The sequence below is a fragment of the Victivallis lenta genome (assembly GCF_009695545.1).
Taxonomy (GTDB): Bacteria; Verrucomicrobiota; Lentisphaeria; order Victivallales; family Victivallaceae; genus Victivallis; species Victivallis lenta.
Genome location: NZ_VUNS01000017.1, coordinates 1 through 57,671, shown reverse-complemented (window position 1 = coordinate 57,671; position 57,671 = coordinate 1). Strand labels below are relative to the sequence as shown.

General features: G+C 62.4%; 47 protein-coding genes (1 of these 47 running past the window's edge). 22 read left to right on the top strand and 25 right to left on the bottom strand.

The features are described from left to right. The 4 genes from FYJ85_RS14770 to FYJ85_RS14755 form a co-directional block, all read left to right on the top strand. A protein-coding gene (locus FYJ85_RS14770) for a hypothetical protein (RefSeq protein ID WP_154419347.1) crosses the window boundary here: on the top strand, nucleotides 1-655 show its 3' portion. 140 nt of this gene lie to the left of the window's left edge; only the last 655 of its 795 coding nucleotides appear in the window; its start codon lies beyond the left edge, outside the window; the stop codon is at nucleotides 653-655. A 340-nt stretch (nucleotides 656-995) separates the two neighbouring features. Then, nucleotides 996-1,781, top strand: a complete 786-nt coding sequence (locus FYJ85_RS14765) for a DeoR/GlpR family DNA-binding transcription regulator (protein ID WP_154419346.1) — start codon at nucleotides 996-998, stop codon at nucleotides 1,779-1,781. A gap of 28 nt (nucleotides 1,782-1,809) precedes the next feature. Beyond that, on the top strand, nucleotides 1,810-4,107 hold the full coding sequence (locus FYJ85_RS14760) for an alpha-ketoacid dehydrogenase subunit alpha/beta (RefSeq protein ID WP_106054682.1): 2,298 nt from the start codon (nucleotides 1,810-1,812) through the stop codon (nucleotides 4,105-4,107). A gap of 25 nt (nucleotides 4,108-4,132) precedes the next feature. Next, complete coding sequence (locus FYJ85_RS14755; RefSeq protein ID WP_154419345.1) at nucleotides 4,133-5,518, top strand: dihydrolipoamide acetyltransferase family protein; 1,386 nt, start codon at nucleotides 4,133-4,135, stop codon at nucleotides 5,516-5,518. A 64-nt stretch (nucleotides 5,519-5,582) separates the two neighbouring features. On the opposite strand, the gene FYJ85_RS24315 is transcribed toward FYJ85_RS14755, so the two are convergent. The 10 genes from FYJ85_RS24315 to FYJ85_RS14705 form a co-directional block, all read right to left on the bottom strand. Continuing rightward, nucleotides 5,583-6,749 (bottom strand): ABC transporter permease subunit, encoded by a 1,167-nt coding sequence (locus FYJ85_RS24315; protein WP_154419344.1) that lies wholly within the window; start codon nucleotides 6,747-6,749, stop codon nucleotides 5,583-5,585. Beyond that, entirely contained in the window at nucleotides 6,746-7,258 is a 513-nt protein-coding gene (locus FYJ85_RS14745) for an NUDIX hydrolase (protein WP_106054679.1), read from the bottom strand. The genes FYJ85_RS24315 and FYJ85_RS14745 overlap by 4 nt, the downstream gene beginning before the upstream one ends. A 19-nt stretch (nucleotides 7,259-7,277) precedes the next feature. Then, complete coding sequence (locus FYJ85_RS14740; protein ID WP_106054678.1) at nucleotides 7,278-7,634, bottom strand: hypothetical protein; 357 nt, start codon at nucleotides 7,632-7,634, stop codon at nucleotides 7,278-7,280. A 39-nt stretch (nucleotides 7,635-7,673) separates the two neighbouring features. Further along, entirely contained in the window at nucleotides 7,674-8,990 is a 1,317-nt protein-coding gene (locus tag FYJ85_RS14735) for a phosphomannomutase/phosphoglucomutase (RefSeq protein ID WP_106054677.1), read from the bottom strand. 11 nt (nucleotides 8,991-9,001) lie between these two features. Next, a complete protein-coding gene (locus tag FYJ85_RS14730; RefSeq protein ID WP_158704199.1) occupies nucleotides 9,002-10,402 on the bottom strand; it encodes an aldehyde dehydrogenase family protein in 1,401 nt (466 codons plus the stop codon). Continuing rightward, nucleotides 10,399-11,517 carry an alanine racemase gene (gene alr, locus FYJ85_RS14725; protein ID WP_154419342.1) on the bottom strand — a complete coding sequence of 373 codons (1,119 nt, stop codon included), beginning with the start codon at nucleotides 11,515-11,517 and terminating at the stop codon, nucleotides 10,399-10,401. The genes FYJ85_RS14730 and alr overlap by 4 nt, the downstream gene beginning before the upstream one ends. 126 nt (nucleotides 11,518-11,643) lie before the next feature. After that, nucleotides 11,644-13,293 carry a ribonuclease Y gene (gene rny, locus FYJ85_RS14720; protein ID WP_106054675.1) on the bottom strand — a complete coding sequence of 550 codons (1,650 nt, stop codon included), beginning with the start codon at nucleotides 13,291-13,293 and terminating at the stop codon, nucleotides 11,644-11,646. A gap of 62 nt (nucleotides 13,294-13,355) precedes the next feature. Beyond that, the gene (locus tag FYJ85_RS14715) at nucleotides 13,356-13,913 is read right to left on the bottom strand and encodes a 5-formyltetrahydrofolate cyclo-ligase (protein WP_154419341.1); all 558 of its coding nucleotides are present in this window, start codon (nucleotides 13,911-13,913) and stop codon (nucleotides 13,356-13,358) included. Continuing rightward, nucleotides 13,906-15,273 (bottom strand): replication-associated recombination protein A, encoded by a 1,368-nt coding sequence (locus FYJ85_RS14710; protein WP_206213215.1) that lies wholly within the window; start codon nucleotides 15,271-15,273, stop codon nucleotides 13,906-13,908. Before FYJ85_RS14710 ends, FYJ85_RS14715 begins: the two co-directional genes overlap by 8 nt. A gap of 445 nt (nucleotides 15,274-15,718) precedes the next feature. After that, nucleotides 15,719-17,956 (bottom strand): glycoside hydrolase family 99-like domain-containing protein, encoded by a 2,238-nt coding sequence (locus tag FYJ85_RS14705; RefSeq protein ID WP_206213214.1) that lies wholly within the window; start codon nucleotides 17,954-17,956, stop codon nucleotides 15,719-15,721. Nucleotides 17,957-18,239: 283 nt separating this feature from the next. Between FYJ85_RS14705 and FYJ85_RS14700 the strand changes: the two genes are divergently transcribed. The 8 genes from FYJ85_RS14700 (at nucleotide 18,240) to FYJ85_RS14665 (ending at nucleotide 31,402) form a co-directional block, all read left to right on the top strand. After that, on the top strand, nucleotides 18,240-18,995 hold the full coding sequence (locus FYJ85_RS14700) for an IclR family transcriptional regulator (RefSeq protein WP_154419339.1): 756 nt from the start codon (nucleotides 18,240-18,242) through the stop codon (nucleotides 18,993-18,995). 34 nt (nucleotides 18,996-19,029) lie between these two features. Continuing rightward, nucleotides 19,030-21,042, top strand: coding sequence for a DUF6259 domain-containing protein (locus FYJ85_RS14695; RefSeq protein ID WP_154419338.1), 2,013 nt, complete (start codon nucleotides 19,030-19,032; stop codon nucleotides 21,040-21,042). 66 nt (nucleotides 21,043-21,108) lie between these two features. Further along, a complete protein-coding gene (locus FYJ85_RS14690; RefSeq protein ID WP_154419337.1) occupies nucleotides 21,109-21,810 on the top strand; it encodes a hypothetical protein in 702 nt (233 codons plus the stop codon). A 153-nt stretch (nucleotides 21,811-21,963) separates the two neighbouring features. Beyond that, entirely contained in the window at nucleotides 21,964-22,959 is a 996-nt protein-coding gene (locus tag FYJ85_RS14685) for a hypothetical protein (RefSeq protein WP_154419336.1), read from the top strand. A gap of 26 nt (nucleotides 22,960-22,985) precedes the next feature. Continuing rightward, nucleotides 22,986-23,750 (top strand): type II secretion system protein, encoded by a 765-nt coding sequence (locus tag FYJ85_RS14680; protein WP_154419335.1) that lies wholly within the window; start codon nucleotides 22,986-22,988, stop codon nucleotides 23,748-23,750. Nucleotides 23,751-23,754: 4 nt separating this feature from the next. Then, nucleotides 23,755-28,653, top strand: a complete 4,899-nt coding sequence (locus FYJ85_RS14675) for a malectin domain-containing carbohydrate-binding protein (protein WP_206213213.1) — start codon at nucleotides 23,755-23,757, stop codon at nucleotides 28,651-28,653. A 450-nt stretch (nucleotides 28,654-29,103) separates the two neighbouring features. Beyond that, entirely contained in the window at nucleotides 29,104-29,418 is a 315-nt protein-coding gene (locus tag FYJ85_RS14670) for an RNA recognition motif domain-containing protein (protein ID WP_106054666.1), read from the top strand. A 157-nt stretch (nucleotides 29,419-29,575) separates the two neighbouring features. After that, nucleotides 29,576-31,402 (top strand): chloride channel protein, encoded by a 1,827-nt coding sequence (locus FYJ85_RS14665; protein WP_154419333.1) that lies wholly within the window; start codon nucleotides 29,576-29,578, stop codon nucleotides 31,400-31,402. Between the two features lie 116 nt (nucleotides 31,403-31,518). Here the strand turns inward: FYJ85_RS14665 and FYJ85_RS14660 are convergent, their stop codons facing one another. After that, the gene (locus tag FYJ85_RS14660) at nucleotides 31,519-34,626 is read right to left on the bottom strand and encodes an efflux RND transporter permease subunit (RefSeq protein WP_154419332.1); all 3,108 of its coding nucleotides are present in this window, start codon (nucleotides 34,624-34,626) and stop codon (nucleotides 31,519-31,521) included. A gap of 10 nt (nucleotides 34,627-34,636) precedes the next feature. Beyond that, nucleotides 34,637-35,875: an efflux RND transporter periplasmic adaptor subunit gene (locus FYJ85_RS14655; protein ID WP_106054663.1), complete on the bottom strand. Its 1,239-nt coding sequence runs from the start codon at nucleotides 35,873-35,875 to the stop codon at nucleotides 34,637-34,639. 240 nt (nucleotides 35,876-36,115) lie between these two features. Between FYJ85_RS14655 and FYJ85_RS24310 the strand changes: the two genes are divergently transcribed. From FYJ85_RS24310 to FYJ85_RS14640, 3 genes are read left to right on the top strand one after another with little or no spacing between them, the layout of a single operon-like run. Continuing rightward, the gene (locus tag FYJ85_RS24310; RefSeq protein WP_206213212.1) at nucleotides 36,116-37,465 is read left to right on the top strand and encodes a class I SAM-dependent methyltransferase; all 1,350 of its coding nucleotides are present in this window, start codon (nucleotides 36,116-36,118) and stop codon (nucleotides 37,463-37,465) included. After that, entirely contained in the window at nucleotides 37,462-37,935 is a 474-nt protein-coding gene (locus tag FYJ85_RS14645) for a tRNA (cytidine(34)-2'-O)-methyltransferase (RefSeq protein WP_154419330.1), read from the top strand. Before FYJ85_RS24310 ends, FYJ85_RS14645 begins: the two co-directional genes overlap by 4 nt. 9 nt (nucleotides 37,936-37,944) lie before the next feature. Further along, nucleotides 37,945-38,238, top strand: a complete 294-nt coding sequence (locus FYJ85_RS14640; RefSeq protein ID WP_106054660.1) for a hypothetical protein — start codon at nucleotides 37,945-37,947, stop codon at nucleotides 38,236-38,238. A 286-nt stretch (nucleotides 38,239-38,524) separates the two neighbouring features. Here FYJ85_RS14640 and FYJ85_RS14635 read toward each other — a convergent pair whose 3' ends face one another. From FYJ85_RS14635 to FYJ85_RS14610, 6 genes are all read right to left on the bottom strand, one after another. Then, entirely contained in the window at nucleotides 38,525-39,736 is a 1,212-nt protein-coding gene (locus tag FYJ85_RS14635; RefSeq protein ID WP_106054659.1) for a cofactor-independent phosphoglycerate mutase, read from the bottom strand. Further along, a complete protein-coding gene (locus FYJ85_RS14630) occupies nucleotides 39,733-40,044 on the bottom strand; it encodes a DUF167 domain-containing protein (RefSeq protein WP_106054658.1) in 312 nt (103 codons plus the stop codon). The genes FYJ85_RS14635 and FYJ85_RS14630 overlap by 4 nt, the downstream gene beginning before the upstream one ends. Beyond that, on the bottom strand, nucleotides 40,019-42,136 hold the full coding sequence (ftsH, locus tag FYJ85_RS14625) for an ATP-dependent zinc metalloprotease FtsH (protein ID WP_158704194.1): 2,118 nt from the start codon (nucleotides 42,134-42,136) through the stop codon (nucleotides 40,019-40,021). The genes FYJ85_RS14630 and ftsH overlap by 26 nt, the downstream gene beginning before the upstream one ends. A 239-nt stretch (nucleotides 42,137-42,375) precedes the next feature. Beyond that, complete coding sequence (locus tag FYJ85_RS14620) at nucleotides 42,376-42,909, bottom strand: FHA domain-containing protein (RefSeq protein ID WP_106054656.1); 534 nt, start codon at nucleotides 42,907-42,909, stop codon at nucleotides 42,376-42,378. Between the two features lie 108 nt (nucleotides 42,910-43,017). After that, nucleotides 43,018-43,989, bottom strand: coding sequence for an ABC transporter ATP-binding protein (locus FYJ85_RS14615; protein ID WP_154419329.1), 972 nt, complete (start codon nucleotides 43,987-43,989; stop codon nucleotides 43,018-43,020). Further along, entirely contained in the window at nucleotides 43,976-44,758 is a 783-nt protein-coding gene (locus tag FYJ85_RS14610) for a PP2C family protein-serine/threonine phosphatase (protein ID WP_154419328.1), read from the bottom strand. The genes FYJ85_RS14615 and FYJ85_RS14610 overlap by 14 nt, the downstream gene beginning before the upstream one ends. Nucleotides 44,759-44,879: 121 nt before the next feature. Here FYJ85_RS14610 and FYJ85_RS14605 point away from each other — a divergent pair, with 121 nt between their 5' ends. Genes FYJ85_RS14605 through FYJ85_RS23190 form a run of 4 tightly spaced genes read left to right on the top strand, consistent with a single transcriptional unit; the run spans nucleotide 44,880 to nucleotide 47,214 of the window. Further along, the gene (locus FYJ85_RS14605) at nucleotides 44,880-45,377 is read left to right on the top strand and encodes a hypothetical protein (protein WP_154419327.1); all 498 of its coding nucleotides are present in this window, start codon (nucleotides 44,880-44,882) and stop codon (nucleotides 45,375-45,377) included. A 2-nt stretch (nucleotides 45,378-45,379) separates the two neighbouring features. After that, nucleotides 45,380-45,721, top strand: a complete 342-nt coding sequence (locus FYJ85_RS14600) for a DMT family protein (RefSeq protein WP_106054652.1) — start codon at nucleotides 45,380-45,382, stop codon at nucleotides 45,719-45,721. A gap of 51 nt (nucleotides 45,722-45,772) precedes the next feature. After that, nucleotides 45,773-46,594, top strand: coding sequence for a hypothetical protein (locus tag FYJ85_RS23195; protein WP_158704192.1), 822 nt, complete (start codon nucleotides 45,773-45,775; stop codon nucleotides 46,592-46,594). After that, nucleotides 46,594-47,214 carry a metal-dependent hydrolase gene (locus FYJ85_RS23190; protein ID WP_206213211.1) on the top strand — a complete coding sequence of 207 codons (621 nt, stop codon included), beginning with the start codon at nucleotides 46,594-46,596 and terminating at the stop codon, nucleotides 47,212-47,214. Before FYJ85_RS23195 ends, FYJ85_RS23190 begins: the two co-directional genes overlap by 1 nt. Nucleotides 47,215-47,218: 4 nt before the next feature. Here the strand turns inward: FYJ85_RS23190 and FYJ85_RS14590 are convergent, their stop codons facing one another. After that, a complete protein-coding gene (locus FYJ85_RS14590) occupies nucleotides 47,219-48,406 on the bottom strand; it encodes a WD40/YVTN/BNR-like repeat-containing protein (RefSeq protein ID WP_154419326.1) in 1,188 nt (395 codons plus the stop codon). A gap of 20 nt (nucleotides 48,407-48,426) precedes the next feature. Further along, nucleotides 48,427-49,281 (bottom strand): dihydrodipicolinate synthase family protein, encoded by an 855-nt coding sequence (locus tag FYJ85_RS14585; RefSeq protein ID WP_154419325.1) that lies wholly within the window; start codon nucleotides 49,279-49,281, stop codon nucleotides 48,427-48,429. A 182-nt stretch (nucleotides 49,282-49,463) separates the two neighbouring features. Between FYJ85_RS14585 and FYJ85_RS14580 the strand changes: the two genes are divergently transcribed. Both FYJ85_RS14580 and FYJ85_RS14575 read left to right on the top strand, forming a co-directional pair. Next, a complete protein-coding gene (locus FYJ85_RS14580; protein WP_154419324.1) occupies nucleotides 49,464-50,468 on the top strand; it encodes a LacI family DNA-binding transcriptional regulator in 1,005 nt (334 codons plus the stop codon). 156 nt (nucleotides 50,469-50,624) lie between these two features. Beyond that, complete coding sequence (locus FYJ85_RS14575) at nucleotides 50,625-50,804, top strand: hypothetical protein (protein ID WP_154419323.1); 180 nt, start codon at nucleotides 50,625-50,627, stop codon at nucleotides 50,802-50,804. A gap of 23 nt (nucleotides 50,805-50,827) precedes the next feature. On the opposite strand, the gene FYJ85_RS14570 is transcribed toward FYJ85_RS14575, so the two are convergent. The 4 genes from FYJ85_RS14570 to FYJ85_RS14555 form a co-directional block, all read right to left on the bottom strand. Continuing rightward, nucleotides 50,828-52,789: a glycosyl hydrolase family 28-related protein gene (locus FYJ85_RS14570; RefSeq protein ID WP_206213210.1), complete on the bottom strand. Its 1,962-nt coding sequence runs from the start codon at nucleotides 52,787-52,789 to the stop codon at nucleotides 50,828-50,830. 9 nt (nucleotides 52,790-52,798) lie between these two features. Beyond that, complete coding sequence (locus tag FYJ85_RS14565) at nucleotides 52,799-53,524, bottom strand: type II secretion system protein (protein WP_106054645.1); 726 nt, start codon at nucleotides 53,522-53,524, stop codon at nucleotides 52,799-52,801. 23 nt (nucleotides 53,525-53,547) lie between these two features. Further along, nucleotides 53,548-54,648 carry a GntR family transcriptional regulator gene (locus tag FYJ85_RS14560; RefSeq protein ID WP_206213209.1) on the bottom strand — a complete coding sequence of 367 codons (1,101 nt, stop codon included), beginning with the start codon at nucleotides 54,646-54,648 and terminating at the stop codon, nucleotides 53,548-53,550. Between the two features lie 156 nt (nucleotides 54,649-54,804). Further along, nucleotides 54,805-55,626, bottom strand: a complete 822-nt coding sequence (locus FYJ85_RS14555) for a cell division protein FtsQ/DivIB (protein WP_154419321.1) — start codon at nucleotides 55,624-55,626, stop codon at nucleotides 54,805-54,807. Between the two features lie 198 nt (nucleotides 55,627-55,824). Here FYJ85_RS14555 and FYJ85_RS14550 point away from each other — a divergent pair, with 198 nt between their 5' ends. Continuing rightward, a complete protein-coding gene (locus tag FYJ85_RS14550; protein ID WP_154419320.1) occupies nucleotides 55,825-56,715 on the top strand; it encodes a hypothetical protein in 891 nt (296 codons plus the stop codon). 49 nt (nucleotides 56,716-56,764) lie between these two features. On the opposite strand, the gene FYJ85_RS14545 is transcribed toward FYJ85_RS14550, so the two are convergent. Further along, nucleotides 56,765-57,262 (bottom strand): toll/interleukin-1 receptor domain-containing protein, encoded by a 498-nt coding sequence (locus FYJ85_RS14545; RefSeq protein ID WP_154419319.1) that lies wholly within the window; start codon nucleotides 57,260-57,262, stop codon nucleotides 56,765-56,767. Nucleotides 57,263-57,671: the final 409 nt, after the last annotated feature.

Genomic DNA, 57,671 nt, shown 5'->3' with positions numbered 1-57,671 from the left:
CATAGCAGTCGAAAGAAGCAATCTTCATCCTTCCGGGAGAGAACGCCGGATAGATGGTCTCTGCCGGAATCCGGAATTCATCCGGAAAGGTTGCCGCATCCGGGTAAAAAACAGAGTCAAGCCGAATCGATACCGCATCACCGCTGCAGGAGGTTTCGATGGAAAGGGCTCCGGTCTCTCCGTCCGCCAGCACAAATTGCGGCCGTCCCCCCATTGTGTTGTTGCAGGAAAGCGAGCTCAGTTGATCAACCGGGATAATAGCCAGTTCTGTCCCGACCACAGCAAGAAACCGTTTCGGCGGCTCTCCTCCTTTTCGGAGCGGAACGGGAAAATTATTCTGAACTGCGACCGGGACACTCCACTTTTCATCTACAGGAAACTCACCCCAATAGAATGGTTCAACGATCAGCAGAATGCCTCCCCACGCCGCGGCAAACAGAATCGCCGCAAAGCGGAAACGGCGGGGAACGACGGAAAACAGGAACGGAATCGCCGCAAAGCAGAGATAGCCGGGAATCCAAAGATACGCAATGTCGGACAAGAATTCGTTTCCCCGGAACCCGGCGGCACGGATATATATGCCGGACATGAGATTCACAAGAAATACAGCCGCTCCGGCCACAAGAAACCCGACACCAGCCTTCCGCCGCAGTGAAAGGTTCGCAGCAGAGGGCCGCCGGAAGCAAAGGACTCCAATAAGAAGGCCGAATGCCGCACCGCCCGTCACGCCGAAAAAAACGATAAAAACCGGATAGAGTGCAAGCACCCCGATAAACAGTTGAAACCACAGGAAATACTGCCATCGGCAACTTCTGCAAAGGAATGCCCGAAAATTCATTGGAGCAGCTCCACCCGCCGTTATCTGTAATTCTGACGCTTCTCCGAGGTAATATCTTACAGCAATCGAGAAAAGTCAAACAAAACGGCAAATAAAAAATATCTTTCAAATTCTTTCAAAAACTTGCAAAAGTAAAAAAATGTGATAAGATATAAGCATGGGAAGCAATGGGAACAACCGGAAACTGCTTTCGCCGGAGCGCGAGGACCTGATTCTTGCGGCGCTCGGCGACGGAGTGCGCACCATCGCCGAACTGGCCGGCGCGCTCCAGGTCTCCGAGGCGACGGTGCGGCGCGATCTGCACTCCCTTGAGAACCGCGGCGCCGTTCAGCGCGTGCACGGCGGAGCGATCCGCGTCGGCGGCGACGATGAAAAGCGCGAACCGCTGTTCCACGAGAAAACCACGCTCCGCGCCGCCGAAAAGGAGCGTATCGCCGAAGCCGCCCTCGCCCTTATCGAAGACGGCGACTCGATCTATCTCGACGGCGGCAGCACCGTACTCGCGCTGGCGCGCAAACTCGGGAGCCGCCGCAACCTCACGGTCGTGACCAATTCCCTGATGGCGGCGGCCGAGCTCATGGAGTCGCGTCACCGGCTGATCCTGCTCGGCGGCGAATTCCGCCCGCTTTCGCGCACGCTGGTCGGCCCGCTGACCACACCGATCGGCGAAGCGCTCCATATCGGCAAAGCGTTTTTCGGCACCATCGGTTTCACGGCCGCCGGCGTCTCGACGACCGATCCCGGAGAAGCCTTCACGAAAAAGCTCATTCTCGGCCGGGCCGGCATGTCGGTCCTGCTGGCCGACTCCGGCAAATTCGGCCGGGCGTCGCTGGTCAACGCCGGCACGCTCGACGATTTCCGCTTTGTCGTAACCGACTCCGGCATACCGCCGGAATTCATGAAGATACTGAAGAAGCACAATATCGAGATCATTCAGGCATAAACCTCGTCAACAAGTAAGGAAAAGCAAAATGGCGAACAACTATCTCTCCGATCGCGGTCCCAGCTTCCGTAAAGAAACCATCAAGCTCAAGCCGATTCCGGCCTACACGTTCTCGAAGACGCTGGCCGACGAGTTCAAGGCGAAGGAGATCACGAAATCCGAAGTCTCCGACCTCTACGAATCAATGCTCGTGATCCGTGAATTCGAAGACATGATCAACAAGTGCCGCACCGGCGCATACGAAGTCATCAGCGATTACAACTACCGCGGGCCGACCCACCTCTCCATCGGGCAGGAGGCGACCGCATCGGGCGTCTGCTCGATGCTGAACATCACCGACCTCATCACGAGCACGCACCGCGGCCACGGCGACTCGATTGCGAAGGGCTTCCACGCGATCAAGCAGATGACCGAACAGGAGCTCCGCGAGCGCTGCCCCGAATTCTCGAGCCTCTCCGGCGAAGAGCTGCGGGAAGCGGTCATGGAGGACCATATCTTCCGCACCATCGCCGAGCTGTTCGGCAAAGAGGACGGCTACGGCAAGGGGCGCGGAGGCGGCATGCACATCGCGGACTTCCGCGTCGGCCACCTCGGCGCGAACGCGATCGTCGGCGGCGGCATTCCGATCGCGACCGGCGCGGCCATGACCTGCCGCATCGACGACAACATGAAGGGCCGCGTGGTCTGCTCGTTCGCGGGCGACGGCGCCTATTCGAACGGCGTCGTCCTCGAGTCGCTGAACTGGGCGAGCCAGGATCAGTTCGACGGACCGCTGGCTGAAACGAAGTTCGGGTTGCCGATCATCTACTGCCTGATCAACAACCACTACGGCATGACCGGCCGCGCCGACGGCGAAGTGACCGGCGTCGACCACCTGGCCCGCCGCGCCGCCGGCTTCGACAACGACAACATGCACGCCGAAGTCGTGAACGGCATGGACATCCTCGCGGTCCGCGACGCGATCGGCCGCGCCAAGGCGCTGGCGAAGAAGGGCGAAGGCCCGATCCTGCTCGAATTCGACACCTACCGCTACTACGGCCACTCGCTCTCCGACCCGCGCAACGAATACCGCACCCGCGAGGAGGAAGCGCGCTGGAAGGAGGTCGACCCGGTAGTGACCTTCCGCCAGCGGATTCTCGAGGCGAAAATCATGAACGAGAAGGAGCTCTCGGCACTGGAAGCGAAGGTCGCCGCCCGGAACGCCCGCGCCGCACGCCGCGCCGCCGACGCCCCGGACCCGAATCCGGCCGACGTGATCAAGTACATGTACACCGACGGCAGCAGCGACGTCGTCCCGGCCGCCTATGCCGATCCGAAACTCTATGAGCCGCTGCCGCGCGCCAAGCGCGATGCGAACGGCATGACGACCTACCGCGACGCAATCAAGGAAGGGCTCTGCGAGGAAATGGCCCGCGACAAGCGCGTCGTGCTCTTCGGTGAAGACGTCGCCGAATACGGCGGCGCCTTCAAACTCTCGAAAGGTATGCTCGAGGCATTCGGCCGCGACCGCGTCCTCAACACCCCGATCTCCGAAGCCTGCATCTGCGGCGCGGCGGTCGGCATGGCGATGACCGGCTACCGCCCGGTGGCCGAACTCATGTACATGGACTTCGCGCTGATGTCGTCCGACCAGATTTCGAACCAGGCCGCGAAGTGGCACTACATGACCGGCGCCTCGACCGAAGTCCCGCTCGTCGTGCGCTGCAGCGTCGGCGGCGGCAAGGGATACGGCGGCCAGCACTCGCAGTCACTCGAATCGATGTTCGCCCACATTCCGGGGACCTACGTCGCCTATCCGTCGAATCCGTATGACGCGAAGGGCATGATCAAGACCGCGGTCCGCACGAACAATCCGGTCGTCTTCGTCGAAGGCCAGCTGCTCTACAACGTGAAGGGCGTGGTGCCGGAAGAGGATTACACGGTGCCGTTCGGCGTGGCGAATATCGTCCGTGAAGGCTCCGACGTGACGATCGTCGCCTGGGGCCCGGCGGTGGCCGACGCCCTGAAGGCGGCGGAAACCCTCGCGGGGGAAGGCATCTCCGCTGAAGTCATCGACCCGCGCACGCTGGTTCCGTTCGACTCAGAGGCGATCTTCGCGTCGGTGCGCAAGACCGGTCGCTGCGTGGTGGTCAGCCAGTGCGTCGACATCGGCAGTTTCACGGGTGAAATCGTTTCGCAGGTCGTGGCGAACTGCTTCGACGACCTCGACGCCCCGGTTCTGAAGATCGGCGCGAAGAACGGCATCGCTCCGCAGGCCTACACGCTCGAAGAGGCGTTCCTGCCGACCGCCGCCGACATCGTCGCGGCCGTGAAGAAGCTTTACTGATTCAACGGAACAGGAGACATTCATTATGGCGACCAAGATACCCGTTCCGAAACTCGGACAGTCCGAAGAGACCGTGACCATCGCCTCGTGGCGGGTCAAGGAAGGCGACAAGATCAAGAAGGGCGACGTCCTTTTTGAAGTCGAAACCGACAAGGCCGTACTCGAAGTCGAATCGCAGTTCGAAGGCACGATCCTGAAGATCGTAACTCCGGTCGGCGTCGAAGTCCCGGTCATGACCACGACCGCGGCGATCGTCGGCGAACCCGGCGAGCAGATTCCGGCCGACATGCTGGCGGCGGCTCCCGCCGCTGCCCCGGCGGCCTCTGCCCCGGCTCCGGTTCCCGCCCCGGCTCCGCAGGCAGCGCCCGCGCCTGCCGCACAGAAGGCGGCGGCTCCCGCACCCGCTCCGGCTGCACCTGCACCCGTCGTCGTCGCCGCTGCCCCGGTGCCGGCCCCGAAAACCGTGCCGGCCCCGGCGAAGAAGCCGGTTTCGCCGCGGGCGAAGAAGTTCGCGGCAGGCTACCTGATCAATCTCGCGAAGGTTCCGGCCGCCGGAACGCGCGTGACAGAGCAGGATGTGAAAAACTATCTCGAATCGACCGGATACTTCAAGCGCAAAATCACCCCGGTCGCGCTGAACCTCGCGGCTGAGGCGAAGCTCGAAATGGCCGAACTCGAAGGCTCCGGCGACGGCGGCCGCATCACGATCGCGGATGTGAAGGCCGCGATCGCGGAGCGTCCGAAGCCGTTCAACACCATGCGCAAGGTCATCGCGCAGCGGCTGACCCAGTCGAAGCAGACGATTCCGCACTTCTACGTGACCGTCGCAATCGACATGAGCGACCTCATGAAAAAGCGCAAAAAGCTGAAGGAAGAGGGGATCAACCTCTCCGTCAACGTCTTCATCATCAAGGCGGTCGCCCTGGCGCTCAAGGAGTTCCCGAACGTGAACTCGTTCTGCGACGGCAACTCGGTTTCGCAGAAATCGAAGGTCAACATCGGCATGGCGGTTTCGGTCGACAACGGTCTCGTCGTCCCGGTCATCGCGAACGCGGACCGCAAGGGGCTCGACGAAATCCAGGCCGAGTCCGGCGAACTCGCCGAAAAGGCGCGTTCCGGCAAACTCACTCCGGATGAGATGAAGGGCGGCACCTTCACGATCTCGAATATGGGCATGATGAACGTCGAAAGCTTCCAGGCGATCGTGAATCCGGGCGAAAGCGCGATTCTCGCCGTGGCCAGCTGCATCCCGACCCCGGTCGTGCGCGACGGGGAAATCGTGATCCGCGACATCATGAAAGTCACCGTGTCCGCCGACCATCGCGTTGTAGACGGCGCCATGGCGGCTTCCTTCGCGAACTGCATCCGCGAAAAACTCGAGAATGCCGCACTCTGGGATTCGCTGATCTGACCGGCGGAAAGAAGCAGAACTCCCCGGCAAGGCGTGACATGCACTTGCCGGGGAGTTTTTTTTATTACCGCGGAAACAACGCTTTCCGGAGCCCCTCGCCGGTGAAGTTGAAGGCGAGAACGGCGATGAAGAGGGCGATGCCGGGAAACAGCGTCAGATGCCAGTATTCGAGCGGATTGTCGAACGCCTGGCGCAGCAGCCCGCCCCAGCTCGCCGTCGGCGGCTGGACGCCGAAACCGAGGAAGCTGAGGCCGCTTTCGGCCAGAATCGCACCCGCCACGCCAAAGGTGAAGCTGATGAGGATGGGCCCGGTGATGTTCGGCAGCAGATGGACCGTCATCGTCCGCCAGGCGGAGATGCCGACCACCTCGCAGCTCTGGATGTACGGCAGCGCCCGCTGCTTGAGCACTTCGCCGCGGACAAGGAACGTCAGCCCGATCCAGCCGGTGAGCCCGATCACAGCAATGACGACGAGGATCGACTGCTCGAACTTGCGGTCTTTCAGGATCGACATCAGAATCAGCAGAAGCAGGAAGGTCGGGAAACAGAGCAGGATTTCCACGAGGCGCATGACCGCCAGGTCGAACCAGCCGCGATAATAGCCGGCCATCAACCCGACCAGGGTGCCGATGACCAGCGCGATCGCCGTAGCGAAGAGTCCGACCGCCAGCGAAGCGCGCGCGCCGTAAATCATGCGGCTGGCCACATCGCGGCCGACTTCGTCGGTGCCGAGCCAGTGCTCCCGGGAGGGCTTCTGATAGGGCCTGGCGATAATTTCGAACGGTCCATACGGAATCGGCGCGAAAACGGCCCGTTCGCCGGACTCCGCCGCCGCCAGGCGATAGTCGGTCTTATCGAGCTTCGGGCGCGCCGCCGCGAACGGCAGCAGCAGAAGCAGCGCGGCCGCTCCGCACAGAATCCGCCGCGGGAACTGCCGGCGAACGATCAGGGCGATCAGCAGCCAGAGCGGCAGCAGCAGCAGGACATAGTTGAAAAACTGTTCCACCAGAAATTCGGTCGAATCCGGAGCAAACAGAAAAGGCAGGAACGGAAGCCGGAGCCCTTCTTTTCCGAAAACCAGCAGCGGCCGGCCATTGGCCAGCAACGGCGCCGCGACGGCAGGCACCAGTAAAATCAGAATGCCGACCACCCCGAGCCTACCCTGGAAATCGGCAAAAAAACGGCGCCTGGCCGCAGCGAAAAACGAGTGCTGAGCCGGCGCCTGACTCACAACAGCCCCTTTTCCCGCAGGAGCGCGAGCTCCGCGATCAGGTTCGGGGTGAAGCTCTCCCGGTTTTCCGGCCCGGCCAGTTCGTCCGCCGTCCAGAAGCGAATCTCGTCGATCTCTTCCGGCTGGAAACGGAACGGCCCGGCGGACCGCAGGGCGTATACCCGGACATCTTCGGATTCGACCGCATTGCGGATCTTCGAATCGAACAGGTGCCGGAGTTCGCCGGCCGAAGCCGTCACGCCGAGCTCTTCGCGGAGCTCGCGCAATGCGGCGGTGAGATAATCCTCGCCCGCGTCAACGTGGCCGCCGACGGCGGTATCCCACTTCCCGGGCTGGATATCCTTCGACCGCGAACGCTTCTGCAGCAGAATCCGGCCGCCGGCGGGGTGAAACACCACCACATGACTCGTATGATGCAGAAGCGCCGGATTCCCGTGGCACTCGCTCCGCAGAGCGCGGCCGATCCGGTTGCCCGCTTCGTCATAGATGTCGAAATATTCCTGCTTCATCCCGCTGTCCCGGTGCGTGTTACTTCGCCGCCTTCGCCTTCAGGCCTTCGGCGTAAGCCGCCATGTTGTCCTTCAGCTTCTTCAGCGATTCGCCGATCTTGTCGGCCTCGGCCTTCAGCTGGCGGCCCTTGTCGCCGAGCAGTTCCTGCGGCGAGAGATCCTTGACCTTGGCAAGCGCGGCGTTGAGCTCTTCGGTCTTCGCGGCAATCGCCTTCGTGTACTCATCGACGGCCTTCTGAATCTTGGCCGAATCCCAGCTCGCGATCTCCTGCCGGATCTGTTCCGGCGTCTTGTTCTCGTCGACGCTGCTGCCGCAGCCGGCAAGCAGTCCGGCCGCGACAACGGCTCCGGCGAACATCAAAGTGACTTTCTTCATGATTTCTTCTCCTTACTCGATTACTCCGGGCCGACCCATTCAGCCGCGGATCAGTTTCAACAGTTCATCCCGCTTCTCTTCCATCAACGCTTCGCTGTCCGCCTCGACGATGAGGCGGAGCAGCGGCTCGGTGTTCGAGCTGCGGACATTGAACCACCAGTTCGGATATTCAGACGAAATGCCGTCGAGCTCATACATGTTGCCGTCGGCATATTTTTTGCGGATCGCATCGAGGACCGGCTTCACATCCGCGACCGTCGAGTTGATTTCGCCCGACGAGAAATACTTGCGCAGCGGAGCGACGAGCTCGCTGACCGGCTTGCCCTTCTTGCAGACGAGGTTCGCGAGCTTGATCAGCGCCAGCCCCTGGCACTCGGCCGTGAAATTCTCCTTGAAATAGTAATGCCCCGAGAGCTCGCCCGCGAAGACCGCGTCGTTCTCACGCATCTGCGCCTTGATGAACGCATGGCCGACCCGGCTCTGGATCGCCTTGCCGCCGTTCGCGCGGATGCACTCCGGAACCGCGCGGCTGCTCCGCAGGTCGTAGAGGATCGTCGCCGGGCCGTCCGAAAGAATGTCCTGCGCGATCAGCGCCGTGAAGAGATCCATCGGGATGATTTCACCTTTGTCGTCGATGAAGCCGCAGCGGTCCGCATCACCGTCGAACGCCGCACCGAAATCGGCGCCGGCTTCGACCACTTTCGCCCGGATCGCATCGAGCGTGGCCAGATGCAGCGGGTTCGCCTCATGGTTCGGGAAAGTGCCGTCGAGCGTGTCGTAGAGCGGCACGATGTCGAAGAGGTCCGTGATTCCGCCGATCTCGTAGAGGCCCATCGCATTCGCGTAATCGACGACGACCTTCAGCTTGCGGTCCATCTTCGCAAACCTGCGCAGGAACGCGGCGTACTCCGGCCTGATGTCGTAAGTTGTGATGCGGCCCGGTTTGCCGCACTCCTTCCAGGATCTGTTTTCGACGATCTTCTGGATATCCATGATTCCGGTCGAACCCGAAATCGGCACGGCGTTCGCCCGGCAGAGCTTGAAGCCGTTCCACTCTCCCGGATTGTGGCTCGCGGTGATCATGACGCTGCCGTCCGCCTTCAGCGTGCCGTTCGCAAAGTAGCTCTGCGGCGTCGAGCACATGCCGATGTCGATCACCTCCGCTCCCTGCGCGACCATCCCTTTGGCCAGCGCCTGGAACAGCGGCTCCGAGTGCGGACGCATGTCACGGCCGACCACGACTTTCTTCGCGCCGGTGAACTCAATGTAGGCGCGGCCGATCGCCTCGGCCATGGCGGCGTCGAGATCGACCGGATAGACTCCGCGGATATCGTAGGCTTTGAAAATTCCGGACATGATGGTTCTCCTTATCTTCGGGTTATGAATTTCATGAGTTTCAGCTTCCAGCCCCGGAACGGCGGATACCGCACCGGCCAGTCGATCAGTCGCGACTGGTACATCACGGGCTTGTAATGCGTGAACGTCTCGAACGTCCGGCGCCCGTGATACGCGCCGATTCCGCTCGCGCCGACGCCGCCGAACGGCAGCTCCGGATTCACGAAGTGCATGACCACATCGTCGAACACCACGGCCCCCGAACTCGTCGCATCGAGCAGCGTGCGCCGGAAACGGCGGCTCCCGCCGAAGCAGTAGAGCGCGAGCGGCTTCGGCTTCCCTTCCAGCATCGCAAGCAGATCTTCGTCCGACCGGAAGGTCAATACCGGCAGGATCGGGCCGAAAATTTCACGCTCCATCAGAGGATCGTCCCAGCCGATCCCGTCAATCACGGTCGGCGCGATGCAGAACCGGTCCGGGTTGCGCTCGCCGCCGGCCACCAGGCGACCGTGTTCGGCCAGCTTCGCGAGCCGGGCGAACTGCTGTTCGTTGATGATCCACGGATAGTCCGGATTGTCCACCGGCTCGTCGCCGTAGAACTTCCGAATCCATCGCCGCAGCTCGACCAGAAACGGCTCTTTGAGCTCCTGCTGGATCAGCAGATAGTCCGGAGCGATGCAGGTCTGCCCCGCATTCGTGAATTTGCCCCAGGCGATCCGCTTCGCGGCGAGCCGCAGGTCGGCGCCTTTGCAGACGAGGCACGGACTTTTACCGCCGAGCTCAAGCGTGACCGGCGTCAGCTGTTCGGCGGCGCGTTCGTAGACATGCTTTCCGGCGGCCCCGCCGCCCGTGAAGAAAATATAATCGAACTTCCCATTCAGAATTTCGTCGAATTCGAGTTCCTCGTGCACGGCGATCATCTCTCCGTTCGGAAAGCACTCCGCAATCATCCAGCGCAGGAACTGCGTCGTGCGCTGCGCCTTGTCGGTCAGCTTCAGCACGACCCGGTTGCCGGCGGCAAGGGCGCCGCAGGCCGGTTCCAGCGCCAGCAGCAGCGGATAGTTCCAGGTCGCAAACACGAGCACCTGCCCGTAAGGCTCCGGCAGAATCCTGCCGCGAGCCGGAAAATTCAGCGGAGAAATCGCGCCGCGCCGCGCCTTCGCCAGAGACGGCAGTTTGCGGATCAAGTAACGCAGCACACCGCAGACCGGCAGGTATTCGGTCATCGCGGCTTCGTACTCCGACTTATGCAAATCGGCGCTCAACGCCGAAAAAACCTTGTCGCGGTGCGTCTGCAGAAAATCGAGCATATGCCGCAGCATCTCACGGCGGCGCGGCACGGAATCGCGGCCGCCGCCCCTGAAAAATTCGCGATTCGCCTCGATCGCGGTCAAGATCGCCGTCTTGCCGCCGCTGTTCCCTTCTTCCCTCACGAAAGGTAACTCCTTCCGACCCGGCTGCCGATCGAACAGAGCAGCTCGTAGGCGTGGGTTCCCTTCAACTGCGCCCACTCCTCCAGCGTAATCGTCTGGTCGCCCTGTGTGCCGACGCAGACCACTTCATCTCCCGGCTGCGCCTCCGGCACATTCTCGAGCGAAATCGTCGTATAGTCCATCGAAATGCGGCCGAGCACCGGGCAGAGCCGGCCGTTCACAAGCACGTAACCGCGGTTCGACAGCGCGAGCGGCAGCCCGTCGGCATAACCGGCCGCGATGGTGCCGACGCGGGTATCCTGCCGCAGCCGGTGCATCCGGCCATAGCCGATCGACGCCCCGGTCGGGAGAATCCGCACCGCCGCCAGCCGGGTCTTGAGTTCGACCACCGGCACGAGATGCATCGAAGGACGGACCTCCGGATCGCAATAACCGTACATGTTGATCCCGCAGCGGCAGAGCGTGAACGGCGGGCGCGTGCTCTCCGGGAAATTATTGAGCGCATCCGAAGCCGCGATATGGACGAACGGAAAGGTCATCCCCTCCGCCGCCAGTTCCGCCAGCAGCGCCTTGAAGCGGCCGAGCTGCAGCGCCGTATAGTCGTCATAACGCTGATACGCGCTCGAACAGTGGGAGTAAATGCCGACAAGCTCAAGGTTCGGCAGCGCGCGCATCGCCAGGATCTCCCGCGCCGCGGCGGCGGCCTGCATGCCGAGCCGTCCCATGCCGGAGTCGACCGTGACCGCTCCGCGGACGCGCCGGTTCTGCCGGACCGCCTCGGCGCTGATCTCCTTCGCCATGCCGAGGTCGTTGAGCGGGCAGACGATGCCGTATTCGACGGCAGGCGCGATCTCGTCCGGCAGCAGGTTCCCGAGGATCTGCACCGGCAGCCCGAGCGGGGCAAGCTCGATCGCCTCGTTGATCTCGGCGACACCGAAACAGGCGGCCCCGGCCGCCCTCACGGTCTCCGCCACGGGAAGCACGCCGAGCCCGTAGGCGTTCGCCTTCAGCACCGCCATGACGGCGGTCGGCGCGACACGCCGCCGGATCTCATTGAAATTCCCGGACAGTTTCTTTAAATCGACTTCAAGCCTGACCCGACTTTCCTGCTTCATTTTCCCTGCTCACAATCCGAAACCGGTATGAAAGACACATTAGATATCATCGGAACATACTATACACGAAAAGCGGCGGAAAAACAAGCCGAAGCATCGTTTTCCCGCCGTTTTGAACCGGAACTCTTACTTCGCGTACTCGACGGAACGGGTTTCGCGAATGATCGTGACCTTGATCTGGCCCGGATAGGTCATCTCTTTCTCGATCCGGTCGCAGATTTCCCGGGCGAGCATCTGCGCTTCGCCTTCGGCGACCTTCTCCGGAATGACCACCACGCGGATCTCGCGGCCGGCCTGCAGCGCGAAGCAGGATTCGACGCCGGAGAACTCGTGCGCGATCGATTCAAGCTGCTCAAGCCGCTTCAGGTAGAGCTCGGTCGTCTCGCTGCGCGCGCCGGGGCGCGATGCGCTCAGCGTGTCGCAGGCGCTGATCAGGATGTCGTAGAGGCTGTCCGGCTCGATCTCGCCGTGGTGCGCAGCGACGGCGTGGATGACGTCCTTCGCCTCGTTGTGCTTGCGCAGCAGATCCGCGCCGATCTGGGCGTGCGGCCCCTCTACCTCGTGGTCGATCGCCTTGCCGAGGTCGTGGAAGAGGCCGATCCGCTTCGCCTTCTGTTCGTCGAGCCCGAGCTCCGCCGCGATCATGCCCATGAAATAAGCGGTCTCGAGCGAGTGCTGCAGCACGTTCTGCGAAAAGCTGTAACGGTATTTCAGGCGGCCGAGCAGCTTCATGATCTGCGGAGAAACGCCCTGGATGCCGGTCTCGAGCACGGCGGCTTCGCCGACCTGGTAAAGCTCTTCCTCGAGCTCCTTGCCGATCTTCTTGGCCAGCTCCTCGACACGGGTCGGGTGGATGCGTCCGTCGCCGATGAGCCGCTCCATGAGCTGCCGCGCAATCTCCTTGCGCACCGGGTCGAAGCAGCTGATGACCACTGCCTCGGGCGTATCGTCGATGAGGATGCTGACGCCGGTCGCCGCCTCGATCGCGCGGATGTTGCGTCCCTCACGGCCGATGATCCGCCCCTTCATCTCGTCGCTCGGCAGCGGGATGGTCGCCGTGGTGCGCTCATACGTGCAGTCGCTCGCATAACGCTGAATCGCGTAGGTCAGAATGCGGCGCGCCTCGCGCTCGCTTTTCGCCTTCGCTTCCTCGAGCAGATTCCGGACCATGATGCCGGATTCATTCTTGATTTCGTTCTTGAGCTTCTCAAGCAGGATTCCGCGCGCCTCTTCACGCCCGAGCTGGGCGATGCGTTCGAGTTCGTCGATCTGCTGCGAAATACTCTTTGAAAGCTCCTGTTCGCGGTTCGAAAGCCGCTCCCGCAGGGTTTCGATCTCCTTTTCCTGCTTTTCGAGATTCTTGGCCTTCGCATCCATCGAATCGGCGCGGCGGTCGAGCAGCTCCTCGCGCTGGGCGAGACGCTTCTCATTGTTCGTCTGCTCGCGGCGGCGTTCCTTGATCTCCTGCTCGCAGTCCTCGCGCATCTTCAGGGTCTCGCCCTTGGCCGACACGCGGGCGTCGCGCAGGATGTGTTCGGCTTCCCGCTGCGCATCCTGCCGGATCTTGTCGGCGGCCTTGTTCGCGGAATCCTTCTGCATTTTCTGGATCCAGTTATTCAGCAGCATCCCGGCGGCGATGCCGATGAAGCAGAAAATGCAGGCCACGGCGATCAGCGCCCAGTAGGAGACATAGCCGCCTCCGGACACCAGATCGACGTTCGGCTCCGTCACCCCGATCGGCACCCGGGCTGCCGCTGCCCACAACAGATTGTTCATTATCACTTCCCTTTTTCATTGCGGGGAACCGTCTCCGCGACAGGAGCTCCCCTTTTCCATAATTAGAACGTCAGAATATCTTCTTCGGTCACCGCAAAGCCGACCATGCGGTCATGCGGCTCCCGAGGCAGACTCTCCGTCAACTGGCAGGCGTAGACGATCGCCGCGACTGCCCGGTTTTCTCCGGCGAGCAGCCGGTCGTAAAACCCGCCGCCCCGCCCGAGCCTGACGCCGCGGCGGTCACACGCAACCGCCGGCGTCAGAAACAGCATCTGCGCCAGAATGCCGGCCGGCGCGGCCGGGAGCTCCGGACGCGGTTCGAGAAGCCCGAACTTCGCCCTGACAAGCTCGCTTGCAGGATCGACGACCCCGACAAGCTCATATTGTTTCTCCTCTGCGTTGTAACGCGGAAAGTAAAACCGTTTCCCCGGCTCGCCCGGGAGTTCGCCCAGATCCGGTTCCTCCCCGTCCGAGGCGTAGAGCGCGACATGCTCCGCATCGCGCCAGCACGGCAGCCGCCGGATGTTCCGGCAGATCGCCGCATCGGCATCGCGCCGCCGCTCCGGGCTGATCGCCCGGCGCAGCGCGAGAAACCGCTCCCGCAGCTCCTTCTTATTCATTTGCGGCCGCCTCCTTCCCGTATCTCCTGAGGCTCCGCCAGTAATCGACCCGCTCTCTGATCTTCGCCTCGTAGCCGATCGCCTTCGGCTCGTAGTAACGCCGGTCCACCGACAGATAATCCTGCGCGACGAACCCGCCCGCATCGTGCGGATTCACATAACCGACGCCGTGGCCGAGCGTCTCCGCGCCTTTATAATGCGCGTCGCGCAGCGCCAGCGGAATCGGCTGGACCCGGTCCTTCGCAACATCGGCCGACGCCAGCTCGATCGCCTGCAGCGCGGCGTTGCTCTTCGGCGCGGTCGCGCAATAGGTGACCGCCTGCGACAGGATGATCCGCGCCTCCGGCAGCCCGATCATGTCGACCGCCTGCATCGCCGCCGTCGCGACCGAGAGCGCGCGCGGATCGGCATTGCCGACATCCTCGGAGGCGAAAATCACGATCCGCCGCGCGATGAAACGGATATCCTCCCCGGCGTGCAGCATCTTGGCCAGATAGTAGACCGCCGCATCGGCGTCGCTGCCGCGCATGCTTTTGATGAAGGCCGACGCGGTGTCGTAATGGCCGTCGTCGCCGTAGACGATCATCTTCTTCTGGACCGACGACTCCGCCTCGCGCAACCCGACCCGGATCACGCCGTCTTCTCCCGGCGGAGTGGTCAGCACGGCGATCTCGAGCGCGTTCAGCGTGCGCCGCGCATCGCCTTCCGACACGGAGGCGAGGAATCCGGCGGCTTCGTCCGATACCTCGACGCGGCGGCCCGGGAACGCGCGGTCGTCGGCCAGCGCCTGCGCGATGAGCCGCCGCGTCTCCTCCTCGCTGAGCGGCTGGAGCAGAAAGACCAGCGAACGCGAAAGCAGCGCCCCGATCACGTAAAACTGCGGATTGTGGGTGGTCGCCCCGATCAGGCGGACATTGCCGTTCTCGACGTCCGGCAGGAGGGAATCCTGCTGAGAGCGGCTGAAGCGGTGGATCTCATCCACGAAAAGAATGGTTTTGCGCCCGCTGATCCGGCGGCGGGTCACCGCCCCGGCGATCGCCTTGCGCACGTCTGCCACGCTCGAAGTGACTCCCGAAAGCCGGACGAACTCCGAATTGCTGAGACGGGCCACGACTTCGGCAAGGCTGGTCTTGCCGGTTCCGGGAGGGCCGGAGAGGATGATCGAGCTGAACCGGTCCGCATCGATCGCGCGCCGGAGCAGCTGCCCCTCGCCGAGCAGATGGGTCTGGCCGATGTATTCGGAGAGCTTGCGCGGGCGAAGACGCGCCGCGAGCGGCATATCCGCGCCCGGGGCCGCAGCCGGCTCCGCGGCGGACGCCGCCTCTTCCGTCTCATCCAGATTGAACAGATTCTCTTCCATCCCGCAATTCCCGTATCCATGACAATATCGTCGGAGAATCGCAAGACGCATTCGGCCAGATCAGATAATCATGAGAAAAACACCGTTCCATCCCTCCCGCCGGAGTTCCGGCGGATATGTCCGGCACATATCTCCCATACGGTCCGGCACTCCTCCGGCAAAAGAGAGAGCGCCTATGTCAAGGCGGATCAGAGGCCCGCCGCAACCCTATCATCATGCTCCGACCGCGGCGACCGCGATCTCACACCAGTCAACGTCTTCCCCGCGCGGCCCCGGCAAAGCGGCGCCGCTATCATAAAAGCGCATTTTCAGCACTGCTAATATTATAGCACAAAAGGCAAGGTTTTGAAATAGCCATTCTCCGTTTTGTCTCAAAAAAACGGAAAATTTACGCCGTTCCGGCGCGAGGGCGGCAAAGAGCCGCCTTCCGCGTCCGAAACCGGTTTTATTCGAGCTCCATTCCGGAAATCCGGAACTCCGCGCCGGAAGCGGCCTCGAAACGCACGCCGAGCCGGGTCGCGATCGTCGGCGCATCCGGGTCCGAAGCGACCGGGATGCGGTATTCTCGCTCCACGCCGTCGGCGACGATTTCGACCGGAGCGGAGCCGTTCCGCCAGTTGCAGCTGTAAGTGCTGAACCAGAGTACGCGCACCGCCGCCTTCCCTTCCGGCGCGGCCGCCGCCAGCTTCAGCGTCAGGGACGAGTGCTTCCAGGTCCGGCAGAGGTCGCGCGGCACCGAAATCATCGTCCTCGCTCCGCGCAGGTCGAGCTCCAGCGAGCCCGAAACCGGCGTCCGGACCGCTTCTCCGTGCCACCCCTGCGCCCCGTCCGCGAAGTTCCACTTCGTCCGCCGCGTCTCTTCGGGGTTGCGGAACTGCCGCGCCGTCCGCCCGACGTCCTCCGGCCCGTACCAGAGCGGCCAGCCGCCGGCCGGTTCCTTTGCAAACGTTTTGCGGAGCGCCTCGTACATGCCGAAGCCGAACTCCGTGTTCGGTTCAGCATACGACCCTTCCCCCCACTCGTTCAGAGGAGCGACCAGCAGCCGCCTGATGCCGGTCCGCTCCGCAAAGGCGCGCGCATCGGCGCAGATCTTCTCGAAGGCCGCAACCGTACGGCCCGGAATCGAACAGCCGGCGCAGCCGTGCCACGGCCGGTCGTCCCAGCCGGTCGACAGATTCGGCAGGAACGGCAGGATGCCGGTTTCGTACAGCGCCTCCCAGTGGTCGGCGTTCGTGGCGGCGACGTCGTCGAAGTGGTAGAAATACTGGTTCACGCCGCGGCCGCCGGACTCCATATAGTGGTAAATCGACGTGCAGTCGAAGCCGACCTCCCTGATCTTGCCGATGATTTCGGGCGAGGTACCGGCCTCCGGCCACTTCATGTCGATGAAGTAGATGCCGGGGTAGCCGGCCTTGCGCGCCATCTCCTGCGACAGTTCGAGCAGCTTCGTCGAAGCGCCTTCGCCGAGGTCGCGGTCCATATTCTCCCACATCCAGACCATGACCACGGGCTTGCCGTCGATCCTGTAGTAGCCCGGCGTGTTGAAGTAGTGATCGATCCAGTGCTGCGTGACGTTGATCTGGTCCTGCACCGAGTGCGTGCCGGGCGGATTGTGGTTCGCCCACATCATCGCCCACTTGATCTGCGACTTGTAGCGCGACTTCTCGTAGCCGTCCAGCCATTCGTGAAGCCCCATCCGGCCCGCGCTCCAGTACCAGTCGACCAGCAGGAATTTGATGCCGCACTCGACCGCCCACTTGATCTGCCAGTCGACCAGCTCGGGGTCGCCTTCCTGGTAGTAGCCGAGCAGCGGACGGCGCTCCGGCGCGGTCTCGATGATCGTATCCCACCGGCCGGTGCTGGTCCAGCCCGGGAAGTAGAGCGCGCCGAGCTCGATGTCGCCGGTGTCGGCCGGCGTCGGCTCCGGCACGTAATCGGCCTTCGGCAGCCCGAGGTCCGGCAGAAACTCAAGCGTGCCGCGATACGCCTCCGCCGGGGCGTTCGTCCCCTTCAGGCGGATGGCAAACTCCCCTTTGACCGGAGCGTCGGCTTCCAGCGGAAACCGGCCGTTGCAGCAGTCGTTCGCACCGATGGGCGGCAGCTTCCGCCACGCCTCATCCTGCGCGGCGACCCGGACGCCCGGCGGAAGCGTCAGCTCCGCAATCTCAAGGTCGCGGGAGCCCTCCCCGCCCTGGTTCTCGAGGCTGACCACAAACTCGCGCGGCCCCTGCCCGATCCGGTTGAACGCCTCGCCCATCCCGGCCCAGTGGAAGCGGATGGAGGGCTCGCCTTCCGGAAGATCCGAAAAACGCATGGATCTGATTTTCACCTCCGCACCCGGCGCATCGGTCGGAAGAAGGTGGGTCGCGTAAATTTCCGCATCGTCCGGGTCGACATTGCCGAGGTCGAGGTTGTAACGGTGGAATTTCCCGTCGGCGATCAGCATGATGCGCCGGCCGGTCCGCTCCCACCAGACCCCGTGCAGAAAAAGCTCCGCGCTCTCGCCGCCGCAGGCGGCCATTTCGACGATCAGGTATTTCCCGGTCGGATGCAGCGCTCCGGCCCGGCACGCCAGACGCGGCGCCTCCGCCGTCGTCACGATCCGCACCGTACCGTCCGCCGTCAGCGACGCTCCGGGATACGGTTCAAAGCAGTCCAGAAGTTCCCGCCCGCTCCAAGTCATTGCATTCTCCTGCATAAAGCACCCTCGAATGATTATTTTTCCGCCCGCGCCCGTCCCGGACGCAGGCTGCTTACGAAGTTAAGGTAACAAGTTAATTCCCGAATGCAAATCCCGGATCCCGAAAAAATCCGTCTTTTTCGCGCCGCACTCCGTTCCGCATTAAAATTCACATGGCGAATCCGGACTTTTTATCCGCCGATTCTCCTGCAGCGCGGCTTGACATTCCCCGCATCTTCATCCATAATATATCGTAAAACAGCAATTAAAATTCTTATTGTGAATCATGATCAAGGTCCTGCAGAAAACATTCGACGTTCTCGAGTATGCCGCGAACAGTCCGCACCCGGTCCTGCCGGGAGAAACGGCCGAAGCGCTCGGGCTCCCGCAGCCGACGGCGGCCCGGATTCTCCGCGACCTCGCCGAGCTCGGCTATCTCGAGCAGCCGGGTCCGCGCAAGGGCTACCGGCTCGGGCCGGTCCCGTACCACCTTGCCGGGGGGCGGCTCTACGACGACGAATTCCTGCGTTTCGTCACCGCCGCCGTAAAGGAGTGCGCCCGCAGCATCGGCCAATCCGTCCTGTTCGCCGTCCGCCGCCGCGGCTGCCGCTACATCCTCTGCCACAGCAACTTCAATCCGCGGTTCTATATCGACACCGCCCGCATCCGGTTCCGCGACCTCTATGCGACCGGCAGCGGCCGCATCCTGCTCGCCTTCACTCCCGAAGCGGAGCTCGGGGAGCTGATCGGCGAACTCGGGCTCCCCTCCGCATCCGTCTGGCCCGAGGCGGCGGCGGGGCGGGAACAGCTGCTCCGCTGCCTCGGGCGCATCCGCACCGCCCGCGAAGTCGAAATTTCCCGGAGCGGCTGCGGCAATTTCCACGTCTACGCCCGGCCCGTTTTCCGCCGCCGCGCCTTCGCCGGAACCGTCGCCGCCAACTGGAACGTCGATACAGACGGCAACACCTCCGAGACATACAAACGAACCATCTCCGAGCTTGCCGCCCGCCTCTCCGAACCGCCCAGGCTCGTCACCGGCTGAATCGTCTTTTCATCCATAATCGGGAGAATCCGCCATGCATGTACTGACAAACGGAAAAGTTGAGATCTCGTTCGACGAACAGGCGAATCCGGTATCGCTCCGGAATCTCGCCACCGGGCGGGAGTGGTGCTCCGGCAACTGCGGGAGCCTCTGGCGCATCATCTTCGAACAGGGTATCGTCCAGGAGGCCGAGGCGCTGCCGGACCGGTCCCGGATCGAAGTCGAACCGGAGGCCGGAACGCTGCGCATCCGTTACGGCGGAGCGGCGGCCGAAAACGGAACGCTCGACTTCCGCGTCGAAGTCGTCATCCGCCTCGACGGCGAACAGATCTGTTTCGACGCCAGGCTCGAGAACCGGACGGCGAACGCCGTGCTGCGCGAATTCCAGTTTCCGCTGATCGCCGGCCTCGCGCTGCGCCCGGAGACCGCGCTCGTCACCGGCCAGGTCTGCGACGGCTTCCGTTATCCGGACATCCCCGCCCTGCTCGATGCCTCCCACACCGGTTATATGGCACAGGACAACAAAGCGGTCGAATTCGGCTGTCTCTACCCCGGCCTGACCGCCGTGAACTGCTTTCTGCTGGCCGAAGCGCACGACACGCTCGGTTTCATGAGTTTCGACCCGACCTTCCAGAATACGCTGCACCTTCTGCGCAGATGCGGCGGCGCCGTCGGCGCGGTTCTCGTGAAATATCCGTTCCTGCGTCCCGGCGAAAGCGCCGAGGTCGCCGGATACCGCCTCTGTCCCGTCTCCGGCGACTGGCACCGCGCCGCCGATCTCTACCGCGCCTGGTGCGACGGCTGGATCGAAATTCCCGAAAAGCCCGAATCCGTCCGCCGCATGAACGGCTGGCACCGTCTCATCCTGCGCCACCAGTACGGCCGGCAGCTCTTCCACTACCGCGACCTGCCGGACATCCTGAAATCCGGGCTGGCGGCCGGCATCGACACGCTTTTCCTGTTCGGCTGGCATGCGGGAGGCCACGACTCCTGTTACCCCGAATACGATTTCGCCGAAGACGAGGGCGGCCATGACGAACTGAAAAAGCAGATCGCCGCCTTTCAGGCCGGAGGCGGCCATGTCATCCTTTATTATAACGGCCAGCTGATCGACACGGCGACCCGATTTTACGAAACCGCCGGAAAACGGGTTTCGGTCAAGCTCCCGTCCGGCCGCGAGCATATGGAGGTCTATCCGTTCGGCGGCGACGGAACGGCGCTCCGGCAATTCGGCAGCAAGGTGTTCGTCACCGCCTGTCCCGGCAGCGGCGAATGGCTCGAAATTCTCAAGGGACTGGTCGACAAAGCGACGGAACTCGGCTGCTCCGGCGTGTTCTTCGACCAGCTCGGCTACCGGTCGGTGCCGTGCTGCGACCCGGCGCACGGCCACCGGGTACCGTTCATGACCGCCGGTGCCGCCAAGGCGGAGATGGTGAAGCAGTTGCGCGCATATGTCAAAAGCCGCAATCCGGAGATGAGTTTCGGGATCGAATGGTTCAATGACGTCACCGGTTTCCACGCCGACTATATCCACAACATTTTCGACAGCGGCAATCCGTTCCACTGCCCGGAATTCGTCCGTTACCTTTTCCCGGAACTGGTCACCACCGACCGCTGCATCCGCGACGACCGCGACATCGAGCGCCGGGTCAACCTCGCGATCCGCCTCGGACTCCGCAGCGACGTCGAAATCTACCGTTGCCGCGCGCTCATCGACGAAACGCCGCATTACAAGGAGTACCTGACCCGGGCGAACGCATTCCGCGAACGCAACCGCGCGCTGATCCTCGACGGGCGTTTCCGCGACACCGTCGGCGCAAGCTGCGACAATCCGAAGGTCGGCTTCGCCGTATTCGAAGCCGGCAGGCGGTGCGGCGTCATCCTGACCGGCGGCTCGACGGCGGAACGGGCGGAAGTGACCGTGCCGGGCGGCCGCTTCACCGGCTTCGACCGGATCTCCGGCGGCGAAGCGAAGGCGCTTTCGCCATCCCGGATTCTGGCCGACCTGCCGCCTCTCTCTCTGATTCTGCTGATATTTGAACGGTAATCACCCAAAGGAGACTTGAAAAATCCCCGCTCCTGCGCTATACTTAATCTGAAGGCAGGGGAGTGTATGAAACGATATATAGCCGTCCTTTCCGCAATGATATTGGCGCTCCCGCTCGGAGCGCTCGAAAAAAAACCGGTGGAGAAGATCGATCTGGACCAGCTGATCGAGGAGACGCTGCTCGACGTTTCGCGCAGCAAGGATCATATTGCCTTCGTCTGGTACATCCCGAACGAGTACTGGAATGCGGTCATCAGCCAGAATCCCGAGATGAACCAGATCGAAAAGGTGCAGGCCAGACTAACCATGAACACGCTGTCGGTGGTCGCTGTGATTCAGGGCGACGTCTCCCCGGTCGGGCCGGTCCGCTACTATGAACGGGTTTATCTGCAGGAGACGGCGAAATTCCACCGGGTCGACGCCGAAGGGAAGAAGCATGAGCTGTTCCCGCACAAGACCATTGCCGGCGACGTGAAGAACCTGCTCGACTCCATCGCCCCGGCGCTCGGAGCTTCGGTCGGGGCGCTCGGCGACAATCTGCAGTTTTTCGTATTCAACGACCTCTCCGACGGCGGCAAACGGATTCTCGACCCTTACCAGCCCGGCGGCCTCCAGGTCGATCTGAAGCGCAAAAACAACCAGCCGCTCCAGGCGAAGATCGAGTTCCCGCTCAATTCGCTCTATGTGCCGCGCCGCTGCCCGAACGGGAAACCGGCCCACGTCAGCTGGAAATTCTGCCCGTGGACCGGTGCGAAACTGCCGGAATAGCGCGCCGCGGCCGGAACGCTCCCGCGTCCGTCCGGTTTCGTTCCGGGAGATAAATTCTTTGCTGAATTTTCCGTTTCACCCTTGACAATCCGTCCGGTTTGCGTCATAATATTGCTATAACGTTATAGATTATCCTATACCGGAGGTGATGCGATGAGACTGAACACTTTGATCCTCGGCGGGCTCCTTCTCGCCGCCCTGTCGGGATGCCGTTCTTCCTGGAGCAAAAGCGAACAGATCATGTTCCGCACGCCGCAGGCGGATATCGCGATGCTGAACCCGGCCGAAATCCGGCGGGAACCGCATAACTGCCGCTTTTCCGGCGCGGGCTGGTTCACCCGGCTCGAACCGAAGGCCGTCGCGCAGAACCTGATCCACGACTGGACGATCATCGAGGAGATTCCGGGCTTTGCCGCATTCGGACTCCCGGAGGAGTTCGAAGAGCCGATTCCCCTCGGGGAGAATCCGGATGGGACGCTCCGCATGCTCCGCATCGGCGTCGGGGAAATCAAACGCCGGCCGGACCAGGTGTTCCTCGATGAACTGCAGAAACCCCTGCCGTGGGAGGTCGCCGTTTTCGGCACGCATGACCGCCGGATCATCCAGATGCGCCAGAACGCCCCCGGCCGTTACCGGCTGGTCAAGCGCATCCGCTTCCCGGGACAGAACCGGGTCCGGATCGAGGGGGAGCTCGTGAATCTCGGCCGAACGGAGCTCCGCACCCCGGTGCTGCTGCATCCGTTCTACCGCGTATTCGGCACACAGGAGAAGCCGATCAAAAAGAACGGGACATCCGAATTCGACATGGACCCGGCCAGACCGCCGTACCTTGATGTCGAGACCCACTGGTACAAGTTTGCCGACACGCCCGATTTCGACAGTGAAAATGCGCTGCCGCTGCCGATTCCCGAGGGAGAGTTCAGCCGGGACATGTCCCTGGAACAGCCGGTCTCCGGCAAATGGCTCGTCGCCGGCAGCGCGCTTCCGGGGGCGGCCATCCGCTGTGACCGGCCGATCAGCCGGCTCGTGTTCTGGCACCAGAACAACAGTCTCGGACACAGTTTTTCGGTCGAACCATCATTCGAACTCGTCGCCGCGCCCGGCGAACGCGTTTTCTGGCAATGGGACATCGTTCTGCCCAGTCATTGATCACCACAATTCAACGGGAGGTTGTCATGAGAAAAATGTTCACGCTGATCGAGCTCCTCGTCGTCATTGCGATCATCGCAATTCTCGCATCGATGCTGCTGCCCGCCCTGAACCAGGCGCGCGACCGGGCCAAAAGCGCCGGCTGCACCGGCAACCTCAAAACCATCGGCAACGGACATCTGATGTATCTCGCCGACAACGACGACATCACGGTCGGGCCGCGTTCGATCCCGGAAGACAACCGTTCCGGCCTCAACAGCGGAGCATGGAGCTCGAATCTGCAGCGCTATACCCAGTCCGACAAGGTTTTCCGCTGCCCGCTGGATATGATGAAGCCGGAACGTTACACCTGGGCCAAGGCGCCGCTCTCGTACTTTCTGAACCACAGCGCCAATGTCGATACGCCGCACTCCAAATGCCCGACCTGGAAGAAGAGCGGCAGCATCCGCAACGCCTCTCAGGTGTTCATGTTCGTCTGCGCCAACCGGGCGGCGGAGAACAAGATCGCAGCCGGTAAAAATTTCACCGACTGGCCCGCCGTCGGCTTCAGCAACGCCGGGCCGCTCTTCGCCTACGGCTACACCACCTCGCACGGCAGCTGCCTCGGCGACGGCACAGCCACCTCGCCGGTCTACTACAACGGACACGGACAGGGAACCATCTGCGGCATGGTCGACGGCAGCGTCCGCGCCTTCCGCGAAACCGAGCTGTACGCTTTCAACAACCTGCCGAACGGCGACAAGCCCCATACCCGCGTCCACTGGTTCATCAACAACGCTTCCCTCTGGTGATCTCATGAAATTTTATCCGCTCTGCCTCGCCTTCTCCGCATCGATCGCGCTCGCGGCGGCCGAACCGCTGTTCCGCGCCGGTTTCGATGCGGCGCCGGATTCCTCCGTCTTCCGCATCCCGGCCGGTTCGGCCGTCAGGAACGGAGCACTCGAACTCCTCGGCAGCGGCAAAATGGCCGCCGCCGAGCTGAACCGGGAACTGCCCGCGCCGTTCCGGCTCACCTTCCGGGTACGTGAACTCCCGGCGGCGGCGACGGGGAAAAGCGACTTTCACTGGGGCGTCATCCTCTTCGGAGAGAACGGCAACTCGCTGCGGCTGTACAGCCGCGGAAAGAACGTCACGCACCTGATCAGCCTCGGCGGCCAGACGCAGACCAATTCGGACCTGCCGGGAAACATCGACTTCTCCGGCGGCCGGTGGACAACGCTCGAACTCGATATCGACCCCGGCCGTTTCGAGCTCAATGCCGGCAGGCGGCTGATCGGTTCCGGCAGCGTCGATCTCGGTACGGTCAGGAAGGTCGAATTCTATGCATTCAACCGCGATGCGGCCTTCGACGACATCGAACTCCTGCCGCGCGAGGCGAAGGCCGCCGCACCGGCGGTCGGGCAGCCGGTGTTTTACGCCGCGTTCGACGGCACGCCGGATGCGAAGAAAGCAAACGGCGATACGATCCATCCCGACAAAGCGGTCAGCCTCTCCTACCGGCCCGGTCTCTCCGGCGAAGCCGTCTTCATCGGCAGCAAACCGCCGCAGGGCGGCATCACGGCCGGAGGCGGCTGGAAAGCGGCGGACGGCTTCATCGAATTCAAGAATGCCGACCGGAGCAGCGCACTCTCGCTCGCGCTGCCGGAACTGCCGGAGCTGGAGCTCTCGCTCGATTTCCGCCGCACCTCGATGCCGGAGGGCGACCGCCACTGGGGCTTCGACCTCACGGGAGAAAACGGCGATACGCTCAAGCTCTATACCCGGCCGGCCGGCCGCTGGTACCTGCTGCACGGACGGGAAGGAAAAGGAATCAGGCATATTGACCTGCAATCCCTTCCGCTCCCGCCCGGCGCGGCCGATTCCCCGTGGAACCGGCTCACGCTCCGGATCAATGGCGCGAAGCTCGTGCTCGGGCTGAACGGAAAAACCATGCCGGTCGCAATCCCCGAGCTCGGCAGGCTCACAAAACTCGGCATCTATTCGAACCGGATCGATCTCGAACTCAAAGAGTTGAACATCAAAGGCGGCGACTACCGTTTCACGGAAAGCTTTGCGCGCTTCTCCCCGGCCGGAGGGCGGCCGGAACTCTCTTACCCGATTCCGGGCCTCGCCGGGAGCGACGGCGCAATCTCGTTCTGGGTCCGTCCCGAATGGGACGGCGAAACCTACGGCAGGCCGAAACCGACCTACCAGCTGCTGATCGCCGACGACGGCGGCAGACAGCGGCTGCTCGACCTCTTCCAGTGGGAGTGGCTCCGGGCCGACATCGGCCGTCCCGGCAGGGACAAGGTCGAGATGCGCCAGCGCGGCCGTTCCGGCTGGTTCGACGGCGACTGGCAGCAGGTTGCCGTCAGCTGGAACCGCGACGGACTCGTCACCTTCTACTGGAACGGCCGTGCGCTCGGGCCGCACGACGCCTCGGCCGAGGAGGTCCGGCGTTACATCAACGACGCGGATTTCCCGGCCATGACCCGGCTGCTGGTCGGCACCGCCGCCGGCGCCTGGCAGAACGCCGACGCCTCGTACGACGAACTCAAGCTCTTCCGGCGTCCGGTCTCCGACGAGGAGATCTATCGTGACTACCGCAAGTACATGCCGTTCGACCTCCTGCTTCACAACGCCATCGTGAATCCGGAGGAGGAGGCGGTTCTCTCCGTCGAAATCGCGCCGCCCGGAACCTATACGCGCCCGGAACCGGCCGAGCTCCGGCTCGACCCGGCGCCGCTCCGGCTCGAACTCCGGCTCTGCGGTGAAAACGGCGAAACTGTCCGTTCCATGCGCCGCAGCTTCGACGGCAAAGCCGCCGACAAGTTCGACTTCGCAATCGGCAAACTGCCGGCCGGAATCTACCGGCTCAAGGTTCTGGTTGAAACGCCGAACGGCATGGTCCAGCGTTCGTTCGAGGTAAAAAGCTACGCCGACGCGCCGGCGGAAACGCCGTCCGACGCGGATCTCGTCACCGGCACTCCCTTCTACGAGAAGAAGCTCGGCGACGCAGCCGATCCCGCGCTGCGGAAAGCCGGAGAACCGCAGGGCGCCTCTCTCGACGGCAGGCCGTATCTCGAAGCCGCGCCATCGAAGGGGAATCGTTTCTCCTTCACGATCGACTTCGACGAAAGCCGCCTCAACGGCAGGCCGGTCCTGCTCGAGATCGTCTGGCCGGACGACAAACCGCGCATGATGGGACTTTACATGTATCCGGAGACGAAACAGTCGCAGCACCGCGACCGGCTGCAGGGCGGAATCCAGTCCGGCAACGAATATCCGCTCTCCGGCAAGATGCAGAGCGTCCGCTACCTGTTCTATCCCGGAGTGAAGCGCTATCACTTCGAGGCGCGGACGCTGGCCAACGGCATGCCCGCGGCAGTCGCGGCGGTCCGGCTTCTCCCGATCGAAGGGGAGCTGCCGAAGCTTAAAATCAACTATCCCGAAAACCTGCCGCACCGGCAGTTCGGCAATATGGACGAAGACCAGACCTTCGAGACGAATCTGAATTATGACGACGCCGCCGAAAAAAGTTCGCCGTTCCGTACCCAGCGCCTGACCGACCGGCTGCTCGGCTACCTCGACTATACCGGCCAGGAAGCGTGGAACTACCCGGTGCTGCGTTATCATTACAGCTATTACCCGCAGGAGCGCTACGTGTCGAACGGCATGTATCCGTTCCGCTACGCCGAACTCGCCTACATGGTCGACGCGATGCACCGGCGGGGAAAAAGCGTGCTCGGCATCGTGAACTACTCGAATCTGCCGGACATCTCCCGCGCCCCGGCGCGCTGGGACGAGTACGACAGGCGCGGCATGATCCTGCACGACAGCGCCGGGCGGCGGGTCATGAGTCCGTTCGGCGGCAATGCGCCGAAACTCAACATCGTCCATCCCGACGTGCGGAAGCTGTTCCTCGCCCACCTCGAATCGATCGCCGCCAACGAAGGGCTCCGCCCCGGCTTCGACGGGTTCGAGTACTGGATCTGTCAGTTCGGTGCCTGGAATTCGCTCGAACAGGGCTACGACGACTACACGGCCGGACGCTTCACGGCCGATACCGGAATCGCGGTTCCGGGCGCCGGAGAGGGGCGTTTCGCCGAACGTTACCGTTTCCTGACCGGTGAAAAACGGGACGAATGGCTGAAATGGCGCTCGGAGCAGGTCACGAACCTCGTCGCCGAAATCCGGACGATGCTCGACCGGGTCAATCCGAAGCTCGCGCTCTATTTATCCATCTTTCTCGTCAAGCCGCTCGAGGAGAGCGGCGTCGCCGGGATGAGCCGGCAGCTCTACGAAGAGAACGGGCTCGACCTCCCCGCGCTCGCCGCGCTCGACCGGGTCGCGCTTGCGCCGATTCGCCAGAACACGCAGTACCGCTGGAACTTCCACTGGGGGAAGCCGGAGACGGCGCTTGACGAAGGACTCTACGATCCGGCGGTCATGCGGCCGTTCACCGTTCCGGGCGCCGCCGCAATGACGGTCAGCTATCCGGCCTACTTCGAGACCTGGGAGAAACCGCTCGATCCGGATTTCGCCGGCTACTTCCAGAACGCCGACGTAAAACCGCACGGCCGTTTCTTCCTGAAGGAGCTCGCCTTCAACCTGGCGGCGGCCGATTCGCAGCGCATGGTCATCGGCGCCCAGCCGCTCGGCACGCTCGGGCGCGAGGCCGAGACGCGCGAATTCGTCCGCGCCTATTCGGCGCTGCCGAAACTGCCGTTCCGCAGCGTGCCGGGCGCGGACGACCCGGTCACGCTGCGTTACCTGCCGACGGATAACGGCACCTATTTCTACCTGGTCAGCATGGTGTGGCAGCCGGTCACGGCGGCCCCCTCCCCCGCGCCGGCTGGAGCCGTCGACCTTTCGACCGGAGAGGAGGCCGTCTTTCCGGTCACCCTGAAGCCGTTCGAACTCAGAAGCTTCCTTGTGCCCGGAGAGGTAAAGTTCACCGGGCTTGCCGTAACGGTTCCGGCTGAATTCGAAGCCTTCTACCGGCAGCGGATCGCCTCGCTCGATGCGACAGCCGACGCGCTTGAAAAACTCGGCATCGACTGCGGCGCGGAACGCGGAACGCTCGCGGCGATGAAAGCGGCGGAGAGCGGGAAACGCTACGCCGAACTCCACCGGCTCGCTTTTTCGCGCGCCATGAACCAGCTCGGCGGCAAACACCGGAATCTCGAGAACCTCTCGATCCAGAGCCGGATGTTGAAGGAGAACCATTTCGCGGTCAACTGCGGCGGCTACGAATTCTACCGTGCGGCGGACGGCACGCTGTTCTTCCCGGACCGCAAGTTTGCCCGCGATGCGCGTTACGGCTACACCGGCAGCTACAACAACGTCGTCCGTGACATCGAGAAGGTGCACGGCACGCCGGACCCGAAGCTGTTCCAGAGCGAAGCTTACGACATCGACGGCTACCGTTTCGAGCTGCCGGACGGAAAGTACCGGCTGAAACTCTGGCTCAAGGTCGGCTATGCGCCGAAATTCAAGCCCGGCGTCTTCCGGTTCACGATGCGCGCCGGAGACAAGGTTCTGCTGAAGGACTTCGATCTTTACGAAGCGCAGAGGGGCGACTTCGACGCGCCGGTGACGCTGGAGTTCCCGGTGGAGGTGAAGGGCGGCAGCCTCGAGCTTTCATTCTCCGCGCCGACCGACGACGCCACGGTGCGTTTCCTGAACGCGCTCGAACTCAGGCCGGAAAAATAAAAATATCGGATCATCATAAATCCGCGCCAGTTTCCTCATGCACGGACATCCCGGTTTGTGCATGATTTTGTTTTTGCGGAGCACCCGATTTACCTTCCGCTTCGTTTTTTTTCAATTTTTTTTGCTCCGGCTATTGACATAACGCATCTTTTTTGGTATAATTATTACAGGAAATACGCAAGTTACAAATTTTTCGCGGATTGGATCAAAGTATCGCACGAGTTTCTGATTTTGACATTTCAGGCCGGTTCCCCCTCCTTATGTAAGCAGGATCCGGAGCCATCCATCCAGGCCGCGACTTCCGACTGCTCTACCTCGCATCACTCCAACGGTTCGGCGTCCGCGGCGCGGATGAAACAACAATGACAACTTACATCCGGGGAGATGCGAAAAAAATTGTTCCGGGAAAGCCGGAGAGGGAAAACCTGTAGAGAAAGGAAGAAGAGAAGGATGAACATCTACGTTGGTAACCTGCCGTACAGCATCGATCGTGACGAACTCAAGGAGACCTTCGCCGCGTTCGGCGATGTCGCCACCGCCCGTATCGTCACCGATCGTGAAACCAACCGCTCCAAGGGGTTCGGTTTCGTCGAAATGCCGAACGACGCCGAAGCGCGTCAGGCGATCGAAGCCCTGAACGGCCAGGACCTCGGCGGACGCAAGGCTGTCGTCAACGAAGCGCGTCCGCGTGAAGAACGCCCGCGCACCGGCGGCTTCGGCGGCGAACGCCGCGGCGGCGGTTTCGGCGGCGGCGAACGCTGGTAATCCCGGCACAGGACCGATTTCAGTCATGTGCAGCCGGCCGGAAGTTTCCGGCCGGCTTTCATTTTTCCGCATATCTTCCGGGCCGCTGTTGCATTCGGCCGGGTCCGGCTGTATATTAATCGGATCATTTTGCGACTGATTTCACAAAGGAATTTCGTTGAAGATACGGGTAAAACTCACGCGGTATTTTCTGCGCATTCACCGCAGGATCATTCTGCGGGCGGCGCGTTTCTGGCAGACCCGCTGGGGGGAACGGAGTTTTCTCGTGGTCCTGTCGATCCTCATCGGCGCCGCGGCCGCAGTCGCCGCCGCCGGGCTTCACATGCTCGTGACCAAATTCGAGCAGTTCGGCATCTGGCTCACCGAGCCGCATGAGCTGCATGAGTACGTCTGGCTGGCGCTGCTGCTCTGCCTGCCGATGCTCGGCCTCTTCGCAAGCTTTCTCGTGCAGCGCTTCCTCGGCGGCCCGCGCTACGCCAAGAGCCTGAGTCCGCTGATCCTGAGCCTGTCGCGCAAACGGACCAACATCCCGGCGCTTGAGATGGTCAGCCATATGCTTTCGAGCGCATTCTCCGTCGGCTTCGGCGGTTCGGCCGGTCTCGAAGCGCCGAGCGTGCTGACCGGCGCCGCAATCGGGGCGAACAGTGCAGGTTTCCTCAACGTGAACCGTTCCCGCCGCAGCCTGCTGCTCGGCTGCGGGGCGGCGGCCGCCATCTCCGCCATCTTCGACAGTCCGATCACCGGTGTTCTCTTCGCAGCCGAGGTACTGCTGCCGGAATTCAGCGTTTCGGCGCTGGTTCCGATGATGATGTCGAGCGCCGTGGCGGCGGTGGTTTCGCGCATGATCGCCCGGGGCAACCATTTCGAATTCATCACCGAACCGTGGAGAACCGACGCCGTGCCGTGTTACTTCCTCCTCGGGCTGATCTGCGCACTGGTCGGAGTCTATGTCATCAAATGCGCCTATTTCACGGCGGACAAGCTCAAATCCCGCTTCCGTTCCGCCTGGCACCGGCTGTTCGCCGGCGGCGGGCTTCTGTGCGTGCTGCTCTTCCTGTTCCCGACCCTGCGCGGACAGGGATATCTTTACATCGAAAAACTTTTCGCGGGAAATCTCTCCGAAATCGCCAGCAATTCTCCGCTTCTGTCGATGCTTCCGTCGGAGACGATGATTCTGATCATCGTCTTTATCGCGGTCCTGCTGCTGAAAGTGGTCGTTTCGGTCCTGACGGTCGATTCCGGCGGCGACGGCGGCATCTTCGCGCCGTCGATGTTCATCGGCGCCTTCACAGGCTTCGGTTTCGCGCGCCTGGTCAATCTGACCGGACTTTTCGAGCTGCAGGAGTGCAACTTCACGGCGGTCGGCATGTGCGGCGTATTCACCGCGGTCATGCGGGCGCCGCTGACCGGAATCTTTCTCATCGCCGAAGTGACCGGCGGCTACATCCTGCTCGTGCCGCTGATGATCGTCTCGGCCGTTTCGTTCCTGCTGGCCCGCATTTTCGAACCGAATTCGATCTACCGCAAGGCGCTGGTCGAAAACAACCTGCTCGACGATGACCGCGACCGGACCATGCTCCGCGCCCTGCCGGTCCGGCTCTGCCTGAACCGGAATTACCACGTCCTCAAAATCGACCAGCCGCTTGAGAAGCTCATCAATCTCGTGGAGGGAACGCCGGAAGAGATTTTCCCGGTGCTGGACGACGGCGGCAAGCTGCTCGGCGTGGTCCACCTCGAAAAAGTGCTGAGCGTCATGCTGAATCCGAAGGTATACGGGCTCCTGCTGGTCATCGACCTGATGGAGTCGCCCGCCGGCGCGGTTTCACCCGACGACGATCTCTCGAAGGCAATGGCGAATTTCGAGAAATACAATCTGAAATACCTGCCGGTCTGCGATGAAAACGGCATCTTCCACGGCTTCATCGCCAAAGCGCCGATCTTCGCCAAATACCGCAAAATGGTCCGTGAAGCAAACTCCTTCTGATCCCGGCCCTGCCCGCTCCGGTCCGGCGGAGAGCGGAACTCCGGACGGAAGCGTCCCGCGCCCGGGCCGGATGGCCCTGAATCCCGAAGCTCACCGACTTCTTCAGCCGGGAAACTTCATCCGGCGATCTCCTCTTTCTTCTTTCTCCGGAACAGCGACTCGGCCACCGAGTAAACGGCCGGGATGAAGAAGAGCGTGATGAATGTCGAACTCGAAAGTCCCCCGATCACCGCCCGCGCCATCGGCGCCTGCGTCTCGCCGCCGTCACCGAAACCGAGCGCGAGCGGCAACAGCCCGAGCACCGTGGTCAGCGTGGTCATGAGGATCGGCCGCAAACGGCGCGTTCCGGCTTCACGGATCGCCCGGTCGAGCGGGAGTCCTTCGCGCCGCAGCAGATTGGCCGTATCCACCAGCAGGATCGCGTTGTTCACCACAATTCCGGCCAGCATGATGCAGCCGATGAAGGACTGCATGTTGAAGGTCGTCTTCGTCAGATAAAGCGCGAGAATCACGCCGAACCCCGCCAGCGGCACCGAGAACATGACCACCAGCGGATCGCGCAGCGACTCGAACTGGCACGCCATGACCATGTAAACCAGCACGAGCGCGAGCACGAATGCGAACATGAGCTCCCGGAACGACTCCTGCTGATCCTCGTAATCACCCGAGAAAAGCAGCGAGAACGACGGCGGCATCGGAATTTCGGTCAGCTTTTCCTGAATATCCGCCACGACCGAGCCGAGGTCGCGGTTCAGGATGTTGCCGCCGACGGTCAGCACACGCTCCTGATTTTTCCGCTCGATGTTGACCGGGCCCATGACCCGGTCGTAATCGATGAGGTTCCGCAGCACGATGAGCTCCCCCTTGTCGTTGCGCATCGAGAGGTCGAGGATCTGGTCGAGCGTCAGGAGATCGGCGTCCTTGACCTTGACGAGAATCGTGTATTCGTCGCCGTCCTCCCGGAACTCCCCGGCCTCGGAACCGGCCAGGATCGTACGGAGCGCCTCGGCCACCTGCCTGACCGGCACGCCGAGGTCGTTGGCCTTGTCGCGGTCGATATAGAGCCGGTCCTCCGGCACGCCGAGATCGCGGGAGAGCTTCACGTCGGTGATGCCCTTGACCGATTCCATCGCCCGGCTGACCTGCGCCGCAAGCGCGGCGGCCACGTCGAAGTCGTAGCCGCGGATTTCGACCGCCACGCCTTCGCCGCTGCCCGCCCCCATCATGCGGGAGAAAAGCCCCTGCCCGGCGCGGACGCGGAACACCGTTCCGGGCCACCCCTTGAACCGCTTGTCGAGCTCCTCCGCGATCTGCTGGTCCGAACGTTCGCGCCGGGTGCGCGGCTTCAGGCGGATGTTGTAATTCGCCTTATGGCCGCCGGAGGCGCGCCAGCTTGAGGCTCCCGCAAAGGTGACCCAGCCGTTCATGTCGTCGCCGCAGACCTCCCGGATCACATCCTCGGTGGATTTCACCATTTCGTTGACCACTTCGGGACTTGTGCCGACCTCCATTTCGAGAAAAACGCGGACTTCCCCCTCATCCGCCTTCGGCATGAGCTCCGTCCCGATGGACCAGACCAGCGGCACGACCGAGGCGACGAGCAGCACCAGCGCGGCAATGAAAAGCCAGCGGCGGCGCAGCACGACATCAAGCGCGCCGCCGTAGAGCCGTTCGAGCCAGCGCTGGAAATACTCGGTCGAGGCGAGAACCCGCTTGAGCGGGGAGAGATTCGGGTCGTCCACGCTGAAACTCGAGCTCAGGCACTTGGCCGCCATCATCGGCACAAGCGTGATCGCCGTGAAGAGCGAGCAGGTCAGCGAGAAGGTCACCACGCTCGAAAACTGTTTGAACATGACGCCGGCCATCCCCTCCATGAAAAGCAGCGGCAGAAAGACGGCGAGCGTGGTCAGCGTGCTGGCCGTGATCGCGATGGCGACTTCACTGGCTCCCTTGATCGCCGCCTCGTCGGGCGGCATGCCGTTGTCCCGCAGCCGGGTGATGTTTTCGAGCACGACGATCGAGTTGTCGACGAGCATGCCGACGCCGAGCGCGAGCCCGCCGAGCGTCATGATGTTCAGATTGTAGCCGCAGAAATAGATCAGGGCGAAGGTTGCGATGATCGACATCGGGATGCTGATGCCGATGACGATCGTGCTGCCGAAGTTGCGCAGAAAAAGAAACAGCACGATGATGGCCAGCAGTCCGCCGGTCAGCGCGGAGTCGGCCACGCCCGCGATCGAGTTTTCGATATACTCGGCGGAGTTGATGATCGCATTGAGCCTGACCTGCGACCCGAACTCGACGTTCAGCTTCTCCATCTCCTTGAGAACGCTGTTCGCGACGCTGACGGTGTTTGCGCCGGACTGCTTGTAGACCTGAATCATGATGCCGTTTTTACCGTTGACGCGAACGAAACGGGTCACCTTCTTATGGGTGTCGATGACTTCGGCCACGTCGCCGAGCCGGATCTTTTCGCCGTTTTTGCCGGTTGCGATGACCGTGTCGCGGATCTGCTCGACCGAGGTAAAGGTTCCGGGGGTGCGGACGCGGACTTCGATACGGTCCTCGCGCAGGTTGCCGGCCGGCGTCGTGACGTTCGCGTTCTCGAGGACCGAAAGCACGTTTTCAAGCTGAGTGTCGAGCATACGCGCCTTGTCGACGTCGAACAGCACCTGGATTTCGCGCTCGAGCCCGCCGTGAATTTCGATCGAAGCGACGCCGTCGATGCGTTCGAGCCGGTACTGGATCTGGTCTTCGATGAGCTTGCGGGCATCGAGCAGGTCGATATCGGTCGCCACGCCGATACGCATGATCGGGGAGCTCGCCGAGTCGAATTTATAGAGAATCGGCTTGTCGGCGTCATCCGGCAGCCGCGGTTCGACGCGGTCGAGCCGGTCGCGCACGTCGGAGACCGCCGCGTCGAGGTTGGTCCCCCAGTTGAACGAAACGGTCACATTGCTCGATCCTTCGCCGGAGGTGGAGGTGATCTCCTTCACGCCGGAGACCGCCGAGAGCGCGGTTTCGATCTTCTTCGAAATCAGCTCTTCGACCTCTTCGGGACTGGCGTCCTCGTAGGTGGTCACGATGGTGACGCCGGGATAGGTGATATCCGGCATCAGGTCGACCGGCAGATACGACAGCGCCACGCCGCCGAGAATCAACACGATACAGCTGACCATCGAGATGAAAATCGGCCGTTTGACGCAGAATTCCGGGATGTTCATGCCGCGGTCCTCACTTCCGTTCCGGGGCTTCGGCGGCGGCAGGCTCGCTCTCCGCCGCCTTATCCGCCTCCGGCGCGGCGGGCCGGAACTGCTTCGGCACGATCACCGGAACGCCGTCGGTCAGCAGGTGGTTGCCGAGCGTGGCGACGGGACGGTCGAGTTCGGGCGACGTGATCTCGACCCGGTTCCCGGAGGCGATTCCGAGTTCGACCGGAACGAAGTGAGCCGTCGCGTCAGCCGTATCGATCACGAACACGCCCTGCCGTCCCTCGCGCTTCACGATCGCATTGCGGGGGACGACGACCGCGTTCTCCTTCGACGAAAATTCGAGCTGAACCCGGACAAACATGCCGGGCTTCAGCTTCAGATCCGGATTCGGGATTTCAAGCTGAATCTCCGCCTGCCGGGTATTGTCCTCAAGCAGCTGTGCAATGCGGGCGACCTTGCCTTTGAATCTGCTCTCCGGATAAGCGTCGGTGGTCAGCTGCGCCTCCTGCCCGGCCTTCACATACGGGTAGTAGCGTTCGATCACGTAGATGACCGCGCGCAGCGGATCGAGCTCGGCCACGGTCAGGATCGGCTGATTCGGACTCAGCAGCGCCCCCTGATCGACGACGCGCGAACCGACGAAGCGCGGTCTGGCCCCGCTCGGCCAGTCGGCGGTGATCACGCAGTCGCCGAGCTTGAGCAGCGCATTGTCGAGGATCGCCTCGCGCCGCTTGACTTCGGCCCGCTGCATATTGTAAGTGGCCTCCTGCGCATGGAACGCGGTTTCGGCCGATTCAAGCAGCGCCTGAGTCGTCGCCTTCTTCTCGTCGAGCGCCTTGTAGCGTTCGTATTCGCGCCGCCGCAGATCGAGCATGACTTCGGCCTGCCGCATCTGCGCTTTGGCCACCTCGAGATCGGCCTGCGACTGGTCGACGCTCTGTTTGTATTCGATATCCTCGATTTTCGCAATGACCGAACCGCCGGAGATGCTGTCGCCGACATCGAAATGGATCGCCTCGAGCCTGCCGCCGACCTTCGGCGCGACTTCGAAGATCGACCACGAACGCAGCGCTCCGGTGAAGGTGCGGCGGTCCTGAATCGAGGTATGTTCCGGAAGGACGGCTTCGATTGCGATTGCGGCAGGGCCTTTCGGCCTGGAGCCGGCTTCGTCCTGTGAGTTCAGATAGGCGCGGCAGGCTACGGCGGCGCCCAGTCCGCCCAGAATCGCCAGCACGACAAGCCAGGTCAGAGTTTTCTTCATTTCCGTGACGTTTTCCTTCCGATATTGTTCTCTCGCAGACACACTATATCTTTCTCAACGTGCCGAACGGCGGCTTTATTGTCTGCGGGCATGGTTTTCTGATGAGTTTTTACGATAATGCGGAATCGGGGAAAATTCAAATATTTTCATCTGAAAACAGCAATTGCGTTGTGCAAACAGGCCGATACGGGGTTATGTTATATAATCCGTATCACTGCAAAACAACCGGGAGTGTCGATCGTGGCTGGAGATTTGAATGCGAAAAAGTTCCGTTCCCAGATGAAGTCGTGCGGCAATGCGGCGCGCGCCGTGCTGGAAGCGGTGTTCGGGGGGCGGCGTCCGGCCGACCGGGCGCTGTCGGGCTTTTTCCGCGAAAACCGGCAGCTCGGATCGCGTGACCGGCAGTTCATCAGCGAATCGGTCTACGCGCTGCTGCGCGGCTGGGGAGTGCTCCGCAAATTTCTGCCGGAAGAGCGGCGCGCCGGGCTTGAGTCTGGGGAGATCCGCATCGGCCGGGTCGAGCTCGACGCGCTGATTTTCGCCGCACTCTACCTGGAGGGGACGAATCTGCAGCAGGCCGGCGTACTGGCTGCGGAGCTCGGCATCCCGTGGCCGAAGCCGGAGCCGGATGCGGCCTCCCCGTACCTGGCCCGGGCGGCGGCGCTGGCTGCGGTGTTCGGGAGTTCCGCAACGTTCCGGGACTCCGACCTGGTGCCGGAGTGGGTCCTTCCGCTGCTGCCGCCGGATTTCCCGGCCGACCGTTTCCTGGCCGACCTGCGGCGGCGCCCGCCGATGTGGCTGCGGCTCCAGACGCGCGACCGCGACCGGCTGGCCGCCGAGCTCCAGAGCTGCGGACTGGCGCTGCGCCGCCATCCGCGGATCGCAAACGCCTTCGCCGTAGAAAATCCGAAGGTCAATCTTTACACGCTCGACTCATTCCGGCGCGGGGAGTTCGAGGTGCAGGACCTGGCGAGCCAGTGCATCGGGCTCGCAGCCGCGCCGAAGCCGGGCGAACGCTGGCTCGACGCCTGCGCCGGAGCCGGCGGCAAGACGCTGGAGCTGGCCGACCTGATGGAGCGCACCGGCACGGTCGTCGCCTGCGACGTCCGCAGCTACAAGCTTGACGACCTGCGCATCCGCGCGCGCCGCGCCGGATTCCCGAATATCGTCACCCGGGAGTGGGACGGCAAACCGTTCAAAGGGAAACAAGCCGGCGGTTATGACGGAGTGCTGGTCGATGCACCGTGCAGCTGTTCCGGCGTCTGGCGGCGGAACCCGGACGGGCGGTGGACACTGAAACCGGAGGATGTCGAGGAGGCTGCCGCACTCCAGCAGCGGATTCTCGAAGCCGCTTCGACGGCAGTGCGTTCCGGCGGGCTGCTCATTTATGCGACCTGTTCGCTTTTTCCGCGGGAAAACGGAGGGGTTGTGGATGCCTTCCTCGCTTCGCACGAAGAGTTTGCGTTTGAACCGTTCGAGCACCCGCTCACCGGGGAGCCGTGCGGCGGGATGCTGCAGGTCCGCAGTTTCGACGGCGACTGCGACTCGATGTTCGTCGCCCGGCTGCGCCGGAAGGAGGCGGAGTCATGAAGCCGTTCAACCTTGTTCTGTTCGCGCCGGAGATTCCGCAGAACACCGGCACGATCGGCCGGCTCTGCGTTTCGACCGACACGAAACTGCATCTGGTCAAGCCGCTCGGCTTTTCGCTCGACGAGAAGCACCTGAAGCGGGCCGGAATGGATTACTGGCCGCACCTCGACCTGGCGGTTTACGAGAACTGGGAGGAGTTTCTGGCGGCCCATCCCGGGGCGGTCATGCACTTCATCTCGACGAAGGGCGAAACAAGCTATTGGGATGTCCCGTACCCGGAAGGGTGCTATATGGTGTTCGGCCGGGAGTCGAGCGGACTGCCGCCGGAATTTTACGAACGCTACCGCAAACGGCTGGTGCTGATTCCGATGGAGGGAAAGTTCCATCGGAGCTTGAATCTTGCGAATGCGGCGAGTATTGTATTGTATGAAGCGCTGCGGCAGAGGAGATGCCGGGCCGCGGCCAACTGAGGAGTTGATATGAGTCGAAGTATCGGAAACTATATCACCTGCGGGATATTGGCTTTTGTTTTCATCCTGTTCCTGCCGGTGATTCTGCTGCCGCTGCTGCTGGTCCTGTTCATCCAGATGCTGACCGGGCGGCGGATCGTTTATATGAACCGCTTCCGGCCCGGAGCGGGGATGCATCCGCGGCCGCCGGAAGCCGATCCGGAACCGGAGCGCGAAGTGCGGGCGAGCGAAGCGGTAATCGACGCGGAAGTTGTCGATCTGCCGGATGAGCCCCCGCCGCAGATCGGGGCGGAGAAACGCTGACGGCCGTACCGTAAGCCGGGGGGCCCGGAGGAGGTATGCCGCGCCCCTTTCCCCCCTCCCGAGCGGCAGAACGCCGGTGCCGGCCGCGCGGCAAACTCCGGCCGAAAGCGGAAAAACAGTTTCTCAAAACGCTTGCGCAGGTGATTGGGCCGTTACGGCGGCGGAAGACGCGCGGCTTTCCCACGTTTCGCGCCCACGAAAAAAGGACGCAATTTTCATTGCGCCCTCAGGACAGGGCAGTTTCCGGCGGCTGAAATTGTCCGCCCTGCCGCCCCGCGGCCTCCGCTTACAGCCCGAGCAGCTTTTTCACAAGCTCGTCGCCTTTCAGGAAGCCGAGCTTTCCGGTCGGCGCCAGCCGCTCGCAGAACTGCTGAACCTCGTCCGGCTCGAAATCCGGGCCGCAGACAGCCAGCGGAACCGGCGTTCTCGTGTGTTTCCGCAGCTTGATCGGCACCGGGTGGTCCGGCAGGACCGCAAAATTGATCGGCTTGCCTTCCAGCGCCTTCAGCACCGGCGCGACGATCTTCGAATCGAAATCTCCGATCGCCTGCATCTTGAGCTTCAGGTCGCCGAGGTGCGAACACTCGTCGATCGCCTCGACATGCAGATAGACCAGATCGTGGTCGACCAGCGCCGCCAGCGCCGCCTTGACCTTCCCGTCATAATTCGTATCGATGAAACCGGTCGCGCCCGGAACTTCAATTACCGTCATCTTCGTGCATTTTCCGATGCCCTTGATCACATCCACCGCGCTGATGATCGCGCCGCGGCGCCCGGAATAATATCCGGAGAAGGACGGAAGATCGGGGCGGCGGCCGGGACTCCACGGCCAGATCCGGTTCGCAGGGGCTTCCTTCCCGGCATTCAACGGATGGGCGGCGAGAAACGCCGCGCTCAGCGCGCAGAGCCGATTCAGGAATTCGACGGTGTACGCCGCTTCCGGCGAATCGTCGGCCGGAGTCAGCGGCAGCTCCGCCAGCGGAATGTCCTGCGACGAATCCGGCTTGAAATAGTTGACCTTGTCCGAAAATTTCTTCCCGTGCAGAACCAGCAGATTCCGGTAGCTGACGCCGGGATGAAACGTCACGTCGTCATTGCCGAACTTCTCCTGCAGATCCGCCATCAGCTGCGCCGAGACCCGGTTGTCGATATGGCCGGACGAATAGTCGCGCAGCACCCCGTCGTTCGAGGCATAAACCAGATTGCAGCGGAAGGCGACATCGTCGTCCCGGAGCGGAATCTCCTGGCTCACCGCCTCGATCGGCCCGCGTCCCGGATAGTTCCGCTCCGGATAAAATCCGAGCACCGACATATTCGCCACATCCGACGATGTAGGCAATCCCTCCGGCAAGGTCAGAAAGGTTCCGTTCACCCCCCGCGCGGCGATTGAATCCATCGCCGGTGTGTCGACAGCCTCCAGCGGAGTTTTGCCGCCGAGCTCCTCGAGCGGCTCGTCCGCCATGCCGTCGGCAAGAAAAATTACTGCTTTGCGATTCATTTCATTTCCTCTGATAATAACGCCCGGAGCTCTCCGGGCGGGATTCCTGCAATTCGGAGCGCCTTGCTGCGCGAAGCGTGACCGGAAGCGATTTCGACCCGTCCCTTCGGCACTCCGCACAGCTCGGCGATCAGGCGGCAGAGCGCCTGGTTCGCCTTGCCGTCCACCGGCGGCGAAGCCAGGGTAATCTTCACGCAATCTTCGCCGTAAGCGCCCGCGATCCCGCTTTTCGATGCGCCGGGCTGAACCCGGCACACCAGCAGCGTGCCGCCGTCAACCGCCTTAAAGGCCCTGCTCGGCAGTTCCATCGTCTTCCGTCGGGCGGAGTGTGGTTTCCGGGCGTCCGGTATCGTCCGGCTCCGGTTTGCGGCCGAGCAGCTCGTTGATCTCGTCGATCGAGAGCGTCTCGCGTTCCAGCAGCGCCTGCGCAAGCTTTTCGAGCTCGTCGCGGTGCGTATTCAGGCAATCGCGCGCCGACTGCATCGCCCGTTCCGAAATCCGGCGGATCTCGAGATCGATCTCGCGCGCCGTTTCGGGGCTGACCGCATCTTCGGGCGGCATGTCGATCCGCATATGCGGATGCGACGGGAAGTTGCCGTACTTGATCGGCCCGAGCTTCTCGCTCATGCCGTACATGCAGACCATCAGCCGGGCGATCCGGCTCAGGTGGTTGATGTCGCTCGAGGCGCCGGTCGTAATGTCGCCGATGACGATCTCTTCCGCCGCACGGCCGCCCATCGTCATCTCCATGTCGGCTTCGAGCTCAAGCTTGCTGCGCGTGTAGGCGTCCTCCTTCGGCATCGAGAAGGTCGCGCCGAGATAGGCCTGCCCGCGCGGAATGATCGTGACCTTGTGCAGCGGCGTCGCGTATCTGTTGTGCAGCGCCACCAGCGCATGGCCGGCCTCGTGGTAGGCAGTAAGCTTCCGCTCCCGGTCCGTGATCCGGCGGCTGCGCCGCTCGCGGCCGTAGCTGACCTTGTCGCGCGCCTCTTCCATATCGGCCTGCGTGACCGCCTCGCGATTGTAGCGGGCGGCGAGCAGCGCGGCTTCGTTGCAGAGGTTCGCCAGATCCGCGCCGCTGAAGCCGGGCGTGGTCCGGGCCATGACGTCGAGATCGACCGACGCATCGGTCTTGATCTTTTTGACATGCACATCGAGAATCTGCCGGCGGCCGACGATGTCCGGCAGATCCATCACGACCTGCCGGTCAAACCGGCCGGGACGCAGCAGCGCAGGGTCCAGCACATCCGGACGGTTCGTCGCGGCCAGCACGATAACGCCGGTCCGGCTCTCGAGGCCGTCCATCTCGACGAGCATCGCGTTCAGCGTCTGCTCGCGTTCGTCGTGGCCGCCGCCCCAGCCGGAGAAGCGGGAACGGCCGACCGCATCGATCTCGTCGATGAACAGCAGACAGGGCGTATTCTTGCGCGCCTGTTCGAACATGTCGCGCACCCGGCTCGCGCCGACGCCGACGAACATCTCCACAAAATCGGAACCGCTGATCGAAAAGAACGGCACCCCGGCTTCGCAGGCCACGGCCTTCGCCATCAGCGTTTTGCCGGTGCCGGGTTCGCCGACGATCAGGCACCCTTTCGGAATCTGGCCGCCGACCAGCTGGAACCGCAGCGGGTCCTTCAGGTAATCGACGATCTCGCGGATCTCCTCCTTCGCCTCATCCGCGCCGGCGATATCGTCGAAGTGGACATTCAGCTCATCCGGAGGAATCATCCGCGCCTTGCTCTTGCCGAAGTCCATGGCGCCGCGTCCGGAGGCGCGCATCTGCCGCATCGAGAAGAAATAAATGAAACCGATCACGAGCAGAAGCGGCAGAACGCCGATCAGGATGAAATTCCAGAAGCCCGAGTTATTCGGCCGGATGATCACGTTCGCACCGCTCTCCTTCAGGAGGCGGCTGAGCTCGTCGGTATAGACGACACGGGTCTTGAACAGCTCCAGCTCGCCGCCGGCCGCACTCTTCACAGCCTCTTCGCTTTCGCGCGGAGCCTGCACCGGCGTGGTGGTGACCGGCAAAGACGCGGCGGCCGGAGCCTTGTACCGCCCCTCGCCGACCATGACCATGCCGTTCTCGTAGGTCAGTTCAACCGACCGGATCTGCTTTTCGGCCAGGCGGGTTTCGAACTCGCTCTGCGAAAACTCCCTCACCTTGGCCGGCCCGTAGTTCTTGAACAGCAGCAGACTTGCCAGCGCCAGGAAAAGGATCAGCCAGACGAGAGCCGCCCGGCTTGAGCGCTGCGGCATCCGGCTGCGGTCCGCCGCGGGCTCCCGACGCCCTCCCTTCGGCTCGCGGCCGGGCTTGTCATCCCGGCCGGCCATTGCCCGGAGCTCCTCGCCGCCATATTCCGCCGGAACCCTGATCGGGCGATTCAAAAATCTATTCATATACTCACTTTCGTTGCGGAAGACGCGTTTCGACGCCACCCTCCTCATTCCATACAAACAATCCGCCGGACACCCGTTTCCGGCATCCGACGGACCCGATACCGACACCTTCCGCCTTCCCCGGCGCCGCTCCTCGCCGGCGGGTCCTCTGTTCCCGCCGGAAAATCGCCGCAGCACCGTGAAGCCGGACGAACCGGCATCCATGCGCCCCTCCCCCGGTACGCCTGCATATTCGATAATTACATATTCATGATGTAGTAGATCAGAAACCCGATCACGCCGAGAATCCCGACCGCGAGCAGCACGTACACGCCGAGCATCAGCCGCTGGAACATCACGTTCTTCTTGTCCACCGTCCCCGCGAACGGGTCGAGGCTGCTCATGCGCGGCACCGTCGACGTATTGCTGTCGAGCTGCGAAATGTCGATCGTCACCGTCGTGCTGCCGACCTGCGTCTCGGCGCCGTCATTGCTGTCGAACAGAACCTCCACGCCGCCGAACAGGATGATGTCGGAATTCTTGAGCTCCTGCTCGGTGATCGGCAGGTTGTTGATCCGGGTGCCGTTCGTACTGTCGTTGTCCCGAAGGATGTAGACAGTCTTGCCGTCGCGCTCGACCCGAAGAATATCCGCATGATGGCCGCTCAGACTCGCATCCTTGATTACGATGTCGTTGCCGTCGCGACGGCCGATCGACATCTGATCCTTGTTCAGCTCGAAGACCTTGCCCCGCAGCTTTTCATACAGAACCGTCAATTTCGGATTATCCGCCATATTCCCGCCTGTTTCCTTACATTCCACTTTGTTGACATTCTTTAATCGAAAATATACTACCTGTCAAGCATTTTGCAATATATTTTCAAAGATTTTCCGATAAAAAACCTATAAATCCGCTTCGGAAGCGTAGAAGCAGCTGCAGAGCCGGGCCGTTCCGTCCGGCGAGGCGAGCGGAGGAACTTCCGACCGGCAGCGCTCGCGCGCGACCGGACAGCGCGGATGAAAAGGACATCCCGCCGGCGGATCGAGCGGCGACGGTACATCCCCCGGCAGCACGATGCGCGGCTTCCCCGAAGCGTCGATCGCGGGCACCGCCGAAAGAAGCGCCTTCGTGTACGGATGAAACGGCCGGGCGACCAGCTCCCGCGACGGAGCCGACTCGACCACCCGCCCGAGATACATGACCAGAATCCGCGACGAAATATGCTCGACCACCGCAAGGTCGTGCGCGATGAACAGAAACGCCGTTCCGGTTTCGCGCCGGATATCCTCGAGCAGATTGATGATCGCGGCCTGCACGCTCACATCCAGCGCCGAAACCGGTTCGTCGGCGACGATCAGCGCCGGTTCCGCAGCCAGCGCCCGGGCGATGCCGATCCGCTGCCGCTGTCCGCCGGAGAACTCGTGCGGATAGCGGTCGAGCGCGCCGGCGGAGAGGCCGACCCGGTCGAGCAGCTTTGCCGCACGTTCGCGCCGCTCCGCTTTCGTGAGCGGAAAATGCAGGGCGAGAACCTCGTCCAGCGCCGAAAAAACCGTCAGCCTCGGATTCAGGGAACCGTACGGGTCCTGGAAAATCATCTGGAAATTCTTCCTCGCCCGCCGGAGCTCGCGCCCCCGGAGCGTGCTCATATCGAGCCCGTTCAGCAGAACCCGGCCCGCCGCGGGCTTCTCCAGCCGGACGAGCGCTTTGCCGAGCGTGCTCTTCCCGCAGCCCGACTCGCCGACCAGCCCGACCGTCTCCCCCGGCTCCATGCGGAACGAAACGCCGTCGACCGCGCGGACGAACCGCTTCGGGCGGAACAGGCCGCCCCGCACCGGATAATGGACCTTCAGGTCCTCCACTTCAAGCAATGCCATGCGACTGCTCCTCCTCTTCGGGAAACACGGCGATCACCGTGATGTTGTCGCGCCCGCCCGCCAGAAGGGCGCTGCGCATGACCCGGCCGACCGCCTGCCGCGCGGAACCGGAGTCCGCCATGATCGCGGCGAGCTCCTCCTTCGGGATGCAGCCCGAGGCGCCGTCCGAACAAAGCAGGTAGCGGCTCTCCCGGCGGCGTTCGAGCGAATGCAGCTCCGGCTCAAGCTCGGAACGCGGGCCGACCGCCCGGGCGATCAGGTTCTTCATCGTCTCCGACCCCGGCGGAAGAAAACCGTGTTCCCGCGCGAATTCGGCCGAAAACGAGTGATCGGTCGAAAGCTGCACCAGGCCGTCGGCCGGGTGAAATTCATACATGCGGCTGTCGCCGGCGCTCGCGAGCAGCACCGCCTCCGGCATGAAAACGGCGGCGACGATCGTGCTGGACATCGGCCGGACGACCTGCTCGAAATAATTGCGTGAAAACACCTTGCGGTTAATCTTCCGAATCTTGTCCCGCAAAAACACCGCTGCCGCGTCGGGCAGGTTCTCCTCCGGCTCCGCCATCCGCCGGAACGCTTCGGCGAGATCGCGGCAGCAGATCAGGCTTGCGACCGCCCCGTTGGCATGGCCGCCGACTCCGTCCGCGACCACCGCGAGCGCGCACTTCCGGCCGGGAGGAGCATAACAGCAGAAGTTATCCTCGTTGCGTTTGCGATGAAGCCCGAGATTGCTCTCTCCGGCCATGATGACTCCGGCGCGATTCCGCATGAATGCCTCAATATAGTACAAAAAAAACGGTTCCCCTCTTGCATTGGAACCCTCCCCAATGTCTATTATAATAATGTTCCGCAAGCATCTTTTCAAGTCCGAAAGCGAGAAAAACGACAGAATGAAAATCCATCATCTTTTTATCGCGGCGGCTTCCGCCGCGGCACTGCTCGCCGGCTGCGCCGGAGCCGATGCGCGAAGACAACAGCGCTGGGCGGCCTTCGAACCGCTGCGTCCCGCACCCGAATTCCGGCTCCTGCCCGACCGGCCGCTGCTGAAATTCCACCGGACCGCCGGAACCGTTCCGGCCGATTCGAAGCCCGGAGAGGTCTACTCGGAACCGCCGCACGTCTGGAAAAGCGAAAAACTCGACCTGCGCGGCATCGAAACGACCAGTTCGAAATTTTTCCCGGACCACTTTGCGCTCTACGTGATTCCGAAAACCGGTTTCACGGGGAAACTCCGCGTCTGCGCCCTGAATGCGAAGATGGAGGAGATCGGCCGGGCGTCCGCCCCCGTCGACCTTCAACCCGGGGAAGCGGGCTGGATCACGTTCCAGTTCCCGGAGAGCTTCGGAATCAATGAGGTGAAGGTCCTCTCCCTGGAGATTGCGGAGTAGCCATGCGCCCGGTTCTGACTACGATCGGCTTGCTGATCCTCTCCAACGTCTTCATGACCTTCGCCTGGTACGGCCACCTGAAAAACCTGTCGAACCGCGCCTGGTACATCGCCGCCGCGGCCAGCTGGGGCGTGGCCTTCTTCGAATACATGCTTCAGGTGCCGGCCAACCGGATCGGTCACACGACGCTTTCGCTCGGACAGCTCAAGATCATGCAGGAAGTCATCGCACTTTCGGTCTTCGTGCCGTTTTCGATCTTCTACATGAAGGAGACGCTGTCGTGGAACTATCTCTATGCGGCGATCTGCATCGCGGGCGCCGTCTTCTTCATTTTCCGGGGGTGAGGATGACGGTCGCTCCGCACACGCTCTCCTCTCCCCCGGCCGGTTTTCCCGATGTCTGAAATCGGCGAAGCAATCGCAAAAGCCGGACTTTCGGCGCTGCTCCTGCTGGCGGCGGGCGTCCTGCCCCCGCTGGCGGCAGGAACCGTGCTGCAGCTCATCACCGGCCGCTTCCGCCGGAGGGCGGCCGAGGTGTTCGGCGCGCGGTTCTGCATCTGGAGCACCGCGCCCGGCGTCATGCTGCACGAGTTCAGCCACGCGCTGCTCTGCGTCGTGTTCCGCCACAGGATCACGGACTTCGCCCTGTTCTCGCCGCAGAAGAACGGAAACCTCGGCTGGGTCGCCCACAAATGGAATCCCCGGAGCCTCTGGCAGAACATCGGCTGCTTCTTCATCGGCGTCGCGCCGATCGCATTCGGCGTCGCGGCGATCGTCTTCCTGACGCTGCTCCTGCTGCCGGCCGAGTCGCTGCCGTTCCCGCCCCTTCCCGGCAGCGGGCTCGAGGCGTTCCGCTTTCAGTTCCGCACCACGTTTCTCGCCCTCTGCCGGTTCTGGATCGAGCCGGATCTGCTGCTGCGCTGGCGGAGCTGGCTCTGGCTCTACGCCGTCTTCGCCATCGGCTCGCAGATCACGCTGAGCCGGGCCGACCTGGCCGGAGCCGGCAGCGGAATCGCCGTGCTCGGAACCGTGCTCGTCCTGCTCGCCGTATCGGTCGCGGCGCTGCTGCCGCCGGGGATTACGCTGCCGCCGGCGGCGATCCGCTGCTCCGCGGCGCTCTGCGGACTCCTGTTCTATCTGCTGCTGCTTTTCGGGCTGCTGACGCTGATTCTGGAACTCTGTCTCGCCGGCCACTCCTCCGGAAAGCGCCGGCGCTGATGGCAAATTTCCGTACACACGCCGTCTGCGGCGGACTCTGGGGAGCGGCGGCAGGAATGGCGGCCTTCCTGACCGGCTGGTGCAGTCCGGTCCAGTCCGCGACGCTCGGCGTCCTCGGCGTGATCGGCGCCGCGCTGCCGGACATCGACAGCCGCAACGCCCGGCCGCGCCAGATCCTGCTCGGAGTGCTCGGTGTCGGGATTCCCGTCCTGCTGGCCGGAAACGTCCTGTCGCGCGACTTCACCAACGAGGCGCTGTTCTGCTGGATGATCGCCGCCTACGCCGCCATCCGGTACGGCGCGGACTTCATCCTGAGCCGCTGCTCGCGCCACCGCGGCGCGTTCCACTCGATTCCGGCGGCCCTCATGGCCGGGGAAGCGACCTTCCTCGCATTCCCGGATTCCCTCCTCCAGGTTCGGTTCGCTTTCGCGCTTGCGGTAACGGGCGGCTATCTGTCCCACCTGCTGCTCGACGAGCTCTGTTCGTGGAACTTCATCGGCGCCTCCGAGAAAAAAAGCGCCGGCAGCGCCTTCACCTGGAAAACCGAATCCGCCGGCGGAACCCTGGCGCTCTATCTCGCCGCCGCCATCCTCGGCGGGCTCTGTTTCCGCTTCTCCTGAAATGCTATTTCGCGCGTTCGCGGAAATTCCGGACACGGTGCAGCGTAATGAGGTTGCCGTCATGCAGCGTCTTCGCCCGGCAGTCGCCCGACCGGGCCAGCACCAGGAGGTCGTCGCCGTCGAACAGCAGACTCGCATAATGACGCGAATCCAGTTTCCCGCGCCCCTCCGCCACCATTCCGGCACTCGCAAACTCAAGCCCGTTGGATGACCAGAACAGCTCAAGCCGCCGCCGGTCGCCGCACGCCTCGTACCAGGGCAGGCCCGGTTTCCGGCAGCCGTCGACCTTCGGACTGGACACCATCCAGTAGAGCCGTGAAACCGGGTCGTAATCGATGTGAAACTTCAACTGGCCGCCGGGGAGCGGAATCAGGAAGAGCGGGGAACCGGCCGGAGACTCCAGCGGTTCGACGGCCAGGGTTCCGTCCGGCCGTTCGACCCCCTTCAGTACCGCGCCGACGTTGCCGCTGCCGGTCTCGGCGCGCATCAGCAGAAGAACCGTCCGGTCTTCGGGATCAAAGAATGCATGGTCCGGATCATGAATCCGAATCACGCTGGTCTCCAGCACGCCGGGGACGCCTCCGCCGCGATGGCGCCAGCCGGCGGCGGCCAGCCGGTCGAACAGCGCTTCCGCCCGGAACGGCTCCGAAAACGTCCAGCTTGCCGGATCGCACAGGTCCGCCTCCTCGCGCGCCGCCATCAGGACCGGGGAAACGCCGGGCCACGGCGCCTCCGGAATCCGCTGTTCGTAGACCAGATAGAGCTTCCCGTGCCGGAAATCGATTCGCCCGGCGCTCTGGTGCCACCGGTGTTCCGACTCGAGCACGGCCGGCGCCGACCAGCTTTCACCGTTGTCCGCACTGCGGCTGATGACCAGCCGTCCGCTCTGGCCGATCGCATAGAGGAACCTTCCGGCGCGGAAAAGCATCGCGTGCAGCATCGGCAGGCGGGACGCGCTTTCGCGCCAGCTTGCGCCGCCGTCGTCGGAGAGCAGAATCCGCAGCTGGTTTCCGCACGGATAATCCCCCGAGTCCGAACGCGGCCCCGCGAGCTTCTCCGTTCCGGGTCCGCCGAGGTCGAATCCGGCGACGATCCGGCCGCCGAAGCCGCGGCACAGCGCGGGCGTGTAGCAGTAGATGTCCTGCGGCGACGGCGACTCGAACAGCAGTTTTTCATCGGCAATGAGCGACATAATCGTTTCCTTTCCTCCTGTCAAAGCGCTTCCGGCAAAGCCGGAACGGCGAGAATATTCCGGAGGAGGCCCATTCGGGCCGCCTCCCGCTTCAACGCCCGGATCACGCCGGGCGCGGTAACCGGATCACCGTATATTTTCCCGAGCTCGACCACCCGGGCCTGAAGCGGCCCGACCGCGGCGGCATCCCCCCGCGCCGCCGCTTCGTAAAGCCCGGAAAAGAGCCGGGGCCGCAGATTCGCGCCGCCGTTGACGCCGCCGTCTCCGCCCATCGCAACAGTCTCGGCAGTCAGCTCATCCGGCCCCGAAAGCAGCGAAATTCCGGGGCGTCCCCCGAAGCGGTTCACCAGTTCGCGAAACGCTTCCAGATCGCCGGAGCTGTCCTTGCAGCCGGCGACGCCCGGGATTTCAAGAATCCGCTCCACCGTTGAAAGCGTCATCGAAACCCGGGTCAGGGACGGCATATTGTAAGCGAAAAGCGGCAGCGGCACCTCCTTCGCCAGATACCGGTAAAAAGCGACCTGCTCCTCCGCATCCGGCGGAAGATAACACGGAACGGCGGAGACGACGGCATCCGCTCCGGCGTCGGCCGCAAACCGGCCGAGCCGGGCCGACTCGGCGGCGGAACACCCCGAAATGCCGGCCAGCAGCGGGACACGACCGCCGACCGCCTCCGCGCAGCAGCGGATGAACCTTCGCTGTTCCCGGCCCGAAAGCGCCGGTCCCTCTCCCGTCGACCCCAGGATGAAGATTGCATGAACGCCGCCGGCGATCACATGGTCGATGAGGCGGCGCGCCGCCTCTTCATCGATCGTCTCCGGCGATGAGAGCGGCGTCAGCAGCGGAACCACGATTCCCCGGATTTTTCCTTCCATTTCAACCGATCCTTTCTTTTACCGTAATTGCGTCTCTTCGGAAATTATACCTCAAATCCGGACAAAACGGCAAATATTTCCGGAAAAATCGCTGAAACAAATCTTGAAATATTTCAGAAACATTTCTACTGTATCGTCAGAATCATTCGGACCATATTGAAAAAGAAGGAGATTCCCCCCGGATGCCTACCGTAAAAGAGATCGCAGAACGTTCCGGCGTATCGCCGGCCACCGTATCGCGGGTGATGAACGGCTCCGGCTCCGTCACGGCCGGGAAACGCGAACGGGTGCTCGCCGTGCTTGAAGCGCTCGGCGGAACGCGCCCGCAGCGCCGCGGCGGCAGCCGCAGCATGAATATCGGCATCCTGCTTTCCGACTCGCCGGAGAGCGACTCGCACGCGATTCTGCAGAAACTGGCGTTTCTTGCCGGGCAGATGCGGCAGCACTGGAATCTCCTGCTGCTCCCGGCCGGAATCCTGCCGCAGGAGCTGGAAGCGCGCCACCTGCGCGGCGAACTCGCGGGATTGTTTCTGGTCGGACACGCAGACTCCCCCGAACTCATTCGCGCCTTGAGGCGGATTCCGTACGTCTGGCTCAACAGCCACCACAGCTGCGGGACCGACCCGACAGTCCTGATGGGCAATGAGTTCGCGGGCCGCATCGCGGCGCGTTACCTGAAAGACGCCGGATGCAGCCGGTTCCTGCTGCTCTCCGCACCGAGCCGGAACCCCGGTTTTCCGGGGCGCATTGCGGGTTTCCGCTTCGAACTGTTTTCGCACGGGGAGACGTGCGAAACCGTCGAGCTCCGGCTGCCTCCGGGCCGGCCCGGATTCGAAATTTGCACCGACGACGAAATCGAGCAGGCACTTGACGCCGCCCTTCCCCATTTCGAAAACGGAACCGTTGACGGCCTTTTTTCGCCGGAGGAACGGCTCACCGCCCTTCTGTACCGCCGGTTCGCGCGCCGCCGGACGGCGGCACGCCCCCTCGTCGTCTCCTGCAACCACACGCCGGAATATCTGACGGGACTCCATCCGCGCCCGGCCACAATCGATCTCGGCCCCCGCATGCTGGCCGAACTCGCCCTGAAGGAACTGCTGCGGCGCATCTCCGGGGAGACTCCGCGCGCCGACCATGTCGCCGTGATCGTCACCCCGCAACTGATCCCCGGCGACCTCCCCGACTGATTTTCCGGATCCGGCAAAGACCGTCCATCGGGCGGGAGAAAGACTCAAACGGATCGCCGACCGCCGCAACTCCCGACCGGAACGGAGGTACGGGAACAACTCATTGCAACCGGGAACGCCTCCGGCCGGCGGTTTGCCGCCTCGGGCTCCGTGATCGTGCTGTCCGCCGAAACAGTCAGGCCGGTACGTCGCGCGCTGGAGGGAGAGGCGCCGGTCTGGCACGCACTGCGGCTCGACTCTCCCGAAACAGCCGCGGAGTGGAGCGTCTGCTCCGTTTTCCTGCCGGAAGAGTCTCCGCACACGGTGCAGAAACTCCTGCGGGCAGCCGGCTGCTGAAGCGCCGCCCTCCCGTCTCCGGGTCACCGTTTCAGGTTGCCGGTAACGAAATTGCCGCCGAGTTCGAGCTCCCGGCCGCCCTCCCGTTCGAAAAGCGGGCCGCCCTGCGGCGCCGCCGCCGAAATCCGGTTGCCGGTGAAGGTCAGGAACTCCACGCCGTTGATCCGGATCAGCGGCAGATTTGAGCTGCCGGTGATTTCGATGTCGTTGTCCGCAACCCGGATGTGCGACGCGCTCGGGATCGAGTGGTCGGCCTCCCGCTCCGCATTCGCGCTGCTGCCGAAACGGAACAGCGTCTTCGCCGCCGTCTCGAACCGGTTCCCGGCAAGTTCCACATTGCGCGGCGTGACGAATTCAAAACCGTTCCTGCCGACCGTTTCGGGACAGAGGTTCATGAAATAGCTGTGATGCAGCGAATCGACGACCGTATTGTCCGTGAACAGCCAGTTGCGGCCGCCGGCGAGGAAGCGTGAGACCCCGTCCTCGAAGCGGTTGCCGGTGACGACCATGCCGTGGTTCTGATTGTCCGGCAGGATCAGCATGTCCGGCATGCCTTTCGTGTCTTCGAGCGTGACGATTCTGCCGAAACCGCCGTCGAGCGTGACCTTCAGGAGCTCGCCCTCCGACTCGATCGCCGTGATGCGGACCTCCTTCGCAATGCCGTTCTGCCCGGCGGAAGTGCGCAGGAGCCCGAGCCGCCGCCCGGGAGCGAAGTTGCGCAGATTCCAGTCCTTCGCTTTCACATAAAGCGTTTTCCCCTCCGCCTTCACGGCCGGGAAAACATAGGAGTGGATGTTCATGAAGTCATCCCCGACGTGCCGGACGATATTGCCCCTGACCAGACCGCCGAGGCTGATGTTGCGCATGTAGATGCCGTCCGCCGAAGTCGAAACGAAACTGCCGGGCAGCGCCTCGATCCGGCAGTTGACCACAAACGGCCGGTCGCTTGCATTGTTCAGCACGGCCATGGCCGACGACGTGTTCAGCGTCAGGTTTTCCAGCCGGGTGCGGGTCGAATTCGCGTTGTTGACCGCATGGTTGCCGTAGGTCCGGGCATAAAAGGCGACGTGGCTCCCCTTCGCGTAATGCTTCGACACCGGCGTGAATGAGTTCACCTTGAAATCGTAGGTCCGGTCATCGACCTTCGTCACCTCGGGGGCCCCCTGGTGCGGCGCGACCGAGCTCAGGAACGGCCGGAGGGAGCCCGGAATCACCTCCGGCGTATAGAAGCGCATCAATCCCTTCGTCTGTGCCTGCCGGAACATCGGGTCGGTCGGCGCGGCCATGCCGGGATCGATCTCGATGCGCATCACGTCGTCCGCGGGGAAACCGACGATCCGGCCGGTCGTGTAAGGCGGTTTCAGATAGGTGAAAGCGATGTTTTTCAGTCCCACATTGTCGCAGTCGAGAATCCGCACGGCCACATCAAGCGGTCCGGGCAGCAGGATTTCGGTGCCGCGTTCGCCGGCGATGCGCAGATTCCTGAGCTTGTCGAGCTTCAGGTTTCCGCTTTCGGGGCCGATGCAGCGCACGAGGTAACGGCCGCGCGGCAGGAAAACGGTCCGCCTCCCGGTCGTATCGGCGGAGGCGGCGGCGATCGCCTTCCGGATCGCCTCGCCGTCGTCGGACGAACCGTCACCTTTTGCGCCGAACGCCTTCACATTGAATACCTTGCTCTCGTCGATCGCCGGAACCGTCTTTGCGTGTTCGATCTCCCCGGCGAGGCGGTCGAGCAGGTATTCGTAATCCGCCTTCATGCTTCCGGCCTGTTCCGCATCGCTCCGGACCGCCTGCTCAAGGTTCGCCAGAATCCGCTTCTGGGCGGCCAGCCACTCACCGAGCAGAGGATCGGCGGCGCCGATCTCCGCCAGAACCGCCGGAGCCAGCAGCGCGTCGCGCCGCGCATTGAGTTCGTCAAGCTCCGCCGCCGGGAGCGCCATCACGAAGATGCCGAACAGCATCGCCTGTAAAATCAGTTTCTTCATAACTCCCTCTCAAAGATACCACTTCATGCGGTACGGCGCCTTGCTTCCGGTCCCGATCTGGGCGGAATGGCCGTCGTAAAACAGCACTGTTTCGTTCCGGAGCCCGTGATAACCGAGCGTCGGCAACTGGAAGTCGAGTGCGTCCCAGCCGGTCTGCCGCCATTGACTCTGGGCCGGGCTGGTCAGACCGCCGCCGGAGAAATTCGGGGAATAAAGCTCAAACAGATAAGGCGTGATGGAGGGCTGATAGATTTTGCCGAGGTTCGGGCGCTCGGTAAATTCCGAGTAACTGCCTGCGTTCCTGTTGTTGCTGCAGTGCATCGCATAGCTGCGCAGCAGCCACTGATCCCGCAACCCCACCTGGTTTCGGTGTTTCGCACAAGCCAGCGGGTTGACCCGGTCCTGAGCGCCCGGGATCGACAGGTAGCCGGTCTTCAGAATCACATAGAGGTAAGTCGCCCAGGCGTCCTGCTTGTAGTTTTTATCCAGGAAATCGGCATCCCACGAACCGTCTGCCTTCTTCTGCAACTGATCCTTCGCAGCCGGGAAGAATCCCCGGTTGTCGCCTGCAAACATCTGGGCCGCCGAACCGATGGTTTTCGCATTGTTCAGGCATTCGGTGGAATAGGCCCGCTCCCGCGCCTGATTCAACGCGGGCAGCAGCATCGAAGCGAGAATCGCGATGATCGCAATCACAACGAGAAGCTCGATCAGGGTGAACTTGCAGTGTCTCATGGTCCGTGTTCCTTTTTCTTCGATTATTTCTTAAGGGTCCTGAGGGTCTTGCCTTCGACAAATTCGGGAGTGATCATCGTGTACAGGACCGGCAGCGCCGGGTTCTCGAGCCGCTCCTTTACGAGCTCGAACGCCTGAATCGCGTGGTCGCGGAGCGGAACTTTCAGATAAGTCAGTTCGGGACGGTAGAACTCAAGCTCCTGCCGGTCGCCCATCGAAACGATCGAGACATCCTCGGGGACCCGGAGCCCGAGATCCGTCAGCGCCGCCGTGACGCCCCACAGGAACGGAATGCGCGTGACGATCGCCGTGAACGGCAGCCTGCGCCCGAGCGACCTGACCTTCGAGTAAATCGCCCGGTGCGGCAGCTCGAACCGCGGCGTTTCAACCAGAATCTGAAGATCGGCGACCGCCGGCTCGCCGAGCGTTTCGACGATTTTCTTCCGCCAGACCGAATAGAAGGTCGGAACATCGACCACCTGCTGGTCGTTCATCAGCGTGCACTGCTCGATCAGCGCGATCCGCGTATGGCCGGCCGCCGCAAGCCTGTCGAGGATGATGCCGATCTCGAGCTCCATCGAACCGACCACCGTATCAAGCCCGAAATGGTGGGCCGGAACCCCGATGAACACGACCGGCTTTTCATGGCTTTTGAACTTCTCGAGCAGATCCTGCGGCATCTGGTTGACCGGCTGCGGCGCGAAACAGACGAGCGCGTCGAAACTCGACCACGCATCAAGCAGCGCCTTGTCCTCCCAATGGCGGACCGACACCATCTTCGGCAGCCACCCCTCATGCTCGGCCGCCTCGCTCGCGTACATCACGAAATCCGAATTCTCCGGCGCGGTCCAGGCCGGCACCACGATTCCAAGCTGCCGCTGCACCTTATGCTCCGGAATCTGGCTCGACACGAATGTGCCGACCCGCGGGATCCGCTCCAGATACTTCTCCTCAACCAGCGCTCCGATCGCCTTGCGGATCGTCATGTAGCTCGCATTCAGCCGCTCCGTCAGCTCGCGCTCCGAAGGCAGCACCGAACCGCGCGGAAAGTTTCCCATCTCAATCTGCCGCAGCAGATGCTCGCGGATATCCGCCGTCTTGCCGCCGTAGGTTCTCTTTTCCATAGATAGCACCTCTTTAAAAAAACGTATCATCTTGCTATATATTATAGCAGACTGCGATACATTTGCCAAGAGGGGAAGCAATTATTTTGCAAAAAAAATAAAAAATCCCGGGGAGCGGGAGACGCCAGGCCGTGCTCGTCCGCCCGGTGTTCCGCCTCAGCGGATGATGACGTTGCCGTCGAAGGAGAGGTCGAAAACGCCGCGCGTATCGCCGCGTCGTTCGGCATGGAGAATGGCGCTCTGCAGCGCGGTCAGCAGAAGATTCACGTCTTTGCTCCCGGTCGGAATCAGGACCTGGCAGACCTTCTGGCTGCGATAGGTCAGAATCAGGTTGATTTTTCCGGGCTCGCGCATGTGAACCGCCTTGATGTCGATGTCGCGGAAATTCTGCGCAACCTGCATGATGATCTCCATCACCGGCTGCAGGGCCGGCAGCACCATGCCGCCCTCCAGGCTCCGGTCCGAAATTCCGAGGATCACGGGCAGCGACCGGCCGGCCGACATCGATTCGGCGCGCGGAATCACGACACAATTCTCATCGACCACCCACCGGCCCTGCGGATTCGCCAGCACGGCGCGCGGAATCCGTTCAACGACCCGGAGCTTCAGCGTATCGGGCAGGACCCGCGTCACCTCGCAGTTTTCGACGCTCGGAATGGCGGAAAGCCGCTTGCGCAGCTCCCCCGGATCAATCTCGAAGAGGTTGTCGCCGAGCCGGATGCCGAGCCGCGAGGAGAGCTGCGCCGACCGGTTCTGCCAGTACCCCTCGGCCTGCACGACCACTTCGCGCAGCTGGAACCGCGGATTCGAGGTGAACAGCGCGCGGCGCAGCGCGACCAGCCCGAAAATCAGCGCGGCGGCAGCTCCCATCAGGATGAAAAGCACAATGAGGGCGCGCAGCAATTTCTCATTGTCGCTGCGCACGTTCGCCGCGTTCTTGACCGGCAGTTTCTGGGGCCCCGGAGATTTTTTCGCCATCGTCGACCAAACCGAACGGTTATTATCCTGAATCCGAACCGACCGCCGAAACGACGGGAAACGAAATGAAATCGGTTCTGATGCAGTAATATAACGCGTCTCCCCTGAAATGGCAACAGGAAGGAGGCTTTTTTCGCCAACTTCTTGACAAGAGCCGTTCCGAAGGCTATTTTATTTTTCATACCCGAAAGGTCCGGAATGAACGAAGAAGAACAGCTGCTGACCACCGGGCGCGTGATCGACGCCACCCGGAAAATCGAAAGCAAACTCGTCGCCTGCGGCGCCGTCGGCAGCGGCCTGCGCGAAAAAGCGGAATCGCTCGGCGACCGCCTGCCCGCCGAAGCGGCCCGGCTCATCCGCTTCATCGGCAGCGTCCGCAACCGGTTCGCGCACGAAAGCGGCGCCCGGCTCCGGCCGGACGAGCTCGAGCTCTTCGAAGAGGCGGCCGAAGCCGTTCTGGCGGAACTCGACAGCCTCCCGGAGCCGGTGCCGCCGGAAAAAAAGCCGTCCGCAGCACGCCGGAAAACCGTCCGCACTCCGGCCGTTCCCGAAGTCGAAGATGACGGCGGAGGCGAAAACGACGAAGACGCCGGCGCTCTGCCGGAAACCGCCGCCGCCCTGCCGCCGTGGGACTCCCCGATGTGGACCGCCTTGCCGGGGCTCCACCTCGTCTATGCGTTCCGGGCCGGGTGGAACGCGTTCGGCGCCGGACAGCTTTATCTGCTCCTGATCCTCGCCGAACTCATCGCCTTCGTTCTGCTCGGCTTTGCCGCCGTGCGCGGCTCGATGCCGCTTGCCGCGGCCGGCGGCGTGCTCGGTTTCGCCGTATACGTCTGCGGGCTCTGGCTCGGGCTGCGCGAAAAGAGCGGCCCGGGGCTTTATCTCGTCCCGGCCGTCAACCTGGCCTGGTTCTTCCGCAAAGTCGCCGCCTGCATCGAACCGGCCCGGCTCATCGTAGCGGCGGCGATCCTCGGCATCTGGCTGGCAGCGGTTCAGCTGTTGCTCTACGGCGAATTCGCCGCGGCCGGAATCGCCGCGCTGGTCAGCTGGAGCGGAGCCGCCGCCGACTCACTTCTGCGCCGGAGCTGACGGGGCCGGAGCGGCTTTGTAGATACCTTCTTCCGAATCGAATACGAGATTATCCCGATTGTCCCTGAACCAGACGAAGAATTGTCTTCCCCTCACTCATTTCTCTTTGGAAAAGACCATCAAGTTCATACTTAGTCCAGCCTTTACTAATATAGTGTTTTGAAAGAATGACAATACCGAACTTTGATGTTTTAAGCCCATTGTCGATTTGAGTTCGTAAACTATCTCCCCATTTCATGGCAACAACATCATACCAAACCTTAAAACCATATTCTTCCGTCAAAATTCGGTATAATTCATTTGCAAAAGATTCTTTATCTTCAGTTGCGTGAGAAATAAATACATCATACTCATTCTTATTTACCGTCTCTGATTGCGATAAATGGACTTTTGTATCAACCTCTGCAGGGATCATTGACTCGTACTGATTCGTAAGCCGCGAAGTTAAAACAGAAATTTGTTTCTGATATGCTGCTAATTGCTCGTTTTGAAACTTCTTGGATTCATCAGTCTGCTCTTTATATAGTCGAGTGGTCAAATCCGCCATTTGTTAGCCTCATCCCTTGCCGAATCAGCAAGCTTTTGTTCAAGCCTTACTATTTCATTATTGAGACTATTTATTTGCTGTCGTGTTTGTGCTGCTCCCATTTGGTGTTCCCATGCTGCCTACTATCGCTCATAATTAATAATATCATCGATATAAAATATATCCTTATCTACAATAGTTTTCAATGCATAGCATTCATAATCTCATTTCATAAAAAAGCATTCATGCTTTGAAACTCATAAGTGGAATCTGCCTTTTGATATTGCTCCTCGAATGAAAGAGTGTCATGTGCGGGAATAAATGGTTCTGTTTTTCAGTAAAAAACAGGTGACACTTTTCTCCCTGTTAATAAATTGACAGTCAATATGATGCAACAATGCATCATATTCTGTCAATAAGAGTAAGATAG

Excerpts from the sequence above, each read along its gene's own strand:
- FYJ85_RS14585 (WP_154419325.1), bottom strand. The coding sequence starts at position 49,281 with ATGGAAGGAAAAATCCGGGGAATCGTGGTTCCGCTGCTGACGCCGCTC.
- FYJ85_RS14655 (WP_106054663.1), bottom strand. The coding sequence starts at position 35,875 with ATGAAGAAAACTCTGACCTGGCTTGTCGTGCTGGCGATTCTGGGCGGA.
- FYJ85_RS14700 (WP_154419339.1), top strand. The coding sequence starts at position 18,240 with ATGATCAAGGTCCTGCAGAAAACATTCGACGTTCTCGAGTATGCCGCG.
- FYJ85_RS14745 (WP_106054679.1), bottom strand. The coding sequence starts at position 7,258 with ATGAAGCAGGAATATTTCGACATCTATGACGAAGCGGGCAACCGGATC.
- FYJ85_RS14620 (WP_106054656.1), bottom strand. The coding sequence starts at position 42,909 with ATGGCGGATAATCCGAAATTGACGGTTCTGTATGAAAAGCTGCGGGGC.
- ftsH (WP_158704194.1), bottom strand. The coding sequence starts at position 42,136 with ATGAATAGATTTTTGAATCGCCCGATCAGGGTTCCGGCGGAATATGGC.
- FYJ85_RS14705 (WP_206213214.1), bottom strand. The coding sequence starts at position 17,956 with ATGACTTGGAGCGGGCGGGAACTTCTGGACTGCTTTGAACCGTATCCC.
- FYJ85_RS14675 (WP_206213213.1), top strand. The coding sequence starts at position 23,755 with ATGAAATTTTATCCGCTCTGCCTCGCCTTCTCCGCATCGATCGCGCTC.
- FYJ85_RS14660 (WP_154419332.1), bottom strand. The coding sequence starts at position 34,626 with ATGAACATCCCGGAATTCTGCGTCAAACGGCCGATTTTCATCTCGATG.
- alr (WP_154419342.1), bottom strand. The coding sequence starts at position 11,517 with ATGAAGCAGGAAAGTCGGGTCAGGCTTGAAGTCGATTTAAAGAAACTG.
- FYJ85_RS14635 (WP_106054659.1), bottom strand. The coding sequence starts at position 39,736 with ATGAATCGCAAAGCAGTAATTTTTCTTGCCGACGGCATGGCGGACGAG.
- FYJ85_RS14615 (WP_154419329.1), bottom strand. The coding sequence starts at position 43,989 with ATGGCATTGCTTGAAGTGGAGGACCTGAAGGTCCATTATCCGGTGCGG.
- FYJ85_RS23195 (WP_158704192.1), top strand. The coding sequence starts at position 45,773 with ATGTCTGAAATCGGCGAAGCAATCGCAAAAGCCGGACTTTCGGCGCTG.
- FYJ85_RS14735 (WP_106054677.1), bottom strand. The coding sequence starts at position 8,990 with ATGTCCGGAATTTTCAAAGCCTACGATATCCGCGGAGTCTATCCGGTC.
- FYJ85_RS14740 (WP_106054678.1), bottom strand. The coding sequence starts at position 7,634 with ATGAAGAAAGTCACTTTGATGTTCGCCGGAGCCGTTGTCGCGGCCGGA.
- FYJ85_RS14640 (WP_106054660.1), top strand. The coding sequence starts at position 37,945 with ATGAGTCGAAGTATCGGAAACTATATCACCTGCGGGATATTGGCTTTT.
- FYJ85_RS14630 (WP_106054658.1), bottom strand. The coding sequence starts at position 40,044 with ATGGAACTGCCGAGCAGGGCCTTTAAGGCGGTTGACGGCGGCACGCTG.
- FYJ85_RS14570 (WP_206213210.1), bottom strand. The coding sequence starts at position 52,789 with ATGAAGAAACTGATTTTACAGGCGATGCTGTTCGGCATCTTCGTGATG.
- FYJ85_RS14560 (WP_206213209.1), bottom strand. The coding sequence starts at position 54,648 with ATGGAAAAGAGAACCTACGGCGGCAAGACGGCGGATATCCGCGAGCAT.
- FYJ85_RS14610 (WP_154419328.1), bottom strand. The coding sequence starts at position 44,758 with ATGCGGAATCGCGCCGGAGTCATCATGGCCGGAGAGAGCAATCTCGGG.
- FYJ85_RS14550 (WP_154419320.1), top strand. The coding sequence starts at position 55,825 with ATGAACGAAGAAGAACAGCTGCTGACCACCGGGCGCGTGATCGACGCC.
- FYJ85_RS14555 (WP_154419321.1), bottom strand. The coding sequence starts at position 55,626 with ATGGCGAAAAAATCTCCGGGGCCCCAGAAACTGCCGGTCAAGAACGCG.
- FYJ85_RS14710 (WP_206213215.1), bottom strand. The coding sequence starts at position 15,273 with ATGGAAGAGAATCTGTTCAATCTGGATGAGACGGAAGAGGCGGCGTCC.
- FYJ85_RS14695 (WP_154419338.1), top strand. The coding sequence starts at position 19,030 with ATGCATGTACTGACAAACGGAAAAGTTGAGATCTCGTTCGACGAACAG.
- FYJ85_RS14600 (WP_106054652.1), top strand. The coding sequence starts at position 45,380 with ATGCGCCCGGTTCTGACTACGATCGGCTTGCTGATCCTCTCCAACGTC.
- FYJ85_RS14715 (WP_154419341.1), bottom strand. The coding sequence starts at position 13,913 with ATGAATAAGAAGGAGCTGCGGGAGCGGTTTCTCGCGCTGCGCCGGGCG.
- FYJ85_RS14565 (WP_106054645.1), bottom strand. The coding sequence starts at position 53,524 with ATGAGACACTGCAAGTTCACCCTGATCGAGCTTCTCGTTGTGATTGCG.
- FYJ85_RS14680 (WP_154419335.1), top strand. The coding sequence starts at position 22,986 with ATGAGAAAAATGTTCACGCTGATCGAGCTCCTCGTCGTCATTGCGATC.
- FYJ85_RS23190 (WP_206213211.1), top strand. The coding sequence starts at position 46,594 with ATGGCAAATTTCCGTACACACGCCGTCTGCGGCGGACTCTGGGGAGCG.
- FYJ85_RS14590 (WP_154419326.1), bottom strand. The coding sequence starts at position 48,406 with ATGTCGCTCATTGCCGATGAAAAACTGCTGTTCGAGTCGCCGTCGCCG.
- FYJ85_RS14760 (WP_106054682.1), top strand. The coding sequence starts at position 1,810 with ATGGCGAACAACTATCTCTCCGATCGCGGTCCCAGCTTCCGTAAAGAA.
- FYJ85_RS14580 (WP_154419324.1), top strand. The coding sequence starts at position 49,464 with ATGCCTACCGTAAAAGAGATCGCAGAACGTTCCGGCGTATCGCCGGCC.
- FYJ85_RS14685 (WP_154419336.1), top strand. The coding sequence starts at position 21,964 with ATGAGACTGAACACTTTGATCCTCGGCGGGCTCCTTCTCGCCGCCCTG.
- FYJ85_RS14645 (WP_154419330.1), top strand. The coding sequence starts at position 37,462 with ATGAAGCCGTTCAACCTTGTTCTGTTCGCGCCGGAGATTCCGCAGAAC.
- FYJ85_RS14765 (WP_154419346.1), top strand. The coding sequence starts at position 996 with ATGGGAAGCAATGGGAACAACCGGAAACTGCTTTCGCCGGAGCGCGAG.
- FYJ85_RS14545 (WP_154419319.1), bottom strand. The coding sequence starts at position 57,262 with ATGGCGGATTTGACCACTCGACTATATAAAGAGCAGACTGATGAATCC.
- FYJ85_RS14755 (WP_154419345.1), top strand. The coding sequence starts at position 4,133 with ATGGCGACCAAGATACCCGTTCCGAAACTCGGACAGTCCGAAGAGACC.
- FYJ85_RS14605 (WP_154419327.1), top strand. The coding sequence starts at position 44,880 with ATGAAAATCCATCATCTTTTTATCGCGGCGGCTTCCGCCGCGGCACTG.
- rny (WP_106054675.1), bottom strand. The coding sequence starts at position 13,293 with ATGAACAATCTGTTGTGGGCAGCGGCAGCCCGGGTGCCGATCGGGGTG.
- FYJ85_RS14690 (WP_154419337.1), top strand. The coding sequence starts at position 21,109 with ATGAAACGATATATAGCCGTCCTTTCCGCAATGATATTGGCGCTCCCG.
- FYJ85_RS14670 (WP_106054666.1), top strand. The coding sequence starts at position 29,104 with ATGAACATCTACGTTGGTAACCTGCCGTACAGCATCGATCGTGACGAA.